At 33.9% G+C, this 57,671-nt stretch carries 48 protein-coding genes and 1 pseudogene (2 of these 49 cut by a window edge); 22 read left to right on the top strand and 27 right to left on the bottom strand.

Annotated features, from left to right (window positions below; genetic code table 11):
* The 4 genes and pseudogenes from IEV63_RS06815 to IEV63_RS06830 form a co-directional block, all read right to left on the bottom strand.
* Positions 1-1,230: the 5' portion of an alkaline phosphatase gene (locus IEV63_RS06815; RefSeq protein WP_188406047.1), read on the bottom strand. The gene continues 189 nt to the left of window position 1, outside the view; the window shows 1,230 of its 1,419 coding nt (coding positions 1-1,230); it begins with the start codon at positions 1,228-1,230; the stop codon falls past the left edge of the window.
* 224 nt (positions 1,231-1,454) lie between these two features.
* The gene (locus tag IEV63_RS06820; protein WP_188406048.1) at positions 1,455-2,165 is read right to left on the bottom strand and encodes a phenylalanine-4-hydroxylase; all 711 of its coding nucleotides are present in this window, start codon (positions 2,163-2,165) and stop codon (positions 1,455-1,457) included.
* A gap of 488 nt (positions 2,166-2,653) precedes the next feature.
* Positions 2,654-3,172: pseudogene (locus tag IEV63_RS06825) on the bottom strand (fasciclin domain-containing protein).
* 159 nt (positions 3,173-3,331) lie between these two features.
* A complete protein-coding gene (locus IEV63_RS06830; protein WP_188406050.1) occupies positions 3,332-4,870 on the bottom strand; it encodes a lytic transglycosylase domain-containing protein in 1,539 nt (512 codons plus the stop codon).
* 168 nt (positions 4,871-5,038) lie between these two features.
* Here IEV63_RS06830 and IEV63_RS06835 point away from each other — a divergent pair, with 168 nt between their 5' ends.
* Both IEV63_RS06835 and IEV63_RS06840 read left to right on the top strand, forming a co-directional pair.
* On the top strand, positions 5,039-6,076 hold the full coding sequence (locus tag IEV63_RS06835; RefSeq protein ID WP_188406051.1) for a ferredoxin--NADP reductase: 1,038 nt from the start codon (positions 5,039-5,041) through the stop codon (positions 6,074-6,076).
* Between the two features lie 25 nt (positions 6,077-6,101).
* On the top strand, positions 6,102-6,728 hold the full coding sequence (locus IEV63_RS06840) for a class I SAM-dependent methyltransferase (protein WP_188406052.1): 627 nt from the start codon (positions 6,102-6,104) through the stop codon (positions 6,726-6,728).
* 170 nt (positions 6,729-6,898) lie between these two features.
* Here the strand turns inward: IEV63_RS06840 and IEV63_RS06845 are convergent, their stop codons facing one another.
* The 5 genes from IEV63_RS06845 to IEV63_RS06865 all read right to left on the bottom strand — a co-directional run bounded on the left by IEV63_RS06845 (position 6,899) and on the right by IEV63_RS06865 (position 15,221).
* Positions 6,899-7,774, bottom strand: coding sequence for a cupin-like domain-containing protein (locus IEV63_RS06845; RefSeq protein WP_188406053.1), 876 nt, complete (start codon positions 7,772-7,774; stop codon positions 6,899-6,901).
* 112 nt (positions 7,775-7,886) lie between these two features.
* Positions 7,887-8,984 carry a biotin synthase BioB gene (bioB, locus tag IEV63_RS06850; protein ID WP_188406054.1) on the bottom strand — a complete coding sequence of 366 codons (1,098 nt, stop codon included), beginning with the start codon at positions 8,982-8,984 and terminating at the stop codon, positions 7,887-7,889.
* 80 nt (positions 8,985-9,064) lie between these two features.
* The gene (locus IEV63_RS06855) at positions 9,065-10,225 is read right to left on the bottom strand and encodes a beta-ketoacyl synthase N-terminal-like domain-containing protein (protein WP_188406055.1); all 1,161 of its coding nucleotides are present in this window, start codon (positions 10,223-10,225) and stop codon (positions 9,065-9,067) included.
* 796 nt (positions 10,226-11,021) lie between these two features.
* Positions 11,022-14,150: a UvrD-helicase domain-containing protein gene (locus tag IEV63_RS06860; protein ID WP_188406056.1), complete on the bottom strand. Its 3,129-nt coding sequence runs from the start codon at positions 14,148-14,150 to the stop codon at positions 11,022-11,024.
* Between the two features lie 18 nt (positions 14,151-14,168).
* Positions 14,169-15,221 carry a DUF8457 domain-containing protein gene (locus IEV63_RS06865; RefSeq protein WP_188406057.1) on the bottom strand — a complete coding sequence of 351 codons (1,053 nt, stop codon included), beginning with the start codon at positions 15,219-15,221 and terminating at the stop codon, positions 14,169-14,171.
* A gap of 99 nt (positions 15,222-15,320) precedes the next feature.
* Here IEV63_RS06865 and IEV63_RS06870 point away from each other — a divergent pair, with 99 nt between their 5' ends.
* Together IEV63_RS06870 and alr are read left to right on the top strand one after the other, a co-directional pair.
* Positions 15,321-15,965, top strand: coding sequence for a thymidine kinase (locus IEV63_RS06870; protein ID WP_188406058.1), 645 nt, complete (start codon positions 15,321-15,323; stop codon positions 15,963-15,965).
* Complete coding sequence (alr, locus tag IEV63_RS06875; protein WP_188406059.1) at positions 15,952-17,064, top strand: alanine racemase; 1,113 nt, start codon at positions 15,952-15,954, stop codon at positions 17,062-17,064. Before IEV63_RS06870 ends, alr begins: the two co-directional genes overlap by 14 nt.
* Before the next feature lie 110 nt (positions 17,065-17,174).
* Here the strand turns inward: alr and IEV63_RS06880 are convergent, their stop codons facing one another.
* The 9 genes from IEV63_RS06880 to trhO all read right to left on the bottom strand — a co-directional run bounded on the left by IEV63_RS06880 (position 17,175) and on the right by trhO (position 26,984).
* A complete protein-coding gene (locus tag IEV63_RS06880; protein ID WP_188406060.1) occupies positions 17,175-17,336 on the bottom strand; it encodes a type II toxin-antitoxin system antitoxin in 162 nt (53 codons plus the stop codon).
* A gap of 95 nt (positions 17,337-17,431) precedes the next feature.
* Complete coding sequence (locus tag IEV63_RS06885; RefSeq protein WP_188406061.1) at positions 17,432-17,590, bottom strand: DUF4177 domain-containing protein; 159 nt, start codon at positions 17,588-17,590, stop codon at positions 17,432-17,434.
* Between the two features lie 3 nt (positions 17,591-17,593).
* Positions 17,594-18,454 carry an SPFH domain-containing protein gene (locus IEV63_RS06890; RefSeq protein WP_188406062.1) on the bottom strand — a complete coding sequence of 287 codons (861 nt, stop codon included), beginning with the start codon at positions 18,452-18,454 and terminating at the stop codon, positions 17,594-17,596.
* Positions 18,455-18,695: 241 nt separating this feature from the next.
* Positions 18,696-20,291 (bottom strand): ATP-dependent DNA ligase, encoded by a 1,596-nt coding sequence (locus tag IEV63_RS06895; protein ID WP_188406063.1) that lies wholly within the window; start codon positions 20,289-20,291, stop codon positions 18,696-18,698.
* A gap of 306 nt (positions 20,292-20,597) precedes the next feature.
* Positions 20,598-21,587, bottom strand: a complete 990-nt coding sequence (locus tag IEV63_RS06900) for a ligase-associated DNA damage response exonuclease (RefSeq protein ID WP_188406064.1) — start codon at positions 21,585-21,587, stop codon at positions 20,598-20,600.
* 70 nt (positions 21,588-21,657) lie between these two features.
* The gene (locus IEV63_RS06905) at positions 21,658-23,970 is read right to left on the bottom strand and encodes a penicillin-binding protein 1A (protein WP_188406065.1); all 2,313 of its coding nucleotides are present in this window, start codon (positions 23,968-23,970) and stop codon (positions 21,658-21,660) included.
* On the bottom strand, positions 23,960-24,454 hold the full coding sequence (locus IEV63_RS06910; RefSeq protein ID WP_188406066.1) for a gliding motility lipoprotein GldH: 495 nt from the start codon (positions 24,452-24,454) through the stop codon (positions 23,960-23,962). The genes IEV63_RS06905 and IEV63_RS06910 overlap by 11 nt, the downstream gene beginning before the upstream one ends.
* On the bottom strand, positions 24,444-25,703 hold the full coding sequence (locus tag IEV63_RS06915) for a PSP1 domain-containing protein (RefSeq protein ID WP_188406067.1): 1,260 nt from the start codon (positions 25,701-25,703) through the stop codon (positions 24,444-24,446). The genes IEV63_RS06910 and IEV63_RS06915 overlap by 11 nt, the downstream gene beginning before the upstream one ends.
* 210 nt (positions 25,704-25,913) lie before the next feature.
* The gene (trhO, locus tag IEV63_RS06920) at positions 25,914-26,984 is read right to left on the bottom strand and encodes an oxygen-dependent tRNA uridine(34) hydroxylase TrhO (RefSeq protein WP_188406068.1); all 1,071 of its coding nucleotides are present in this window, start codon (positions 26,982-26,984) and stop codon (positions 25,914-25,916) included.
* A 455-nt stretch (positions 26,985-27,439) separates the two neighbouring features.
* Here trhO and recA point away from each other — a divergent pair, with 455 nt between their 5' ends.
* From recA to IEV63_RS06960, 8 genes are all read left to right on the top strand, one after another.
* A complete protein-coding gene (gene recA, locus IEV63_RS06925; RefSeq protein WP_188406069.1) occupies positions 27,440-28,459 on the top strand; it encodes a recombinase RecA in 1,020 nt (339 codons plus the stop codon).
* 94 nt (positions 28,460-28,553) lie between these two features.
* A complete protein-coding gene (locus IEV63_RS06930) occupies positions 28,554-29,096 on the top strand; it encodes an RNA polymerase sigma factor (protein WP_188406070.1) in 543 nt (180 codons plus the stop codon).
* Positions 29,097-30,455: a hypothetical protein gene (locus IEV63_RS06935; protein ID WP_188406071.1), complete on the top strand. Its 1,359-nt coding sequence runs from the start codon at positions 29,097-29,099 to the stop codon at positions 30,453-30,455.
* Positions 30,456-30,540: 85 nt separating this feature from the next.
* Positions 30,541-31,476, top strand: a complete 936-nt coding sequence (locus IEV63_RS06940; protein ID WP_188406072.1) for an HU domain-containing protein — start codon at positions 30,541-30,543, stop codon at positions 31,474-31,476.
* Between the two features lie 49 nt (positions 31,477-31,525).
* Complete coding sequence (locus IEV63_RS06945) at positions 31,526-32,035, top strand: acyl-CoA thioesterase (RefSeq protein ID WP_188406073.1); 510 nt, start codon at positions 31,526-31,528, stop codon at positions 32,033-32,035.
* A gap of 18 nt (positions 32,036-32,053) precedes the next feature.
* Positions 32,054-32,500 (top strand): hypothetical protein, encoded by a 447-nt coding sequence (locus tag IEV63_RS06950; protein WP_188406074.1) that lies wholly within the window; start codon positions 32,054-32,056, stop codon positions 32,498-32,500.
* A gap of 211 nt (positions 32,501-32,711) precedes the next feature.
* On the top strand, positions 32,712-33,272 hold the full coding sequence (locus tag IEV63_RS06955) for an NUMOD4 domain-containing protein (RefSeq protein WP_188406075.1): 561 nt from the start codon (positions 32,712-32,714) through the stop codon (positions 33,270-33,272).
* A 205-nt stretch (positions 33,273-33,477) separates the two neighbouring features.
* Positions 33,478-36,888: a DUF8818 domain-containing protein gene (locus tag IEV63_RS06960; protein ID WP_188406076.1), complete on the top strand. Its 3,411-nt coding sequence runs from the start codon at positions 33,478-33,480 to the stop codon at positions 36,886-36,888.
* Here IEV63_RS06960 and IEV63_RS06965 read toward each other — a convergent pair.
* Both IEV63_RS06965 and IEV63_RS06970 read right to left on the bottom strand, forming a co-directional pair.
* Positions 36,885-37,502 carry a hypothetical protein gene (locus IEV63_RS06965; protein WP_188406077.1) on the bottom strand — a complete coding sequence of 206 codons (618 nt, stop codon included), beginning with the start codon at positions 37,500-37,502 and terminating at the stop codon, positions 36,885-36,887. The genes IEV63_RS06960 and IEV63_RS06965 overlap by 4 nt on opposite strands.
* Positions 37,503-37,761: 259 nt before the next feature.
* A complete protein-coding gene (locus IEV63_RS06970) occupies positions 37,762-39,351 on the bottom strand; it encodes an NADP-dependent glyceraldehyde-3-phosphate dehydrogenase (protein ID WP_188406078.1) in 1,590 nt (529 codons plus the stop codon).
* 194 nt (positions 39,352-39,545) lie between these two features.
* Between IEV63_RS06970 and IEV63_RS06975 the strand changes: the two genes are divergently transcribed.
* Complete coding sequence (locus IEV63_RS06975) at positions 39,546-40,847, top strand: hydroxymethylglutaryl-CoA reductase, degradative (RefSeq protein ID WP_188406079.1); 1,302 nt, start codon at positions 39,546-39,548, stop codon at positions 40,845-40,847.
* 5 nt (positions 40,848-40,852) lie between these two features.
* Complete coding sequence (locus IEV63_RS06980; RefSeq protein WP_188406080.1) at positions 40,853-41,773, top strand: GYDIA family GHMP kinase; 921 nt, start codon at positions 40,853-40,855, stop codon at positions 41,771-41,773.
* A gap of 131 nt (positions 41,774-41,904) precedes the next feature.
* Here the strand turns inward: IEV63_RS06980 and IEV63_RS06985 are convergent, their stop codons facing one another.
* Genes IEV63_RS06985 through IEV63_RS07000 form a run of 4 tightly spaced genes read right to left on the bottom strand, consistent with a single transcriptional unit; the run spans position 41,905 to position 44,831 of the window.
* On the bottom strand, positions 41,905-43,425 hold the full coding sequence (locus IEV63_RS06985; protein ID WP_188406081.1) for a DUF4301 family protein: 1,521 nt from the start codon (positions 43,423-43,425) through the stop codon (positions 41,905-41,907).
* A 5-nt stretch (positions 43,426-43,430) separates the two neighbouring features.
* Entirely contained in the window at positions 43,431-43,994 is a 564-nt protein-coding gene (locus tag IEV63_RS06990) for an AAA family ATPase (RefSeq protein ID WP_188406082.1), read from the bottom strand.
* Positions 43,949-44,587, bottom strand: a complete 639-nt coding sequence (pnuC, locus tag IEV63_RS06995; protein ID WP_188406083.1) for a nicotinamide riboside transporter PnuC — start codon at positions 44,585-44,587, stop codon at positions 43,949-43,951. Before pnuC ends, IEV63_RS06990 begins: the two co-directional genes overlap by 46 nt.
* On the bottom strand, positions 44,571-44,831 hold the full coding sequence (locus tag IEV63_RS07000; protein WP_188406084.1) for a thiamine-binding protein: 261 nt from the start codon (positions 44,829-44,831) through the stop codon (positions 44,571-44,573). The genes pnuC and IEV63_RS07000 overlap by 17 nt, the downstream gene beginning before the upstream one ends.
* A gap of 445 nt (positions 44,832-45,276) precedes the next feature.
* On the opposite strand from IEV63_RS07000, the gene IEV63_RS07005 reads away from it, so the two are divergent.
* The 4 genes from IEV63_RS07005 (at position 45,277) to lepA (ending at position 50,654) form a co-directional block, all read left to right on the top strand.
* Entirely contained in the window at positions 45,277-45,843 is a 567-nt protein-coding gene (locus IEV63_RS07005) for an outer membrane beta-barrel protein (RefSeq protein ID WP_188406085.1), read from the top strand.
* Between the two features lie 7 nt (positions 45,844-45,850).
* Positions 45,851-47,425, top strand: a complete 1,575-nt coding sequence (locus IEV63_RS07010) for a hypothetical protein (protein WP_188406086.1) — start codon at positions 45,851-45,853, stop codon at positions 47,423-47,425.
* 420 nt (positions 47,426-47,845) lie between these two features.
* A complete protein-coding gene (locus IEV63_RS07015) occupies positions 47,846-48,481 on the top strand; it encodes a hypothetical protein (protein WP_188406087.1) in 636 nt (211 codons plus the stop codon).
* A gap of 376 nt (positions 48,482-48,857) precedes the next feature.
* On the top strand, positions 48,858-50,654 hold the full coding sequence (gene lepA, locus IEV63_RS07020; RefSeq protein ID WP_188406088.1) for a translation elongation factor 4: 1,797 nt from the start codon (positions 48,858-48,860) through the stop codon (positions 50,652-50,654).
* A 350-nt stretch (positions 50,655-51,004) separates the two neighbouring features.
* Here the strand turns inward: lepA and IEV63_RS07025 are convergent, their stop codons facing one another.
* From IEV63_RS07025 to IEV63_RS07035, 3 genes are all read right to left on the bottom strand, one after another.
* A complete protein-coding gene (locus tag IEV63_RS07025; RefSeq protein ID WP_188406089.1) occupies positions 51,005-51,262 on the bottom strand; it encodes a Txe/YoeB family addiction module toxin in 258 nt (85 codons plus the stop codon).
* Between the two features lie 29 nt (positions 51,263-51,291).
* Positions 51,292-51,546, bottom strand: a complete 255-nt coding sequence (locus IEV63_RS07030; RefSeq protein WP_188406090.1) for a type II toxin-antitoxin system Phd/YefM family antitoxin — start codon at positions 51,544-51,546, stop codon at positions 51,292-51,294.
* 309 nt (positions 51,547-51,855) lie between these two features.
* Positions 51,856-54,318 (bottom strand): hypothetical protein, encoded by a 2,463-nt coding sequence (locus IEV63_RS07035; RefSeq protein ID WP_188406091.1) that lies wholly within the window; start codon positions 54,316-54,318, stop codon positions 51,856-51,858.
* 268 nt (positions 54,319-54,586) lie between these two features.
* On the opposite strand from IEV63_RS07035, the gene IEV63_RS13095 reads away from it, so the two are divergent.
* From IEV63_RS13095 to IEV63_RS07055, 4 genes are all read left to right on the top strand, one after another.
* The gene (locus tag IEV63_RS13095; RefSeq protein ID WP_308419938.1) at positions 54,587-54,775 is read left to right on the top strand and encodes a type II toxin-antitoxin system RelE/ParE family toxin; all 189 of its coding nucleotides are present in this window, start codon (positions 54,587-54,589) and stop codon (positions 54,773-54,775) included.
* Positions 54,776-54,808: 33 nt separating this feature from the next.
* Complete coding sequence (locus IEV63_RS07045) at positions 54,809-55,099, top strand: helix-turn-helix domain-containing protein (RefSeq protein ID WP_188406092.1); 291 nt, start codon at positions 54,809-54,811, stop codon at positions 55,097-55,099.
* A 246-nt stretch (positions 55,100-55,345) separates the two neighbouring features.
* Entirely contained in the window at positions 55,346-55,762 is a 417-nt protein-coding gene (locus IEV63_RS07050) for an HYC_CC_PP family protein (RefSeq protein ID WP_188406093.1), read from the top strand.
* A gap of 84 nt (positions 55,763-55,846) precedes the next feature.
* Positions 55,847-57,671, top strand: the 5' end (the start) of a protein-coding gene (locus IEV63_RS07055; RefSeq protein WP_188406094.1) for an efflux RND transporter permease subunit. The gene runs 2,090 nt beyond the window's last position; only the first 1,825 of its 3,915 coding nucleotides appear in the window; it begins with the start codon at positions 55,847-55,849; the stop codon falls past the right edge of the window.

Raw genomic sequence — 57,671 nt, forward strand, 5'->3', positions numbered from 1 at the left:
AAAAGGTAGCTTTTTATAATTATAAAGTCCTTGCTCTGGCTTTTCTAAACCTTTGTAATAATCTAAAATAGACTGTGCTTGAGCTTTACTAATTCCGAAGTTATTGGCGTATTCAACTCGTTCACGAACTTGTTCTACCGTATCATTTTTTGTAATTTCTTGTAAAATCCAATCATTAGAATGTTTGAAGCTTTGCAAGCGGTCAAAATTTGTATTTACATCTTTTCCGTACATTATACCAGGGTTCGAGTTTCCATGGTCAGTAGTAATAATTACCAAAGTTTCTTCGTCTTTTTCGGCAAAATTTATAGCTACTTCAACCGCATCATCAAAAGCCATTTGGTCGTAAATTAAAGCACCAGCGTCGTTGGCATGCGCTGCCCAATCTACCTTTCCACCTTCAACTTGTAAAACAAAACCTTCTTCTGAAGACTTCATTACATCGATAGCTTTTTGGGTCATTTCTGCTAAAGTTGGGGTTTGTTTTTCAATAGCTTTATCATTATTTCGATCTAAGCTGTAAGCCAAACCACTTGAATCGAAAACACCTAAAAGCTTTGTATTAGCCGAATTAAGCATATCAATTCGGTTGTTTACTACGGTATAATTTTTATCGCTGAAAGCTTGGTATAAGTTCTTTCCATCTTTTCGAGAGCTCGTATCAAAATAATCTTGGCCACCGCCTAACATTACACTTAAACCTAAGTTGAGGTATTTTTCGGCTATGCCTTCTTGGTCGTTTCTACTTGTGCTATTTATACAAAATCCTGCTGGTGTAGCGTGTGTAATTGGAACAGTGGTAACAATTCCTGCTTTTTTCCCAGCCTGTAAAAATTTTTGCCAAATGGGTTTGTGCTCAACACCACCACGACCTACATTAATTCCACCATTGGGAATGCGATGACCACCACCCCAAGATGAAGCAGCAGCAGCAGAATCGGTAACCAAAGAACTTTCGGAAGCCATATCCATTAAAGCACGCTGTACTTTGTTATTTCTATACAAATCTAGCCAAACCGAAGCTTTTCCATACATGCGTTGTTTTAATGTATCAGCCATAGTTAGTGTTCCTTGGCTCATGCCATCGCTAACTAAAAAGATAATGTTTTTTGCTTTTTTATTGCTAGTTTGCTCAAGCCTAGTAATTTGCTCTGTTTGATTACACGCACCTAGCAAGCCAACTCCAGCAGTGGCAAGTGCACCATTTTTAAAAAACTTTCTTCGGTTCATTTTATATAGAAATTTATTCAAAATTAATGGAAAATGAATTCATCAAAGTTAAGTTAAGCTTATATATTCCTTATTTTTTTAGAAAATGATAGTTCATTCTGAATTTTAGCTTATTAAACTTTCAAATTTTAATTACCCAAAAAACACGCATATTTATCTTTTTTTATAACATCAATCAATTGCTCTACATGAGTTGAAACCCTAAACTACAACATCTTACCTTTTTAAACTTGCGTCTCTACTTTAGTTTGCATACAATTCAATAATTCATTAAAATTCGAAATCACAAAATAATCTTCTTGCATAATGTCGGTTCGAAATACTTTCTGAAAAACTTCAGCTTCATTAAAAACTAAAAAATTGGCCTTGCCCTCATCAATTTGGTTGGTTTCTCCATAAGAAGATAAAATTCCAGCACCGTAGGATTTAATTTTTCCTTTTTCTTGAATTACACCAAATTCTATAGTAAACCAATACAACCGCTGTAATTCTAAAAGTTTCTCTTTATCGTGAATATGAGCTAAACCTAACTTTCCAAATTTGTGAACAAAATTTGAAAAAACCGGTTGACTCAAAAGCGGGATATGTCCAAAAATATCATGAAACATATCGGGCTCTTCTAAATAATCTAAGCTGTTTTTATCGCGCAACCAAGTCGAAGAACAAAACTTTTTTTCGGCTAACAACCTAAAAAAATCTTCCACTTCAATCAATCCAGGAACGACTTCAATTTGCCAGCCAGTAGTATTTTCAAAAAAGGCATTCAATTTGTTGAAATCAGGAATTTCGTCTGCATTCAAAACCGGTTCCATTTCATTTAAAGCTTTTAAATATAAGCTTGAAGCTTTATTCGGAATGTTTTTTACTTGGCGCTCAAAGAGTGTTTTCCAAACCCATAAATCTTCTGTGGTGTAGTTGTTCATTTCTTGTTGCATAAGGCTTTAAAATAAAAAATCCCGACTCTAAGTAGAATCGGGATTAAGTTTATAATTTACATACAACTATTCCATTCTACTTATTTCGGCAGATTGATAATAGTAATATGTTTTGTTATTTTTTTTCATTTCGGTTCAAAAGTATATTTTATTTCAACTCACTAAAATAAATTGTTGAATTGATTTTAATTTTTAACAAATGTCGATGCTTAATTCGTGGCGCATGTTCTTCAAAAACCGACTAATTTTAGTTTTTGGAGTTTCACTTATAAGGGAGGGATATTTTTATTTTGTTTCAAGTTCGAGCGGAGTCGAGATGTGGATGGTTCTCGACTCCGCTCGATACTAAAACAAAAAAGACAATTGATTAAATAGCATCGGCGGTGCACTTCTACAAGAAATGGTTATCGAGAACTGCGTTTTTGTGTTCCGTATTTCTTGATAATGCTCCAAGGCTTGACTTACAAAGAATTAGCAACATATTTGCTTTACGGCAATAAAACTTTATCTATTACATGAATTACACCATTGCACTGATTTACATCTGCAATAGTCACAGTCGCTACATTACCCGCTGCATCTTTAATTTTTACGGCATTACCGTCTAACATCAAAGTTAAAGTTCCGCCTTGTACGGTTTTGATTTGAGCTTTTCCATTTCCTTTTTTTATAGCAGCTACAACATCTTTAGTTTTATAATCGCCAGCAATGATATGGTAAGTTAATACCACTTGAAGTTTAGCTTTGTTTTTTGGTTTTGGTAAACTTTCTAAAGTTCCTTTAGGTAAAGCATCAAAAGCTTTATTTATGGGTGCAAAAACAGTAAAAGGACCATCACTAGATAAAGTTTCAACTAAATCTGCCGCCTTTACCGCTGCAACTAAGGTAGTGTGATCTTTTGAGTTTACTGCGTTTTCAACAATTTTTTTAGTAGGATACATTTCAGCTACACCAATCATATTAGTTTGTCCAAAGCTTAGTTATGTTACCACTAAACTTAAAATCATTACAAAATTAAATCTTGCATTTTTCATAGTTATTATTTTTTATGTTCAATTTACTTACGTAAGATTTAAACAGGAGGTTCATAAATTTCAAATGAGCTCACTCTAAGTAAATAACATTAGATTTTACAGTTAAAAAAAGGATTTAATTTTAGCAAAAACCTAAATCTTCAACTCCATCCCAGGCTGTAAACGAATACTTTTGAGTTGATTTTTTTCTTTGATTTCCTTGATGCTTACTTCTGGAAATTTGCGAGCAATTTTCCACAAAGAATCGCCTTGTTGAACGATGTAGGTTTGAAAATTTTCATCTGCAGAAGTTTCTTTTTCAGCTGAAATATTTTTTTCTTCTTTGGAAGTATGTTGCGTTTCAGTTGAAGCTACAGCTGTTAAATTTTTAGGATGAATACGCAACCGCTGGCCAATACGCAACCGATCGGAACGCAAATTATTCCATCGCTTAATATTGCTTACCCGAACTCCGTATCGGTTGGCAATGCTTCCTAAAAAATCGCCTGACCGTACACGATACGTAATTTGGTCAGAAGTTTTTACATAAGCAGGAAGTTGTTTTTTTTCGGCAGATAGTTGAAATTCTTGATAGCCATAAATTTCATCTTCATTGCTTACAAAAACACCGGTTTCTAGTAAAGGCAAACGCAAATAGTAATTTCGTTCAGCATCATCGGGAACTATGCCCAATTTATAACTCGGATTTAAAAACTGAAGCCAAGTTTCGTCTATGTTTAAATATTGGGCTACTTTTTCTAATTCTAATAATCCTTTGGTTTGAATGGTATCTGTAGTGAAGTAACTTTCAGGTGGAATTGCTTTTGAAAACCCATGTGCTTCAGCATATTCAAACAAATACATTACAGCTTGAAATGAAGGAACATAACCCGCTGTTTCTCTTGGTAAATAGCGTCTTATTTCCCAATAATTCGTTTTTCCACCACTTCTTCTTATGGCCTTATTTACATTTCCTGGGCCGGAATTGTAAGCGGCTAAAGCCAAATCCCAATCGCCAAAAATACCATAGAGTTGCTTCAAATATTTCGCAGCAGCTTCAGTTGATTTTATAGGATCCATGCGTTCGTCGACATAACTGCTCACTTCTAAATCCATCATTCTGCCAGTAGGATACATAAACTGCCAAATACCGGTGGCACCAACTGGCGATTTCGCCTTAGGGTTTAAAGCCGATTCTACTACCGCTAAATATTTCATTTCAAGTGGAATGTTGTATCGATCAAAAACTTCTTCAAATAAAGGAAAGTAAAAATGACTTAGCTCAATTAAATCTTGTGTGGTTTTGGCATCTCTTCCTAAATAGAAACCAATTACACTTGCCAAACTTGATGTATATTCAATATCAAATGGAGTTCTTTTGTTTAATTCGTTTATTCTTTCTTTTAGGACTTGATCTTCAACTTCTAATAAAAAAGTATCTTGTATAGCTAACTTTCTTGCCTTTTCAACTTCATTAAAAAGTAAATTATTGTTTAGTTTATTTTTCCAAACCGAATCTAACACAATGCTTTTTCGATAATCTTGAAGCACCATTTTAAACTGATTCTCATAAATTTCATTATAAATAATATAATCGTCTACTCGGTTTGCTTTAGAAAGTTTAGTTTTATTTTGAGCTTGTAGAGCTGTTAAACTCAATAAAGTTATACAGCTTATAAAAAGAATACGCATGGGGAATTTTTGTCAATTTAAGTTTACAATAATATTACATTCAACTATAAATTCAATAGATTTAGTTTATTATTCACGTTTATAATCTGCACCTTAAATAAGCCCTATTTTTTTAATAAAAAGGAATGTAGACATCTAAAAGCTATTATTTTTGTAAAAAAATAGAAAATGAGCAAGTCGTATTCTTTAAAGATAAAAGATATAATAAGAGAAACTGAAAAAGCGGTGCAATTGGTTTTTGAAGTACCCCAAGCGCTTAAGGAAGAATTTAAGTTTAAATCGGGTCAATATGTAAATTTAGAAACGAAAATAAAAGGCGAAACCGTTAGAAGATCATACTCTATTTGTGCTTCACCTAATGAAGACTTAGCTGTAGCCATTAAAGAATTAGAAGGTGGAATCTTTTCTTCTTATGCCAATCAAGATTTAAAAGTTGGAGAACCAGTAGATGTTTTTTCTCCAGAAGGAAACTTTTTACTTGAAGCTTCAGAGAAAGAAACTACTTACATTGCTTTTGCAGCGGGTAGCGGAATTACACCGATTCTTTCTATGATTAAAACAATTCTTAAAGAAGGCAAACACAAATTTGTATTGGTATATGGAAATCGTTCTCCTAAAGAAACCATGTTTTTGGAAGAATTATTGAGTTTACAACAACAGCATCCTGAACGTTTTTTTGTGGAATATATATATAGCAGAAAACAAGCTGAAAATTACACATTTGGAAGAATAGAAAGGTCTACCATTAATTATGTATTAAAAAATAAATATGCGAATGTAACTTTTAAGCAATATTTGCTTTGTGGTCCTGAAGAAATGATTTACAACACCCAAGAAGTTTTACAAGAAAACGGAGTAGAAAAAGATGCCATTGCTTTTGAATTATTTCATTCAACCGAAGAAGGCGAAGATGTTGCTAAAGAAGGTTTTTCTGAAATTGAAGTTCGTGTAGACGATGAGACTTATACATTTAGTATGAATCAGCAAGATGTTATTTTAGATGCGGCATTACATGAAGACATCGACGCGCCCTACTCTTGCCAAGGTGGGATTTGTAGTAGTTGCGTAGCTAAAGTAGTAGAAGGCCAAGCTAAAATGCGAAAAAATCAAATTTTAACCGATGAAGAAGTTGAAGATGGGCTAATTTTAACTTGCCAAGCGCATCCAACTTCAGCCAAAATAATTATCGATTTTGATGATGTATAGCTAGATTTAATACTCAACAAAGCATATGAACACTACAGATAAGACAAAACATTGGAACCATATATACGAAACCAAAGAGTTGAAAGATGTGAGTTGGTACCAACTCAAACCAAATACTTCTTTAGCGTTTTTTGATGCTTTAAAACTTCCTAAAACAGCAAAAATTATCGATATTGGTGGTGGCGATAGTTTTTTGGTAGATTATTTACTTAAAGCTGGCTTTAAAAATATTAGTGTCTTAGATATTTCAGAAAAAGCAATCGAAAGGGCGAAGAAAAGACTTGGCGAACAATCTAAAATAGTAACTTGGATTGTAAGCGATGTTACTCAATTTACACCCGACGAAGAATACGATGTTTGGCATGACCGTGCTGCTTTTCACTTTCTTACCAACGATAAAGACATTTCGAATTATATAAAGGCTACAAAACAATCTGTTAAGTCTCAAGGCCATTTAATTATTGGTGTTTTTTCGGAAAAAGGACCCAAAAAGTGCAGTGGAATTGAAATCAAACAGTATTCTAAAGAAAGTTTATCTTCTGCATTTCAACATCATTTTGAAAAAATAGAATGCAAAAATCTAGACCACGAAACACCCTCAGGTTCACTTCAGAATTTCACTTTTTGTAAGTTCAAAAAAGTTGAAGCTTAAAAAGGTTTATTTATTCATACCACTTTCAAAGGCTCTCTGTGTTCTTAGCATCCCTTCCTTACGGCAAATAGATTAGAGGTAATACAAGCAACAGTTCAAATACTTTTAAAGGCTAAGATGTAATTGCATTCGATATTTTGAATATTGTTTAAACTACTAAGTTAAAAAATTTACTGCTTGTCTGCGTATCGGTTAGTCCGTTCCATGGCTAATTTTTCTTTGTACTTCATCCAAGCCTTACCACGAAGTTTACGCATTATGTTTTCTACATTTCGCATAACTGCTAAATTGTAAACTGCTTTTCCAATATTCATTGCGCTTCTAGGAATAGCGCGTAAACTCATAGAAAAGCCTGGTGTTAAATAATGCATGTGGTGCCAGTAACCTTCGGGCATGTATAAAGTATCGCCGTGATTCAGTTCGGTTACCATTCCTTGGGCATGTTGCAAAGCCGGAAAGCGTTCAAAATCGGGATTATCAAAATCAATATCGTTTAAGGTAACTAAGGAGTTCGGTACTTTATACAAGTATTTAGTTTCAGATGGAGGAAATAAAATACAGCGTTTTTTTCCTTCAAAATGCACATGTAAAATATTAGCAAAATCGATATCGTAATGCATAAATACTTTAGAATCTTTTGCGCCAAAGAACAAAAATGGTAAGTCTTTTAAAAACTTGATACCGAGTTTGGGCGCTTCAAAATGATTTTGTAATTCGGGTACTTCTTTAATTAAATTGAAAAGAAATATACGGTAAGAAGTTTTTTCAGACTTTAACAAATCAACATACTTGCTGAGTTTCATTTTAGCATGCGGTTCGTTGAATTTGTTTTTATGGCTAATGGGGCGATTGTCGTAAAGTGGAACTTCTATATTGCCTGCTATGTCCTTAAAATAATCGAATCTCCATAAATCGAAAGCTTCCCAATTGTTGGCTAAATTTTCAATAACCACAGGTTTTTGTGGCTTTACATATTGCTCTACAAAATCTTCACTAGTAATTGATTTTACGCGTGGTATTTCGGTTAGATTCAATGTTTTAGTCATTTGTTCAGGTTTAGTCATTCAAGTTGTACTTAAACAACTCTGCAAAAATACAAAAAGAAAATTTGATTTAACCTTAATGTGTTAAAAGCCAACTTTATATTTATAAAAGATTTTAAGCTTTTGTTTTTATGTTTTTGCCTTTTTCTTTGGCTTCTAAATTTCGCTCAATCGTATGTCCGGGCCTAGTCCATTTTGGTTTTTCGCCTAAAGCTTTGTATTTTGATTCCTTAGCATCGATCGATTCAGGTTGCGATTTTTTGGTAAAAGGTTTCATGGGTTCCAAGCCTAACAACTTAAACAATTCCATATCTTCATTTACATCAGGATTAGGAGTGGTTAAGAGTTTATCTCCTGCAAAAATAGAATTGGCTCCTGCAAAAAAGCACAAGGCTTGTCCTTCTTTACTCATATCGGTTCGACCAGCCGATAGCCGAACTTGGGTTTGTGGCATGACAATTCGTGTTGTGGCCACCATGCGTACCATTTCCCAAATAGATACGCGGTCTTGTTCTGCTAATGGAGTTCCTTCAACAGGAACCAAAGCATTAATGGGTACAGATTCAGGTTGTGGATTTAAACTGGACAATGCTACTAACATTCCAGCTCGGTCTTCTAGGTTTTCGCCCATGCCAATAATGCCACCACTACAAACCGTAACATTGGTTTTTCTTACATTATTTAAAGTTTCTAAACGGTCTTCATATCCACGCGTAGAAATAACTTCTTTATAGTATTCTTCAGACGAATCTAAATTATGATTGTAGGCGTATAAACCAGCTTCAGCTAAACGCTTAGCTTGATTTTCGGTAATCATTCCTAGTGTACAACAAACTTCCATATCTAGTTTGTTAATAGTGCGTACCATTTCTAGGACTTGTTCAAACTCTTCTCCATCTTTTACATTTCGCCAAGCTGCACCCATACAAACGCGAGAACTACCAGTAGATTTTGCGCGTAAAGCCTGAGCTTTCACTTGGCTTACACTCATTAAATCATTTCCATCTATATCGGTATGATAACGAGCTGCTTGAGGGCAATAACCACAATCTTCAGGACAACCACCTGTTTTAATAGACAGCAAAGTAGAAACTTGTACTTGATTTGGATTGTGTTCTTTTCTGTGAATACTTGCGGCTTCGTATAACAAATCCATTAAAGGCTTGTTGTAAATCGCTAAAATTTCTTCTTTAGTCCAGTCGTGTCTTTGCATGTAATTAAGTATTGAATAATTCAAAAGTAATAAAAGATGTAGTTTATTAAATTGAATTTGGAATTATTCTCTTGAAGAATTTATAATTTACTAATTATCAAGCTCACAGCATTTCCACCAAAACCGACTGCATTTACCATAATATAATCGAGATTTTTGGGTGTTTCTGCATTTTTATAAAATGGATTAGCAATGCACTCCTGTTGTTGAAGCATTAACAAAGCTAATTCTAAGCTCATGGCACCTGATGCCGCGTATGTGTGTCCGATTTTCCATTTATTTGTGGTTAAAAAGGGAATTTTTGCAAAGCTTTTTTCAATGGCTTTTAATTCTGCTAAATCTCCTTTAATAGAACCAGGAGCATGCATAATAATTGCATCAACTTGTTTTATATTGGCCTGTTGTAGAGCCATTTGCATAGAATCTTGAAAGCATTTTGCTTCACTAGTAATTGCAATGCTATGTTTAATTTGTTCGTTAGCAAAGCCTATACCTACAATTTTTGCTTTTGCGTGTTTTGGCTTTGTAGAGAGTGCAAAAAGGCTTGCCGCTTCACCTAAAACTAAAGTGTTTTTTGTTTTTTGAAACGATAAACTTTTGCAAGCTAAACTTTCGGTTTCTTGGCTGTATAGTTTTAAGGCTTTTAATTGAGCTAAAGTAAAACTAGTTAAGGGCGCTTCTGTACCGCCAACAATAAACTCTGAAGCCATGCCCGATTTTAGCCAAGCAATAGCGTTTAAAACTCCGTGTAAAGCCGTAGAGCAAGTTATGGAGTGCGAAATTACAACACCACTTGATCCTAAATCTTGTGCAACCCAAGACGAAAGATTTCCTAAGGTTGTTGATGGCGATGTGCGACTTGAAACCATCCCTGTTTTTATAAATTGACTGTGGTAATTTTCGAATAATTGTGTTGCTCCACGAGATGAACCTATGTTTACTCCAGCATTCGTAAATAAAAACGCATCATTATCTTGAAAACTAACAATTAATTTGCGGCTGGCTAGCAAGGCTAAAAGTACAGATTTGTCTAAATAAGAATAGGCTTTTTTTTCTTTTTGAAGCTTTTCAATTTCTTTTTCAGACTCTTTTAAAATAGGACAAACCCAATATTCTTTTTGCTTAAACTTCCTTTTTTCGAAAAAAGCATGCGAAGATTGGTAAGATTTCCAAACTTGTTCTGCCGTTGTACCTAAAGCAGAAATCGAAGTAAACCCATTGATATAGATTTCTTTTTTCAAAATTAATTTTTTAGCAAATATCGGTTACAAATAACAAAATCTCGCACTGAGGCGAGATTTTGTAGCATTGGTCTATGGATGAAGTCTCACAAAAAAATATTCCGGATGAATAGTGATTCTTAAAAATATTCTACAAAATTACAATGCTTAGTAGCCTAAAAACATACCCATCAATGGGTATATTTAGCCACAAGGTGTTAAAAGAAGAAATTTTTTCTATTTTAAATCCCAAATTAAATATTTCAATATTTTAAAAGCTTAAGCTAAACACTTCGATTCCTTTTTAAATGAAGCTAGTTTAACCCTACAAACATTAAAACTTAATACCAATTTAAACATGAAATATTTCTATATAGTACCGATTGTTATTTTAAATGACGCATAAATGCCCCTTTAAACATGCATCGGCATTGTACCCACACAAATAAGTTACGCCATTATACATTCAAATTAGTACAACTAATCATTTTTCCTTTTATTTCCTTGTACATAATTAGCGTAGCGCTGCTATGCAAATCATTCACAGCGTTATATAAGCAAAAAGCAATTTCGTTTTCTTAACGACATTTAAAATTTAAATTGGTATAATTTATTATTTATACTTAGTGACAGCTTAAATTAAAAGAACTGGTTTCAGTTTGAGCAAAGTAAAGTTTATGTAGTTATTGCTTTGCTTTTGAATATTTTATTTTGTTGTATTCAAGAAATTTTTGTTGCTTATTTCTTAATGCGATTTGTGCTGAGCTTGTCGAACAACAATGCTTATTTATGAGTAGTGTACCTCATTCATGCTACTTTACACTTCTACAACAAGCAATTCATCATTTAAATACACCAATAGTTTTTTAATAACTTGGTAGCCTAAGGCTTCTACAGCAGTAGTATAATCCTTTATTTGTTGTTGATGTTTTGTATTCGGGCTTCCTGTTTTGTAGTCGATAAGAACTGCTTTATTTGCTTTTAAGCAAAGCCGATCTGGTCTAAAAAGTTGTTTGTTATAGGCAATTTCTTGCTCGTTTAAAGCTTGCCAATCTTCACCAAAAAAAGCAGTTAATTTTGGATGTTCTGTAATTTGTTGCAAGCTTTTTTTATAAGCTATTGCTTGGTTTGACGCAATTAAGCCCGATAAAGTAGCCTGATCTATAGCTGTTTGTATATCGGTTTTTAAATTTATTTTCGCCATAAGTTCGTGTAAAATATTGCCACGCTCTATAGCTAGTTGTAGTTCATTATTCCATAAATATTCTGCATTGGTTAGCAAGCCCATGTTTAAGTTAGGCTGGTTAAATTGTAAACTCAAATTGTTTTTTACAGCATGAGTTTGTTTTGTAAATAAATAATTTTCACCAATTATATAATGCAATTGATTTTCTTTCCAAAGGCCTTGGTCCATTAAAAAATCATTGAATAATGCAGCAAATGAATTTTTTGTAAAGCTAATTCCACTTTTATTTTCTTTACAGTCCGTATAAATATACATTTCTTTTGCAGCCCTTGTTAAAGCTACATAAAGCAAATTAATACTGTTAAATATAGCTTTTTCTTTTAGCGTATTATAAATTTCGGCTTTCTCGTTATCTAAATCTTTGTAAATAGTCGATTTTCCGCTAGCCAAAACATAGGGCATTGATGCGTTTTGTGTTGGAATCCAGAATTTTTCTAAATCGGTGTAATCCAGTTGCTCGGTAGCAAATGGATATAATACAATAGGAAATTGCAATCCTTTACTTTTATGAATTGTCATGATTTGTACTGCATTTTCAACTTCGGGTGCACTAATGCTTTTTGTATTTTTAACCCGTTCCCAATAGGTTAAAAAAAGCTGAATATCGCCAGCCTGCTTGTTAGCAAATGCAAAAACTTCGTCTAAAAAAAACTGTATATAAGCATCGGCATTACTGGGAGTAATAAACGATTGTATAATATATTCTACAGCATCGTAAATAGGCAGCGCATTACAGCGCTCAGGAGAAAATGAATAGCCTAATTCTTCAATGCTTTCCCAAGTTTTTTTGTGTTGAAAAGCTTCAGCTAAAAAGATGTGTTTTTCTGTAGCATTAAACTTTTTTTCAGCTAATAAATAAGTGAATAAAGTATAAGCTTCTTCTTCGTTTTTTTCGTTTTCTAAACAATATAAAACCGATAAGATAAAACCTACTTCTTTGCTGTTGGCTATGAGCAAGGTTTCTGAAGAAATAATTGGAATTTGCTCATCGTTTAGCGCTTTAGCTATGGCAATTCCTTGTTCTTTTTTTCGGACCAAAACACAAAAATCTTTGTATTCTACATCTTCTGAAGCAATCCGGTTTTGAATGCTGCTCACAACTTTTTTTGGAAAAACTTCTAGAGCTTCTTCTTTGTTTTTTAAAATAGAGAAATCGATTTCTACTTTACCCGCTCGATGCTTTTTAGGCGATTCTTGACTTGCCTTAGCATATAATTCTTGTACCTCAGGCACTTGAACAGAAGTTGAAACAAATTGAAAAAGCGCATTATTAAAGCTTATAATTTCTTGTTCGCTTCGGTAATTAAAATCTAAATCTTTATTTTCATTTTTTATGGTAAATGGAGAATTGCCCTTGCTTAACTGCATAAATTGTTTGGCATCTCCACCACGCCAAGCATAAATAGATTGTTTGGCATCTCCTATTAAGCTTAAACTACCTGGGCCGAACTCTGGATGCTCTTTTACAAGCGCTTCTTCGACTAACGGAATTAAATTTTCCCATTGTAAAGTAGAGGTATCTTGAAATTCATCTATAAAATAATATTGAAAACGCTCCCCTAAACGTTCATAAATAAAAGGTGCGGGTTGTTCTTTTACCTGTTCGCTAATTTTTTTGTTAAAGTCGGAAATCAGTACTAAATTACGTTCAGATTTTATTTCACTTATCTCTTTCTGCACTACATTGAGTAAGGAAATTTGTGTAATGTAGCTTTTTATTTTCCCTGTATATTGTAACTCGTAAAACTGTTTTTTTGTTTTTTTGTAAAGCTTAACAATTTCTTCTTTAATAGCTTCAATACTTGTTTTTTGATCTTCAGCAGTAGTTTTGTTGTAGAAGTTTGTGGTTTCAATTTCAGCTTGCCATTTGGCTTTAAAGCTAAGTTTAGTGTAATCTTCAATAACTTTTTTAAAATAATTAGGAATGTACCTTCCTTTAAAACTACCTACTTCAATTTGATGTTGTCCAAGCAAACTAAAAAAATGCTTTCCTGTTTCAGAAAGTTGGTTTAAAAGCTGTTTTTCTTTCTTTTTTAGTTTTTCCTTGTATTTTGTAAACGCGTTTAACGGAAGCTTCTGTAAGGCATCAATTGGTTTGCTGTGTTGTTCTTTTAGCAGTAATTCGGATGCTTCAAAAACGTCTTTGGCAATGTTTCCGCTTTTATCATCTTCTGTTTTTTCGAGTGCAAAATCTACTAAAATTTGAGTTAGTTGCTTATCTTCTCCAACTTTATCAATAACACGATCTATAGCTTCTTCTAAAACAACACGGGTTTCGAGCTCAATTTCAAAATTATTACTCAATCCCAAATCTTTGGCAAAAGTGCGGATTATGCGCTGCGTAAAAGCATCGATGGTCGAAATTTCAAATCCTGCATAATTGGCAAGTAAATGCCTTAAAATTTGAATCGATTTTTCCGAAACGTCTTTATCGGTAAGTTGTGTTTTTGCTTTTACTTGTTCGTAAAGTGGCTTTTTGTCTTCACTAATATCGGTTTTAGTAAAGGCAATTAAATGTTCGAGTACACGCGATTTCATTTCGCCTACGGCCTTGTTAGTAAAAGTAATGGCAAGTATACGTTGAAAAGCAAACGGATCTTTAGCTAAAAGTAAAATAGACAAATAATCTACAGTAAGTGTAAAGGTTTTTCCTGAACCAGCAGACGCATTGTAAATTACAAAAGGAGATGATTTTTTCATGCCATGAAAATACAATACTTATGCCAATTTAGCTTCTAAAATCTCTAAAAAACGTTGTTCTATGGCTTCATGTTCATGCCAGTTGTAGCTTGGTTTCACTTGATTTTCTAAATAGACTTTCGCTTCTTGAATGTTCGAAAACTCATTTATTTTAGCCATAACACGATGATAAGCTTCTACGTTTCCTTCAAATAGTTTTTTAGTAAAGGCTAAACGATCGTTTAAACCAATTTTTAATTCTGTTTTAAGTTGATCGTTTAAAGATTTTTTTTCTTGCGAAAATAAATCCATTGTCCGTTGTGGCTTTGGCTTATCTTCTTCTATTGTAGAGTCTTCATCTACTTTATTTTCATTTTTAGAAGGTGTAGCTTGAGTTTCATTTAAGCTTTGTTCTTCTTTTTGTTCTGATGTAGTTTGCTCAATTTCAGTTTCTTCTTGGGTTGGTAATTGAGTAGAAGAGCTTGCAGACGCGGGCTCAAAATCGGGTAATTCATCGAAATGAACCCCAAAATCTTCTTCAGATAAATCATCTGCTGTGGATTGATGATTATCTTCTTTTTTAATTGAATTTGCTTCTTTAACTGCAGAATTTTCTTGGTTTATTGAAGTTTTTTTGTTCGCAATTAATGTTTCTTGCTCAACTTTTTCTGCTGAAGTTTCGCTTTTATTTGAAGAAGCTTCAGTTGGAGCAGAATTTTCATCATCTTCTTTAGAAGCTTCAACTGGTTTAGAATTTTCTGTCTTTTGAATTTCTTTTTCTATTTCAGGCTTTTCAGTTGCAGCATTTTCGTTTTCTACCGTATTTTCTAACCTAGTTGTTTCTTTTGCAGCTTCAGACGCTGTATCGGAAATTGAGCTAACTTCATCTAAATCCGTTTCAAAAGCACTCTTAAAAGCCATTTTACCTATATTAGGCTGTTTTCCAGCAAAATGTTTCTCGGCAAAGGCAAGCACGCAAAGTTTTTCATAAAGTAAGCCGGCTTTTTCTTTTAATTCGTGCACATTATCGTTTTTAGCTTTTAAAATGCTGTGGGCAAGGCTAGTTAATTCACCTTCTAATACTTTCTTCATAACTTTATGATTTAGTTTTTTCTACGCTTTTATTTTTTAGTAATTTTACATTTTACTACGCACAAATCTACAAATTATTATACCGTTTTAATATAGAAAATGTTTCTTGAAAATACAGTAAATCACGAAGAACAATTTGGTTGGATAGAAGTTATCTGCGGGAGCATGTTCTCAGGTAAAACAGAAGAATTGATACGGCGTTTAAAGCGCGCGCAATTTGCTAAACAACGCATTGAAATTTTTAAGCCCGAAATAGACCGTAGGTACGACGACCAAGATGTGGTTTCGCACGACGAAAACGCCATTCGGTCTACACCAGTACCTGCTGCTGCTAATATTCGTTTATTAGCCGATGGTTGTGATGTAGTAGGAATTGACGAAGCACAATTTTTCGACGACGAGATTGTTTCGGTTTGTAATGATTTGGCAAACCAAGGAATCCGTGTTATTGTTGCAGGCTTGGATATGGATTTTAAAGGAAATCCTTTTGGACCGATGCCAAACTTAATGGCTACGGCCGAATATGTTACTAAAGTGCATGCCGTTTGTACGCATACTGGAAATTTGGCACAGTATAGTTTCCGAAAGTCTACAAAAGATGATTTGGTATTACTAGGAGAGACCGACGAATACGAACCATTGAGTCGAGCTGCATTTTTTAGAGCTATGGGTGCACAAAAACAAACTGAGCAAACTAAAACCAAACCACAAGAACAGAAAAATAATTTTCATGCCAAAGGTTGAAGAAACACGTTTAGAAATTGACCTTAACGCCTTAGCACATAATTACCATGTGCTAAAATCAAATCTTCCTGCTAATACTCAGATTATGGGTGTGGTTAAGGCTTTTGCTTATGGTACAGACTCTATTGTTATGGGTAAAAAATTGGTAAGTTTAGGTGCCACCCATCTTGCCGTTGCTTATATTGAAGAAGGTATGCGGTTTCGTAGACGAGGACTCGATATACCTATCTTAATCTTTTATCCACAGCTTGAAGATTTACCTAAATTATTGGAATATAATTTAACCCCAAGTGTGTATAATTTTCATTTTTTAGAAAATTTAAACGCGGCTTTAATCGAACATAATGTTATTGATTTTCCCATCCATATAAAAATCAATACAGGAATGAATCGCTTAGGGTTTGATATGACCGATGTTAACCGATTAACCCAATTGCTTTCTGCAAACAAACACGTTAAAGTTGAAGGTGTTTTTTCGCATTTATCTGCAGCAGGAATGCCAGAAGAAAATGAGTTTACTCAGTTGCAAATCGATAATTTTAAAGTTGCTGTTGAAGCTTTTAAAAGAAATGTAAATACAAGTTTTATAGCTCATTTATGTAATTCTAGTGGAATTTTGAGCCACCCAGAAGCTGCTTTCGATATGGTGAGAGCTGGTATTGCTTTATATGGTTACGGCAATAATCCGGAAGAGCAAAAAAACTTACAAGTTGTGGCTAGTCTAAAAACACGAATAGCACAATTAAGGGTAATTCCGCCTGGTTCGAGCGTAGGCTACGATCGAAAATTTAAAGCAGAAAAAACATCGAAAATAGCAACTTTACCTTTGGGGTATGCAGACGGAATTTCACGAATTTACGGTAACCAAAAGGCAGAAGTCTTACTTCATGGTAAAAAAGCACCGATAATTGGTAATGTTTGCATGGACACTTTAATGGTAGATGTTAGTGAAATTGAGTGTAAAGAAGGCGATGAAGTTTTAATTTTTGGTAAACAACACACTGCTTTAGCATTTGATAAGGAAAAACAAAGTATTCCCTACGAATTAATTACCCGCATTTCTCAAAGAGTTACACGGGTAGTTATAAATAAGGAATAAATTTAATTTGTGAAAGTATTCTTGAATTGTTGCTTTTGATTAGTTAGATATAAATACAAATTGATAAAACTTAAGCTGATTATTAATGTATGAAGAAAATTGTATTGAAGCTATTTCTTTTTCTTTGGTTCTCTTTTGTGTTCTTTTAATTGTTGCATAAGCATCCATTCCAATTGACCATTGGTACTGCGGAATTCGTCTGCAGCCCATTTTTCAATTGCTTTCATCATGTCTTCATTAACGCGTAAGGCAAATGCTTTTTTCTTAGGCATAAAATGCTGTTTTTAATCTAATCAATAATTTTAATTACGAATATAAGGCTTGCTATCGAACTCTTCATTAATAGTAATTTAATGCTTAATCGGCATTACCTGTTTTTATCTCGCTCCAAAACAATACGCATGCTGTTTTCTGCAATATCTCTTACCACCCAACCTTCTCGGGCATATTGATTTAACGTATCTTCTAACTTTTGATTGTTGTTGGATAAGCCCATTTTCCAGTTCACTACTTTATATTCTTTCATGAATTAGTGGTTTAAAGTTCCTGCATTTACTACTGGCGAAGCTTCTTTATCTCCACATAATACCACCATTAAATTACTTACCATGGCTGCTTTGCGTTCTTCGTCTAAGTCTACAACTCCTTTTTTACTGAGTTGTTCTATAGCCATTTCTACCATACTTACGGCTCCTTCTACAATTTTATGTCTAGCAGCAACAATGGCTGTTGCTTGCTGTCTTTTTAGCATGGCGTTGGCGATTTCTTGTGCGTATGCTAAATAACCAATGCGTGCTTCTAAAACTTCAATTCCTGCAGTAGACAATCGTTCGTCTATCTCTTTTTCTAAAGCTTCACTTACTTCGTTAACGCTTGAACGAAGTGTAATATCTTCATCATGGCCTTCGTCTGCAAAATTATCATAGGGATACATACTGGCTAACTTTCTAACGGCAGCATCCGTTTGAACCCGTACAAAATTTTCGTAGTTATCTACATCAAAAGCAGCTTTGTATGTGTTTTTAACACGCCAAACCAAAATGGTACTAATCATAATTGGATTACCCAGTTTGTCGTTTACTTTTAATCGTTCGCTGTCAAAATTACTAGCCCTTAGCGAAATTTTCTTTTTGGTGTAAAATGGATTTACCCAGTAAAATCCGTTTTTTTTGACTGTTCCTACATATTCACCAAATAACAACAATACTCTCGAACCATTAGGCTGAACCATTATAAATCCAGGAGCAATTACTAAAGAAAGTACAATACTAAGGATTGGCCATGGAGTTTTAAATAGAAACATAAGTGCTATACTTCCTATAAATAAAAGTATAAATACAAACAACATTAGATAGCCATTGGCAGGTACAATTGTTTTTTCTTCTTTCATGATTTTAGATTTAAATTTAATATGATATTAAAATAATATCGTAAAGATAGTGTTCTTTTTGAATTAAAAAAAGAAAAAAAGATTTTTTGAAATGATTATTGTTAACTTCATTAAAAACCTTTCTTAATAGGTGCAACTTGTTTTTATTGGGTAAGATTCCGTATAAAGTTTCTTTTAGGAAGTTTTTACGTAATGACAAGAGGAAGGAATTTTTACGGAATGTTAGAGAAGTAGTCTATTTCTACTTTGGAATCATGGCTTTTAAATCTTCTAAGGTATTTGCATCTTTAATTTTTTTGTCGGTACGCCAGCGAGAAATTCTTGGAAAACGAGTGGCTACACCACTTTTATGGCGTTTGGATTCGGCTATGCCTTCAAAAGCAATTTCAAATACTTGAAAGGGTTCAACACTTCGAACAGGACCAAATCGTTCTAAGGTATTTTTTTTGATCCACGCATCCAATTCTTTAAATTCTTTATCAGTTAAACCGGAATAAGCTTTGGCAAAAGTGACTAATTCTTTGTGTTTATCATCCCACAATCCAAAGGTGTAATCGGTAAATAAATTGCTTCTTCTTCCGTGTCCGCGCATGGCATAAGTTAATACGGCATCGATGCTAAATGGGTCGGATTTCCATTTCCACCAATCGCCTTTTTTTCTTCCTACTCCGTAAGTGGAATCTTTACGTTTAATCATCAAACCTTCGGACTTGATTTCTCGAGCGTTTTCACGTTCTTTTGCCATTTTTTCCCAACTAGAAAACTTCATAATTTTTGAAAGATGAAAAACAGGGATTTCGTCTTTTAATTCAGAATGCAATTCATCTAATATTTCTCGTCTTTCTGAAAAAGTTTTCTTCCGAATATCTTTGCCATTAAATTCTAAGATATCGTAAGCTTTTAAAATAACTGGGGTTTTTTCTAATAGCTTTTTTGAAACTGTTTTCCTGCCAATTCGCGTTTGTAAATCTTTGAAACTGCCAATGTCGTTATTCGGAAAAGCTAAAATTTCGCCGTCTAAAACCGTTCCATTGGGAAGTTTTCCTACAAAAGCTTCAAACTCCGGATATTTGTCGGTCACCAATTCTTCACCACGACTCCACACAAACAATTGGCCTTTACGGATAATAATTTGACTGCGAATACCGTCCCATTTGTGTTCGGCAAGCCAATCTTTTGGATTTCCTAATGCATCAGGCGAATCTTCAATAGCGTACGCCAAATAAAACGGATAGGGTTTGGATAAGTAGTCGGCTTCGTTTTCTTCTAAAATAAGTTCTTGAAACGAAATTTTATTTGGATTCCAATTCCCCATCAATTTAAAAGCCAAAATATCTTCATCAATTCCAGTGGCTTTAGCCAATGCTCTCGTCATTAATTTTTGACTCACCCCAATTCTAAATCCACCGGTAATGAGTTTAGTAAATACAAAACGCTCGTAATAATTCAACTTTTTCCAATTGGAGACTAGATATTCCTTTTTTATTTCATCAGATTCTTTCTTTAAAGCCAGTATTTCTTGCAAACAGTGAGTTAAGCTTTTTTCGTTTTCAATTTCTGCATTAGGAATAACTAAAGCAATAGTCTCCGCTAAATCACCAACAATATGGTATGATTCTTCAAAAAGCCACAACGGAATATTGGCCAATTCTGATGCATATTCGCGAATTAACGTAGTATTTACCGGTCGTGGAGGTCGTCGGTGTGAAAGAATAGCAATGGTCCAAACTTTATCTTGATTTGAAGCTTGCATAAAATAATTAGCCAATGCTTCTACTTTCAAATTAGTTCGATTAGTAGAATCGATGGTTTTAATTAGTTGAGCAAAAGCCTTCATTTTAGCGTATTAAGTAGTTAGAATTAAGTAATGAGAAGTGATTAAATATTCTTGGTTTCTTCTATTGAACGATTTAATTACTAATCTTGTTTTTTATATTGACATTTTTAGATTAACAAGTTTTCCAAATTAAAAAATCCACCACAAAGACACGAAGACCAAAGAGAAAAACCAACTAAAAAAATCCTATTCTTATCTTTCATTTTTTTTCTATTTTTTCATCTCTTGATAAATCACATTTTCAAATTGATTCATTAATACGTTGATTCATCGCTACATTGTTACATTATTGAATTGATATTTTTATCAATCTTCATTTTCTTCGTATTGCGTTTTTTCTGTTCGAGCATCGTAACCTAATTCTCGTAAGTATTTAGCAAAAATATCGGTGTAGCCGTGGGTACAGATTACTTTTTCACATTCTGTGGCTTTGATGCTTTTTAACAAGCCATCCCAATCGCAGTGATCACTGAGCACAAAACCTTTATCGATAGCCCTTCTGCGTCTTGCACCACGGAAGGTCATCCAACCGCTGGCTGAGCCAGTAACATAAGGTGTCATTTTTTTAATCCAAGTGCCGCCGTGAGCGCTGGATGGAGCGATAACTAAGTTTCCGTTGAGTTCAGATTTCGTGGTTTCTCGGGTAATTAGATTTGTTTCAGGAAAATCGACTAAATTTCTTAAAACTTGTGTCATATTTTCGATAGCACCGTGGGTATAGATTTTTCCAATTTCTGCATCAACATGCTTCAAGAGTCGCTGTGCTTTTCCTAAGGAATAACCAAATAGAACGGAAGTTCTTCCATCTTCTTGATTTTGTTTCCACCATTGATTGATTTCAGTAAAAACTTCACTTTGTGGTTTCCATTTAAAAGCGGGTAAACCAAAAGTACATTCGGTAATAAATGAATGACATTTTACGGGTTCAAAAGGAATACAAACTCCATCGGCTTCATCTTTATAATCGCCTGTAAACACCCAAACTTCTCCTTTGTGTTCTACTCGAATTTGCGAACTACCAATAATGTGACCAGCAGGATGTAAACTAAATTTTACGTTGTTGATGGTAAAAGTTTCATTGTAATTTTTACCTTCGATGTTCACATCTCCTAAACGGTGTTTTACAATAGGTATATTGTCATGATGGGTAATATATTGTTTGTGTCCATAACGAGAATGGTCTGCGTGACCGTGGGAAATAATTACTTTATCGACAGGCTTCCATGCGTCGATATATACATCTGCAGCTTCGCAATAGATGCCTTTTGAATTGAAAGCCAGTAAAGGAGTTTTCATGAAACTAAAGTACTGAATGTAGTATAAAAATTCCTTTTAAAAAAGCTAAAAGTTTTTACGTAGGCTAAAGCTAAAAATCAGAATTGAAATCTTCCATAAAATCTTCTTCGTCTGTTGTTTCTACTTCATCACAATTAATTGGGATGGTTAAGTTTGCAGGTTTTTCGAATGCTTCCTTAGAAACTTCAATCTCTTCGTTAGCATATAAATCCTTCATGTACATTCCCCAAATAGGGAGAGCCATTGTTGCGCCTTGACCGTAAGTTATTCCTGGAAATCGTACCGATCGTTCTTCGCCACCTACCCAAACGCCTGTAACTAAATCGGGCACCATACCAATAAACCAACCATCACTTTGATTTTGGGTAGTTCCGGTTTTACCAGCAATATCATTCTTAAAATCGTAAGGATAACCCGTAACGGCTCGTTGGTAGTCAATTCTATTTTTAGCATATTCAGAATTGGTTTTTAGACGTACACCCGAACCAGATTTTGTAACCCCTTCTAATAAGTTTACCACCACATAAGCGGTTTCTTCGCTTAAAACGTCCTTGCTTACCGGTGAATGTTGATAAAGAATAGTTCCATTTCTATCTTCAATTCGCGTAATCACGAAGGGCTCAACATAAACACCTTTATTGGCGAATGTACTGTAAGCAGAAACCATTTCGTACACACTTAAATCTGGTGTTCCTAAAGCTATAGAAGGATAAGGCTTAATATTTGAAACATCTACGCCTAAATTTTTGGCCATATCAATTACTTTTTGTGGCCCTGTTTTATCGATTAATCGAGCTGTAATGGTATTTACTGATTCTGCTAAAGCTTTTTTTAGCGTTTTTACACCGCCATAGTCGTCTCCTGAGTTTGTAGGAGTCCAATCTTCAATTAAATCATGCTTTCCTTTAGGAATAGTATATAATGTATTAGGAAGTTCATAGCAAGGAGAATAATGCAATTGGTCTATGGCTGTTGCATACACAAATGGTTTAAAAGTTGAACCTACTTGTCTTCTAGCTTGTTTAACGTGTTCGTATTTAAAATATTTATAGTTTATACCACCAACCCAAGCTTTAACTTCGCCAGTTTGTGGGCGCATAGACATCATGCCGGTGTTTAAAAAGGATTTATAATATCGAATAGAATCTTTTGGAGACATAATGGTGTCGATTTCTTCCTCCCAGGCAAAAAGCTTCATCGGAACTTTTTCGTTAAAAATTTTGGTTATAGAATCTTCAGAAACACCTCTGCTTTTTAGGCGTTTATAACGGGTAGAGTTTTTTATTCCTCTTCTTAAGATGTTTTCGACATCAGTTTTACTTATACTTCTAAATGGAGCAGTAGAATTTTTTTTGTTCTGACGATTAAATTCTTTTTGAAGCTTTGTCATGTGTTTTTTAACCGATTCTTCTGCGGCAATTTGCATTCTATAATCTATAGTGGTATATACTTTTAAGCCATCGCTATAAATATTGTATTCACTCCCGTCGGGTTTTTTATTTTTTGATGTCCAATCTTTTAAAAAGTCTTTTAAAAATTCTCTAAAATAGGTTGCAGTACCATCGTCGTGCTGTTCTGGCGTGTAATTGATTGTTAAAGGTAATTTTTGAAGCGAATCTTTCTCTTTGGTAGACAAATATCCATTTTTCTCCATTTGTTTAAGTACTTGATTTCTTCGGCTTAACGAATTATCTTTAAAAATCTTTCGGTACGGATTGTACAAAACGGGATTTTTAAACATAGCTACTAAAGTTGCTGATTCTTCCACTTTTAAATCCATGGGTTCTTTACCAAAATAAACCCTTGCAGCCGATCTTATTCCGTGTGCGCCTCTTGTAAAATCAAAAATATTGAAATACATGGTTAAGATTTCTTCTTTGGTGTATTGTCTTTCTAACCGAATGGCAATTACCCATTCTTTTATTTTTTGTGTTAAGGCTTCAAATATATTTCTAGATCTAACACCTGTAAATAATTGTTTGGACAATTGTTGGGTTATGGTACTAGCTCCGCCTTTACTTCCAAGATAAACGGCTGCGCGTAAAGTACCTTTAGCATCTATACCTGCGTGTTCGTAAAAACGCTCATCTTCGGTAGCTACCAAGGCTTCTACTAAATGTGCAGGTAAATCGTCAAACTTTACAGGGGTTCTGTTTTCTAGGAAGTATTTGCCAAGTATTTTTCCATCAGACGAAATTAATTCGGTCGCTAGGTTGGTTTCTGGATTTTCTAATTCTTCAAAAGTTGGCATTTCGCCAAAAGCACCCCAGCCAGCGAGTAAAAATAAGAAGACAATCGATAAAATGCCAAGCACAAAAAGCGACCAAAAGTAAAGTAGATACTTTTTAAAGTTTTTGGTTTTTTCCTTTTTTTTATTCTTCATGGTTATTCTTTATTTCTTCTACTTGAATACCTACATCTAATATTCCATTTAGCTCTGTTAAAGCTTCAGTTTCTCCAGTTTTTCTTACTGATTGTTGGAGTTTAAAAATATATTCTCCTTCTTCATTAAAAGTTACATTTTCTTTAAGCCAAAGTTTGTTTTCAATTACATTTGCGCCTTTTCCCATAAACTCACCGTCGGGATAAGCCATAGGATATTCTAGTGTATCTACAACTACTTTTCCATTTGGAAATACAATGCTCGAAATTAGGTATATGTTTCTAAATTCGTAATCTAAGTTGTTTCGAAGTTGGATGTAAACATTAAAACTTTGGATTGTGTCTTTTGGTGCGAATTGAAACTCTAAGGTGTCATTTTTATGCCAACTTCCGTCTAGGTTTTTGTATTCTAAAAAAGCATAATCTTTGTTAGTACATGAAAAGAGAATAGTAAGTAGAAAAAAAAATACTAGGCTATTTCGCATTGTTGGTATTATTTTTTTGTGAATTACTACTTGGTTTCTTTTTAGAAGTTCTTTTGTTTGGCTTATTTGATTTCGTATTTGGTGATTTTGTAGGACCAGGCTTAGCTTTATGACTTTGATTTGAAGGCTTTTTCTTTTTTCGACGCTTGTTTTTAGGACGGTCAAAGCGAGTTAAACTATCTTGCCCAACCACATTTTCATAATTCGCTTCAATTTCTATTTCAGGTTCTTCAGCTTTAAAGTCTTCTAGGCTTTGTACGGGATTTTTTTGTTTGGCAGCTTCAACAATTTCGAGCACCTGCTCTAAGTCAATTTCAATCCAATTGCCATAGTCACCTTCGTAAGCATACCAAAACTTTTTATTAAATATATCTATTTTTTGGCAAACAGCTTTTCCTTTTTTGGTAATGAGCTTATCATCGTATTTAGGAAAATCTTTAATAGCATCTAAATAAGTATCTAACTCATAATTTAAGCAGCATTTTAATTTACCACATTGCCCTGCTAATTTAAGTGGGTTTAATGAAAGTTGTTGGTATCGTGCAGCAGATGTTTTTACTGTTCTAAAATCGGTTAACCAAGTGGAGCAACACAATTCTCTTCCGCAAGAGCCAATACCACCCAACCGAGCAGCTTCTTGCCTAAAACCGATTTGCTTCATTTCAATTCGGGTTTTAAACTCGTAGGCAAATTCTTTAATTAACTGTCTAAAATCTACGCGCGATTCTGCAGTGTAATAAAATATAGCTTTAGATGCATCGCCTTGAAATTCTACATCGCTAATTTTCATTTTTAACTTTAACCGAATGGCAATTTCTCGAGAACGCTTTTTTACAGCTTCTTCGCGGTCTTTTGCTTCTTGCCAAACGTCGATATCTTTTTGCGTAGCTTTTCGGTATATTTTAGGAAGATCGTCTGAGTACGGATCTTCGTTTTTCTTTTTCATTTGTACCTTTACTAGTTCGCCAGTTAAGGTAACAATGCCAATATCGTGACCTGGTGATGCTTCTGTAGCAACAACATCGCCCATTTGAAGCGTTAACGATTCGGTATTTCTAAAAAATTCTTTTCGGCTATTTTTAAAACGGATTTCAACCACATTAAATTGTTCTTCTCCATTGGGTAATTCCATATTAGAAAGCCAATCGAAAACACTTAATTTATTGCAACTATCGGTTCCACAGGTCCCGTTATTTTTACATCCTTTTGGTAATCCATCTTTTCCACTTGAGCAACTTGCACAACCCATACTTCATTATATATATTGAAACACTGACTTTTAGCCGTGTTGATTGTTAGTATTCTTTAATGTGTAAAGATACCAAAATATTGTGAGCGGCATTATATATTTTCATGTTATGAAAAAAGCTGAAAGATGTAGTCTTTTATTTTCGGAAAAACAAAAAGCCTTGTTGCAAGAGTACAAGGCTTGATAATAATAATTTAAAATTACATTAACTTAAACCGTTTCTTCTTCTATGCGAATAGATGAATCGAGCTTCTTTTTAAATTTCAAGTTTTCCGATCTTCCTTTTTTGAAAATATGATTGCTGTTTTGTTTACCAGCTCTTAATTTTTTTTGCTCTTCGTAAGGTAGTTTTATAATTTCTTTACAGTGATCTGAACAGCATTTGTCCATTTCTTTTGCACAATCTTCGCACTGGATAAACAATAAGTGGCAAGCATCGTTTACGCAATTTACATGCGTATCGCAGGCTTTGCCACATTGGTGACACTGTGCAATAACTTCGTCTGAAATTTTTTCGCTCATGCGATGGTCAAAGACAAAGTTTTTTCCTAAAAATTTGTTTTCTAGCTTTTTGGCTTCAACTTGTCTGGCATATTCTATAATACCACCTTCTAGCTGAAAAACTCTTTTAAAACCTTTGTGTTTATAATATGCACTGGCTTTTTCACAGCGAATGCCACCAGTACAATACATTACTAAATTTTTATCTTCTTTATGATCTTTTAGGTCGTTTTCAATAATATCTAAGGAATCTCTAAAGGTATCTACATCGGGTGTAACTGCATTTTGAAAATGACCTATTTCACTTTCGTAGTGGTTTCGCATATCTACCAAAACCGTATTAGGGTCGTCTATTAATTGATTAAAGGTTTCTGCATCTACATGAACCCCTTTATTGGTAACATCAAAAGTTTCGTCGTTTAAACCATCGGCTACAATCTTGTTTCTTAGCTTTACTTTGAGTTTTAAAAATGCCATATTATCTTGTTCGATGGCAATATTTAAACGAACTCCTTTTAAAAATTCAATTTGGTCTAAGAAAATTTTAAATTCATCAAATTTTTGAGCCGGAACCGAAAGTTGAGCATTAATTCCTTCTTTGGCAACATAAATACGGCCTAAAACATCTAGCTTATTCCAATGGATAAACAGATAATCTCTAAAAATTTGTGGGTTTTTAATGTGTGCGTATTGGTAAAAAGACAGCGTTAGGCGGTCTTCGCCTGCTTCTTGTATGAGCGCTGCTCTTTCCTTTGCACTTAATTTGTTGTACAGTTGCATGCTATACTAGTTTTTAAGTTAGGAAAATTTCGGCAAAAGTAAGCTTTTCTTACTAATCTTAAAAAGATGATTTTTATAGACTAGGATTTTAATAATCTAATTTGCATTATTTGTATTAAAGAAAAAAGCCCCATTTTATTGGAGCTTTTTTCTTTTAAATTTTTGATGTTTATAAAAAACAACAAGGGTGGCTAATTCGTTGTTATACATTTCAATTTAAATTTTTAATTTATAAACTTTAATGTAATAACGTCAGCCACCATCGATTTTACAACCGCTTAGACTTGTAAAAAAACAAGTTTTACCAAGCAAGTTTGTGAAAGATATTTTTATAGAAAACTTCATATTTCTATTTGTAAGATGATTTAATTTTAATTGGTTGCGTTTCTAATCTAAAATAAAATTTGTTGTATTTTTACGCTAAAAGAATACAATTTTACACAAAAAAAAATAAAATGAGCAAAGAGAATAGCGAGAAAGATGCAAAATTAAAAGCCTTAAAATTAACTTTAGATAAGTTAGATAAGACTTATGGTAAGGGTACAGTTATGAAAATGAGCGACCAAGCAGTGGTAGATGTAGATGCTATCTCGTCTGGATCTTTGGGTTTAGATATTGCTTTAGGCGTTGGTGGATACCCTCGTGGTAGAGTGGTTGAAATTTACGGACCAGAATCTTCTGGTAAAACCACACTTACTTTACACGCTATTGCAGAAGCACAAAAAGCAGGAGGAATTGCAGCTTTTATTGATGCAGAGCATGCATTCGATAGAACTTATGCAGAAGCTTTAGGCATCGATATAGACAACTTAATTATTTCGCAACCCGATCATGGAGAACAAGCCCTCGAAATTGCAGAAAATTTAATTCGCTCTGGTGCTATAGATATTGTTGTAATCGATTCGGTTGCTGCTTTAACACCTAAAAGTGAAATTGAAGGAGAAATGGGCGATTCTAAAATGGGACTGCATGCAAGATTAATGTCGCAAGCATTACGAAAAATGACTTCGACGATTAGTAAAACCAAATGTTCGGTAATTTTTATTAACCAATTGCGTGAAAAGATTGGTGTTATGTTTGGTAATCCTGAAACTACAACAGGAGGTAATGCCTTAAAGTTTTATGCATCTGTACGTTTAGATATTAGACGCTCTACCCAAATTAAAAATAGCAACAGCGATGTAATGGGGAATAAAACCCGTGTAAAAGTGGTAAAAAACAAAGTTGCGCCACCTTTTAAATTAGCAGAATTCGACATTATGTACGGAGAAGGTATTTCTAAAGTTGGAGAAATTATAGATGTTGGTGTAGAATATGATATTGTTAAAAAAGCTGGCTCGTGGTTTAGTTATGAAGACACTAAACTTGGACAAGGACGAGATGCGGTAAAAACACTGTTGTTAGAAAACCCAGATTTAATGGACGAGTTAGAAGAGAAAATTACACTTGCCATTAAAGAAAAAGCAAAAGCTTAATTTTTTTAAAAAAGCCATGCTTAGCATGGCTTTTTTAAATTTACACGCAACCTATTTTATATCATACATCTAATAACATAGTAAGTTTTAATTTTTGAGTTTAAAAAACCTAATAAAGAATTGTAAAAAAAGCGATCTCAATGCGCAGAAGACGCTCTATGAACTTTTTTCTCCTAAGCTTTTTGGTGTTTGCTTAAAATATTCTAGAAATAAAGCCGAAGCAGAAGACAATTTACAAGACGCTTTTATTTGTATTTTACAAAAGATAGGTCAGTTTAAAAATAAAGGTTCTTTTGAGGGTTGGATGAAACGCATTTGTATTAATACATGCCTTGCAAAATACCGAAAACAACAATTATTTACACTTGTAAATGAAGAAAATATCGAAGAGCCACGTATAGAAGAATATAATGAAAGTGTGCCTTTACAATTTCTTTTAACTTGTGTACAAGAGTTGCCAAATAGATATAGATTAGTGTTTAATTTATACGTTTTAGATGGTTATGCACATCAAGAAGTAGCGGATATGTTAGGTATAACGGAAGGAACTTCGAAATCGAACTTAGCTAGAGCTCGAGCCATTTTAAAAACAAAAGTAGAAGCTTATCAAAAAAAATTAAGAGATGTAGGTAATTAAATGAGTAGAGACCATAAACATATCGACCGTATTTTTCAAGAAAATTTCAAGCATTTTGAAGCACAGCCCAATGCAAAAATTTGGAATGAAATTGAAGCTAAAATTCATCCTAAAAAAAGACGTATTTTTCCTATTTGGTTGAAGTTTACTGGAGCTGCAGCTGCATTAATTTTGGCTTTTGGTTTAGGTTACTGGTCTAAATTAAGTACTCCTACACAAATTGAATCTTTTTCAAATTTAAGCACTTCGAATTTTGATTTTAAACTGAGTTTAGATAAATCAACCAGCTTAACTAAAGCAAACGATTTGCTTAACTCACTTATCGACAAGTCTCAAGATTTTAGTGCTAGCAATAATTTTATTCAAAATTCAATTGTTCAGAATACTAATACAACCCCTACAAATAATGATTTAGCTTCCGTTTATAAAACAGAAAATCCAGTAACAAAATTAGATAAGTTTAGTGCTATTGTAAATCGTTTATATGTGGAAACATCGCTTTTAAAAGCCTTTAATTTTTCTGAAAACATAAGCATTTTAAACACTAAGACCATTCAGAATAAAATTACCGAAACAGCAACTATTTCTGCAGACGAAACAGGAAAAACTCAATTTGATTCTTTATTTGAAGATGAATCTCTAGTTGTAGATAAGGAAACTTCAATCGCTAAAAAATGGTTTTTAAAACCTGTAATTTCGCCTATTTTTAATGCTGGACAAAATGCGTCTTCGGCCATAGGACAAGATTTAGCAAGTAATGAATCGACAGGAGATGTTAGTTTTTCTTATGGTATGCAAGTTGGTTTTAAGGTAAACAACAAATGGAGTATTCGAACAGGAGTTAATCAAGTAAACACATCTTACACTACGCAAAACGTAGTTTACGCGCCAAGTGCAAGTGCGTTTATTTCTTCTAATGTAGTTTCAACTTACGGCGTATATAACCAAAATTATTACGACAATAATATTGGAAATCAAGGCACCCGAATATTTTCTGAAAATGGTAATTTAACACAGCAACTAGGCTTTATTGAAGTTCCTTTAGAAATTGAATATACCATTTTAGATGGAAAATTTGGTGTTAATTTATCGGGTGGAGCAAGCACTTTTTTGCTAACTAATAACGGCTTGCTATTAGATACAGCAGATGGCATGATGAATATTGGTGAGTCGCAAAACATTAACCAAACTAGTTTTAGTACCAATATTGGTTTAGGCTTAAATTATGCAATTAGCCAAAAGCTTCAACTAAATGTAGAGCCTGCTTTTAAGTATCAACTCAATACTTTTCAAGGAAGCAATTTAAGCTTTAACCCTTACTTCTTCGGAGTTTATACAGGTTTACAATTTCAATTTTAAAAAAACAACAATAAAACTGCACAAACTTTTCGTAATTTAAGTTAATATTCATTAATTTGAGAAAGCAAAAAAAGGCAGCATAAAAATGAATATAAGTCTACATATCAAAGCTTTACTTTACCGACATGATTGCGTTGTTGTTCCTGGTTTTGGAGCTTTCTTAGCTCAGTATCATTCTGCTAAAGTCGATGCTGAAAATCATTTGTTTTTTCCACCGAGCAGAAAAATTACTTTTAATGCCCAATTAAAAAACAACGATGGCCTGTTAATTAAACACTTAGAACAAGAAGAAGCCTTAAATTATGCTGAAGCACAAAAAGCAATACATCAATATGTAGATGATATAAATTTGGCTTTAACCAATGAAAATAAGCTTCAATTTAAAGGAATAGGAACATTTATTTACCAAAACAACGAGCAACTCGTATTTCAACCAGAAGAAAATAATTTTTTATTGAGTTCTTTTGGGTTGACTAATTTTAAAAATGAAGCCCTTAGCCGAGATCTTCCAAAGCAGCAAAACGAAACTCAACCAACCAAACTCATTCCCTTTATAGAAAAAGAAAAATCTCCTCCAAATTATTTAAAGTATGCTGCTGTTGGACTAATATCTTTAGGTTTAGCCAGCGCATTTGGTTTAAATTGGTACACAACAAAAGTCGAGAAACACAACCTATACGTACAAAAACAAGCACAACAAGAAGTGCAAAATACAATAGAAAATGCTGTTTTTTCTATAACTGAACCCCTACCTACTTTACAAATTAAAAAAGCAGCTAAAATTATTGAGTCTGAAAAACACATGCATATAATTGCTGGTGCTTTTAGGGAAGAAGCCAATGCTTTAAAAAAGCTTGAACAACTACAGCAACAAGGTTTTGATGCACGATTGGTCGGAAAAAACAAATACGGACTACATCAGGTTGCCTTTTCAAGTTATGCTAATGTTGACGAAGCAAAGTTAGCTTTAAGAGAAATAAAAAATAATCAATTGCCCAGTGCTTGGTTATTGATAGATTAAAAGTGCTTCAAGTAAACGTTAAGGTTTATCTTTGCAATAAAAACTACGAATGGAATTAAAAACCCCAGAAGAATCTAAAACCACTTTAACCGACTTGGTACTCCCTAGCGAAACCAATCCTTTAAACAATCTTTTTGGTGGTGAACTTTTGGCCAGAATGGACCGAGCAGCGAGCATTGCAGCAAGAAGACATTCTAGAAGAATTGTAGTAACCGCATCGGTAAATCACGTTGCTTTTAATAAAGCAGTTCCTTTAGGAAGCGTGGTAACTGTAGAAGCTAAAGTATCTCGAAGTTTTAAAACATCCATGGAAATATTCTTAGATGTTTGGATTGAAGATCGCGAAAGTGGAAGAAGAACAAAAGCTAATGAAGCAATTTATACCTTTGTAGCGGTAGACGATATGGGAAATCCTGTGCCCGTTCCAGGTATCGACCCACAAACCAAATTAGAAAAAGACCGCTTCGAAGCCGCACTTAGGCGAAAGCAACTAAGCTTAGTTTTAGCTGGTAAGCTGAAACCAAAAGATGCAACTGAGTTAAAAGCCTTATTCGAATAAAATTAAAATATATAAATTATGTATGAATCAATTAAAATAGTCCACTCTTATTGGGCATACCTTGTGGTCCTAATTCTGCTTTTGGCTTCTATAAACGCAATAAGTAAATACGCTTCTAAAAAACCTTATGGAGCCAAAGATTTTAGAATTTCGTTATTTGCCTTAATTGTTAGTCACATTCAACTTCTTATAGGAATTATTTTGTACTTTATATCTCCATATTTTGAAGCTTTTTCGAGCGTAGGAATGGGCGATGTAATGAAAAATTCAACTTTACGTTTATACTTAATCGAGCATCCGTTTACCATGATTGTTAGTATTGTTCTAATAACGGTTGGTTATTCTAAACACAAAAAGAAATTGTCGTCTACACCAAAATTTAAGCTATTAGCCATATTTTATACTATTGCTTTATTGGTTTTGTTGAGTAGAGTACCATGGAGTGCTTGGCTAAATTTAAATTAAGCTTAAGCAAAAACTGTAAAATTTAAGCCAACTCGCTGTATTTAGGTGTGAGGTTTTTAAGCTTAATAAACAAGCCTGTTGTTACTTCATTAAACCTGAATTGAAATAAAATTGTATTTTTGTAAGTAATACAGCTTTTGGTAAACCTAGGCTGCTTACACTAGTTAATCGTCTATTTTGAAAAGCCATTCCCTAAATTCAAAAAAATAGTATGATTAATAGATACCCAGACGAAGAGTGGAAAAACATTCAGTTTGATGATAAAATTTCAGAAATAGAAAAGTATAAAGTTTCTAATTACGGGCGTATTATCAATTGTAAAGGAGAAAGTGAAGTGCTTGTAAAAGCTAGTTATATAAATGGTTATCAAAACTTAGCAGTTAGACTAAAAAAGACAGGTAAACCTACAAGTAGATACATTCACAAATTAGTTGCACAGCATTTTTTAGAACAAAAGGATGGCGTTTATGTAATTCATTTAAATTATAATAAAAAAGACAATCGTGTTAATAATTTAAAATGGGCAACCAAAAAAGAAAAAGAACAGCACCAATTTAGTAATCTTGAATTTAAGGAAAGAGCAAAACAAAAAACAGGTAGAGTTACCAATGCTAAATTAACAGAAACTCGGGTAAAACTTATTAAACGAAAATTAAACGACCCTAACCGAAGAACAAGATTAAAAATGATTGCTAAACAATTCGGCATTTCAGAAATGCAACTTCGGCGTATTAAAACTGGCGAAAACTGGGGCTATGTTAAAGAATATTAGGTTTAAAATTTATACCCGACTCGTGTTTCAAAAAAATCTAAAGTTCTTAAAAAGCCACTTAATTTTATGTTAGAAGCCTTGTGTTTAGGTTTTATCTTGGTGTAAACCTTAAGTTAATTTTCAATTTTTACAGAATAACTAAAGCTGAAACCTATTTCTTCACTTCATTTGTAAAATATAATGCGATTGCTTTAGTTTATGTTTTATGCGGCAGTGGGTGGTAATGCTTTTGTGTGGTTTGTGTACTTGGGGAATTTCAGCTCAAGAAAAAAACTATATAAGAAAAAAACTAGCCGTAAAAGACAGTATAGTATTAGATTCAGTAAGTATTAGCAGTTTAAACTTTAATGTACAAAAACTAAGTCTCGATACCGTTTCAGCTTCAGCATACCGAGCTAATTTTATGAAAGCTGCTTTAATACCTTCAAAACATTTACAACAAGAAACCGATTCTTTAATTGTAAGTTATACACGTTTCCCCAACTTTTTAACCAAGACCTATAAAAATTTAGATAACCACATTGTTTTGCCAGCAAATGCTTCCGAAGAAAATTTATACAGCTTGCAACAACGTAAATATAAAAGAGAGTTTGTTCCTTTCGATGGATTAAATACAAGCGGAAGTATTTCTAGAGGTGTGCGCGTTGGAAACAATCAAAATGCTGTGGTAAACTCAGAATTAGACTTGCAAATTTCAGGTAAATTGTCTGAAAATGTAAGCTTGCGTGCTTCTATTAAAGATGCAAATGTTCCTACTCAAGAAGGTGGATATTCCCAACGTTTAAATGAATTTGATCAAGTTTTTATTGAACTTCAAGCTAAAAATTGGGCAATTCGGGCTGGAGATATCGATTTAATAGAAAGCCAATCTTTTTTTGCTAGTTATACCAAAAAAGTACAAGGTTTATTAGTTTCTACTCAGTTTGGAAACGAAGATTACCAAGCCGAAGCTTACGCGTCTGGAGCTTTGGTACGTGGTGTTTTTACCCGTAGTGAAATTACCGGACAAGAAGGCAACCAAGGCCCATACAAATTACGCGGTCCCAATGGAGAGTTGTTTGTGTTGATTATTTCAGGAAGCGAAGCTGTTTTTGTAAACGGAAGAAAGTTAAAACGTGGCGAAGCTGAAGATTACATTATAGATTATAATGCTGGAGAAATTATTTTTAACTCAACTTTTCCTATTTCTTCTGAAATGCGGATTGTAGTTGAGTTTCAATATGCCGATCAAAATTTCTCGAGAGTTATAGCTACGGCAGGAGGAAATTTTACTAATGAAAAACTGAAGATCAATAGTTTTGTGTTTACCGAAAGCGATCTTAAAAACCAGCCTTTGCGCCAAAATCTAACTGATGAACAGGTTCAAGTATTACAAGATGCTGGAGACGACCAATCCCAAATGTTAGCCGAAAGTGCCGTGGAAAGTGAATTTTCTGAAAACCGAGTTTTATACCGAAAAGAAATGGTGAACGGAACTGAAGTTTTTGTGTTTTCGATCAATCCTGATGACGACCTATTTAGCGTTCGATTTACCAACGTAGGAGCTAACCAAGGAAATTATGTGGTTAGCAGTATAGATAATATTAGCCGTGTTTTTGAATATGTACCACCAGTAAACGGATTTCCACAAGGCGATTTTGAACCTGTTACGCAACTTTTTGCTCCAACTTTGTTGCAAATTGGAGTTGTGCAAGCCGCATATCAAAATGGAGAACACTCTACTATAAATGGAGAATTAGCGGTAAGTAATAACGACCTAAACACCTTTTCTAATTTAGATAATACCGATAATCGAGGGACTGCAGCAAAACTACAAACTCAACAACGTATTACTAAGAATAAAGCCAATTGGAATTTAGATTTTTTAGGAAACATAGATTATATAGAAAAAAATTACACGAGCATAGAACGTTTATATAATGTAGAGTTTCAAAGAGATTGGAATATCTTTGAAACCACAGGAAACCAACTGTATGTAGACACAGGCTTTAAACTAAATCAAAATGAAAATGCACAAATTCAATACCAATTTCAACATTTAGATTTTAGTGAAAGTTTTACAGGAAACAGACAAGTACTTTCATCTTCTGTTCAATTAGAAAAATTAAAATTAAATGCCAATGCAAGTTATTTAAAAAGCAAAGGCACTGTTTTAGATTCAGAATTTTCCCGATCGCATGTTTTTGGAGTCTTCGATCTTGGTAAATACTGGGCTGGAGCTAAATTTGCACACGAAGATAACCAAGAAAACCAAGTTGAAACAAACGAGTTTACCAGCAACACTCAGGCTTTTAAAAGTTACGAAGTATTTACAGGTGTTGGCGATAGTACAGCTGTTTTTGTAGAAGTTGGATACCGTTTTAGAGAAAACGATAGCTTGCGCAACAACCAATTACAGCGGGTAAATACATCTAATAATTACTACCTTAAATCTACTTTAGTGAACTCAGCTAGCAGTAAGCTCTCAGTTTTTGCTAGTTACCGAAATTTAAATAATTTAAACGAAAATATTGAAGACGAAAATACGCTAAACTCTCGTGTTGTCTACAATCAGTTTTTATTCGATCGTATACTAAATTTAAGTACTTCTTACGAAACCAACAGTGGTAGCATTGCCCAACAAGAATTTACTTACTTAGAAGTGAACCCAGGTGATGGACAATACGTTTGGATAGATTATAATGAAAATGGAGTGCAAGAATTAGATGAGTTTGAGATTGCACAGTTTCCAGGTGAAGCAGATTATGTTCGTATTTTACTTCCCAATCAGGTTTTTATTCGAACTAATCAAAATCGATTTAGCCAGCAAGTTACAGCCAACTTCCGTTCATGGACTGGAGAAGAGGGATTAAAAAAGTTAATTAGTAAATTATACAATCAAACTTCCTATTTAATCGACCGAAAAGTAGCACGAGATGGGAATTTACTTAACTTAAATCCTTTTAGTGCCAATGGAGCAGACGAACTCGGACTCAATATTAATTTTAGGAACACCCTTTTTTTTAACCGCGGAAAACAACGTTATACAACATCTTATACCTATATATCTTCGAAATCTCGTAATTTACTTTCCATTGGCTTACAAGACAACAATGCCGAAAGTCATCAGTTAAACTTCTTTCATAAAATAAAGGAAATGTGGTTGTTAACCTTGAAAAATGAAATGAATACTTCCGAAAGTTTTTCTGAAAATTTTGATAGTCGAAATTTTTTATTAGAAGGTTTCAGTGTACATCCTAAACTATCTTACTTATTAGGAGGAAACACTCGTTTTGATGCTTTTGCAGAATATACTATTCAAGAAAACCAATTGCAAGGACAAGAAAGTTTAAATCAGCGAGTACTGGGTACTTCATTTACCTTCAATAAGGGACAACAGTATAGTATTAACGGAGAGTTTAATTTTATACAAAACGATTTTGAAGGTAGTTCTATTTCGCCTGTGGCTTACCAAATGATGGAGGGTTTGCAACCCGATAACAACTTTACTTGGTCTTTATTTGTACAGAAAAAAATCACTAAATTTTTAGATTTAAACCTTTCGTATTTTGGTAGAAAAAGTGAAGGTACAAGAGCTATTCATACAGGAAATGTTCAACTAAGAGCTTATTTTTAAAAAGCGATAAGTTTTACACCTATATTAAACTGAAAATTCGAGTTTGCATCTGCACCACCAAAGCGAACATTCCCAAAAGCTTGATTTTTTAAAACCCTAGCAAAAATAGCAATGGCTGTAGTTTCGCGTTGTTTGATTACGTAATTTAGGGTAATTCCACCTTGTAACATTCTAAAGCTTTCCCGAGCAATAGTTGCAGGCTGAAAAATATCGAAAGCCGGGTTGTATTCAGCTAAGTCTTCGTCTTGTAAATTAATAAACAACCAACCAAAATTTGCATTGGCTTCTACACTAAATTTTCCTAAGCTATAAAGCTGTGCTGTATTATTGAAAGTTAAAGCTGTAGAAGTGTAATGAGGAGTAAAAACATCATAGCCAAACGAATTAGATTGCCTATTAAAAGCAGTTTGTAAGCCTACACCCATTTGGAAATACTCATGCCAGTTTTTGTTTACAACAAAGGATAAACCAATTGAAGTTCGGTTTACAAAATCGCTACCGAGCAAACTTGCTTCAAAAGAAGCTTTAGTATCTTTTTGTACAATATCTTCTTGAGCAAAATTAAATTGAATAACACCCAACAAAAAAAAGATTGAATATATATATATTTTCATGCTGAAAAATTTTACTAAACGTATAGTAATAATCATGCCAAAATAAAACCACAGAAAATTACTGTGGTTTAAGGGTTAATTATAAGTAGAGTAGCGGTTGCTATTATTTTTTTGTTATTATCAAGTTTAAAAAACACATTTATTATTACCTTCTAAGCTTTTCTAAATAAATTGCTAAACTTTATGTGAAGTAACCTTAACCTAAGGTCGAATTTATACTGTAAAATGCAAAGTAGATTTAAGACTAACAATGTGATTTTTACAATATATAATCCGTGCTTATAAAACTTGATTGTTTATGTTGAAGCAATTCTTCTAAAATTTTCACATTTTCAGGATTATCTTTCGATGCTACAAAAGTTCTGATTGAAAACGAGCGCAGGGCATCATGCACGCTTAAAGTAGATTTTGCCGAGTCTTTTCTTCCAGTAAATGGATACACATCAGGTCCACGTTGGCAAGAACTATTCAAATTAACTCGGCAAACCAAATTCACCAAAGTATCGATAAGTGGCGAAAGTACTTCTACATCTTTACCAAATAAACTCACTTGTTGGCCGTAATTCGAATCGGCCATATCATCTAGTGGCTCATTAATATCGGTGAAATAAACTACAGGAATAATCGGACCGAATTGTTCTTCTTCATACACACGCATATCTTTAGTTACGGGATACATTACTGCAGGCCAAATGTAATTGTCAAAATGCTGACCGCCTTTTTTATTCAAAATTTTAGCTCCTTTTGCTTCTGCGTCATCTATGAGTGCTTGAATGTATGCTGGCTTATCAGGTTCTGGAAGCGGTGTTAAAAACGCACCATCATCCCACGGATTTCCAAATTTTTGTGCATCAACAGCTGCGGTAAAGTTTTCTAAAAACTCTTCTTTAATGTCCTCGTGCACATAGATTATTTTAAGTGCAGTACAACGTTGACCATTAAACGATAAACTTCCAGAAATACATTCTTTCACAGCTAAATCTAAGTCGGCATGTGGCAATATAATGGCTGGATTTTTAGCTTCTAAACCTAAAATTAAGCGTAGTCGATTGCTTTTCGGATGCTGATTAATTAATGCATTTGCAGATTTGCTATTGCCAATTAAAGCCAACACATCTACGTGTCCAGTTTTCATAATTGGACTTGCTAAAACTCGACCTCGACCAAAAATAATGTTGACTACGCCTTTTGGAAAACTTTCCTGAAAAGCTTCTAATAAAGGCGTAATTAATAAAACCCCAAATTTTGCTGGCTTAAAAATAGCTGTGTTTCCCATTATTAAAGCAGGAATTAACAAAGCAAATGTTTCATTTAAAGGATAATTATAAGGCCCCAAACATAAAACCACACCCAAAGGCCCACGGCGAATGTGCGCATACACACCATCGTGTTTTTCAAATTTAGCAGCATTTCGATCCATTTGTTTGTAATCTTCAATGGTATCGTACACGTATTTTACGGTTCGGTCGAATTCTTTTTCTGCATCAGGAAGATTTTTTCCAATTTCCCACATAATGAGCTTTACCACAATATCTCGCTTGGTTTCCATGGCTTTTACAAACTTCTCCATACAGTGAATACGTTCTTCTACACGCATGGTTGGCCATTTGCCCTTTCCTTGGTCGTAGGCTTTTAAAGCAGCTTTTAGAGATTCCTGTGCTTGTTCTTCTTCTAGTTCTGGAACGCTGCCTAAGTAAGTAGGCTTATACTCTTTTGTCGAAGAAATACTCGAATTTACTTCTGCCATTTTGCCTTTCCATTCAATCAGCTTACCGTCGATTAAATATTGATTGGCTTGTATAGGCGAATCAAGTTCAAATTCTTTCGGAATCGGTATAAAATTACTCATATATTAAATTTTTTATAAATTAAGAAAAGTATATTGGTTTTAATTGATAAACACCTATTAATTTATCATTAATTTAAAAATTAATGAATTTTAAAGTAATATCCGTACACCTAAAAGTGAATTTACTCTGCTTTTTACTCTCAACTTATTCCTTTTAAAAAAAGTATCTTTGTTACCGATTATAATTTATACCAATGCAAGCCATTCAAGGATTTTCAAAACTTAGTAAACAGGAAAAAATAGCGTATTTACTTCAGCATTATTTAGCTAATTTTCCACAAGCAGAAACTATTTTAAAGCAATACATTAATCAAGATCAAAAGCTTCAAAAGTTACACGACGAATTTATTGAAAACACACTTACCAACTTTTATTTGCCCTTTGGCGTAGCACCCAATTTTTCGATTAATGGAAAAAACTACGTTATTCCCATGGCTATTGAAGAGAGTTCTGTTGTAGCGGCAGCCAGTAAAGCAGCCAAGTTTTGGGGAGAACGCGGTGGATTTAAAACCAAGGTAATTGGAACTGAAAAAATAGGTCAAGTACATTTTAATTTTTCAGGAAATTTTGAAGAATTAGCTACATTCTTTCAAAAAATAAAACCCAAGTTATTCGAATCAGTTCAGTCCATTACTAAAAATATGGAAAAGCGCGGTGGCGGAATTCGTACTTTAGAATTGGTCGATAAATCTGAAGATTTAACCAACTACTATCAGCTTCATGTTACATTCGAAACTAAAGATGCTATGGGAGCAAATTTTATTAATTCTTGTTTAGAAGAATTTGCAGCGGTTTTTAGAGATGAAGCACAATTGTATTTTCAAAATGAAGCTTCGCTCGAAATAGTTATGAGCATTTTATCGAATTATGTGCCGAATTGCACAGTAAGTGCCGAAGTAAGTTGTCCCGTTGAAGAATTAGGAAATACAAAAGAAGCAGGTCAAGCTTACGCTGAAAAATTTGTGCGTGCTATTAACATCGCTGAAGTAGAACCTTATCGCGCGGTTACCCACAACAAAGGCATTATGAATGGAATTGATGCTGTGGTTTTGGCAACAGGAAACGATTTTAGAGCCATTGAAGCTGGAGTGCACGCTTATGCTTCCAGAAGTGGAAAATACAGTAGTTTAACCCACGCCAAAATTGAAAATGGAATTTTCACCTATTGGATTGAAGTTCCTTTGGCTTTAGGTACGGTTGGCGGGCTAACCAGTTTGCATCCGTTGGTGAAACTAGCTTTAGCGCTATTACAACGTCCAAGTGCAGAAGAATTAATGCAAATTGTTGCGGTTGCTGGTTTAGCACAAAATTTTGGTGCAGTTAATTCTTTAGTGACTACAGGTATTCAAGAAGGTCACATGAAAATGCACTTAATGAATATACTTAATCAGTTTGAAGCCAATACAGACGAACGTAAAAAAGCAGTAGAATTTTTTAAGCATAATACTGTTTCGCATTCGGCTGTAGTTAATTTTTTAAATGAATTACGAAATTAATTGAGATGCCAACTGAAACTTTTTACAGTCATGGAAAATTATTATTAACTGCAGAATATGTAGTTTTAGATGACGCTGAAGCTTTAGGTTTGCCTACAAAATTTGGACAAAAATTAGAAGTTGAAACCTCAACAGAAGCAAAAACCATCAACTGGAAAAGCCTTTTGCACAACCAAGAAACCTGGTTAGATTTTCAATTCACTTGGAATGAAAATTATAAGTTTACTAGTAATTCTAGTTTGCCTGAAGCCAAGAGATTAGTAGAAATATTCAATTGGCTGGCTCAACAAAATCCATCTTTGTTTGCTGTAGATAAAGGATATACTATAATTTCAACCTTAGAATTTCCGAAAAATTGGGGTTTAGGCTCTTCTTCCACTTTAGTGAATAATCTGGCGCAATGGGCAAAAATAAATGCTTTTGCTTTACAAGATTATGCCTTCGGCGGAAGCGGTTACGACGTAGCTTGCGCACAAAATGGAACGCCAATTTTATTCAAAAAAAATCAGCTTCAGCCTAAAATTCAACCTGTACAATTTCAACCTGATTTTAAAGACGAATTGTTTTTTGTATACTTAAATCAAAAACAAAACAGCCGCGACGCCATTCAACATTACCGAATTCAGTCACCAGAAAATATTGAGTTAGCAATAAATCGTATCAATGCCATTACACATCAAATTCTAGAAGTTAAGCAAATAGAAGATTTTGAAGCTCTATTAAAATCTCATGAAAAAATCATCGCTACTTTATTAGGACAGTTTCCTATTCAAAAACAACTCTTTTCCGATTATCCAAGAACCATAAAAAGTTTAGGCGCTTGGGGTGGCGATTTTGTATTGGCAGTTGGTAATTTAGAAGATCAAAAATACTTTCATCAAAAAGGTTTTGAAACTATTTTGAGTTTTGACGAGATGATTTTGTAACTAAATTTAATATAGCCAATTTTCAATATTATTTATAAATCTTGTTAGGATTCACGAGCAAGATGCTCGAGCCAACGATTGCATTGTTATTCGTGCGTTCGTGGCGTATTCAAAAAATAGCTTTATTCAATTTATAACTGTTGTCCGCTAACATGCAGTGGCTTCAACAAATCGTTAACCGATTTTACGGGGCAAAATGTACTGGACGGAACTTCCACAAAAAGCGTATTCCAATATTCCATTGCGCCATTCCATAAGCCAGGAAGTTCTAGAGCTTTTAAAGTTTTTCCTTCTAGGGATTTTTCAGTTATAAAACCGCGGTTTGGATTTACGTAATTCAATAAATTAAACTTTTTACCTTGGTAATTGCGCACGCCACAAACCAAATCGACTGGATTAAAATGAGTAGCATCGGTAAGTATACTTGCTTGTTTAGAATTTTTTAAATCTATTTGCGATTTTTCTACAATTTGTAAAGAAGTATTTCCTTTTCCGTTAATCATCCAATACGGACCGCCGCCGGGTTCACCTTCATTTTTTACCATTCCGCAAACACGAATCGGTTTGTTGAGGTGTTGTATCATTTTTTCAGAATCATTCAAATCTTGGTCTACATTCAATGAATTTTTTAAAAATGTAGCTGCTTTTTCCAGTGTTTCTTGACTCGGATTGTCTTGCAAAGCTTCAATCAATCCAAAACTTTTTTGTTGAACTTTCAATAAATATCCTGCTAGAGCTTTCTTATAAAAAGCATTAACTTCAAGATTGTTTCGGTGCGAAATATTGTCAATGTTTTTTATAAAAATTAGGTCGGCATCTACATCGTTTAAGTTTTCGATTAATGCACCATGTCCACCTGGGCGAAATAATAATTTCCCATTTGTTAAGCGAAAAGGCTTGTTTTCTAAATCTACCGCTAAAGTATCGGTTGCTTTTTTTTGAAACGAGAATGAAACTTCAAAATCTATTTTGGTTTCTTTCGAAATACGATTTTTAATTTCATTAAACTCATTTTCAAATTTAGTTTGATGCTCTTCCGAAATGGTAAAATGCAAATAAGCTTTTCCTCCTTTTGAAGCATAGGCAGCTGCTTCATAAAAATGCTCTTCAAAAGCAGATGCTGTGGATGTGTTGTATTTATGAAACGGAATTGAGCCTTTGGGTAATTCATCTAAACCCAATCCATTTTCATTCAACATTAGTTGAAATGCTTGGTAAGCTTGCTCAGTTGGTTTTAAACCTTCAAGGTTTTCGATGGCATTGACAATAGCATCATAAAAAGGAAGCTGGTGCAAGTTATTTGCCATTTTCTGTAAACCAGCATATTTTTCTTTTTGTAGTAAGCTGTTAAATTCTTCAACAGAATTGGCTTGTTCCATTAATTGATGCATGGCTTTAAACATGCGTGTTGCTGCGCCACTGGCGGGTGTGAATTTTACTACTTTTAGTTGAGTAGCTTCTTGGTATGTTTGAGCAAAAGCCTTTAATTCTTCATCTGAAAAAGCTTCAATTCCTTCGTTAACATTGGCTGCTGAGCGTACTTCAGAAAAAGGAATTCCTTCGTTAAAAATTTCGAGATAACGATTTACTTTTTCTTTGCTTATACCTAGTTGTTGAAGTTGTTGCTGGTCTTTTTGGGTGAATTGAAACATAGTGTTTATTCATTTAATAGCTTCTGCAAAATAGGCTTACATTGCGCCAAACGTTGGTTAAGATTTCCGTTTACGCGTAAGTAAGGTAAATTGCGCTTAGTTAGTTCGTTAGCAAATATAACAAACATTTTTTCTCTTTCGTAAGGTTTATCGCGTAAGTCGTCTGGCTGCCAGGGTACATCGATATCGCATAAAATGTAGAGTTGATATTCATGTTTATTTACATATTTTTCGAACAAAGGATTGGTATAATTTTCGAAATATACATTGGCATACACCCAATTTTGAAGCAAATTGGTATCGCAAAACAAGATTTTGTTCGCTTTTTTAACGGCTTTGTTCTCTAATCTAATTTGTCCTTTGGCAATAGGCAACATGTCTGCTTCTGTACAGATTTCGTTATGCAGATCCCATTTTTCTTGCAAATACATCCGCATAAATTCAGGCACCGATTGCGTGTTGAATTCTTCAGCTAAAGCTTTAGCTAAAGTGCTTTTCCCCGTACTTTCGGGTCCAAATAAAACTACTTTAATAATTCCGTTTTGGGTTTGTTCAAGTTCTTTTTCCATGCGTAGTAAGCAAATATAGCAATTAAGCCGAAGATGAAATATTGAATGGCGGTAAGCAGTAAACCTTTGTATATATACATAGGAATAGAAACAAAATCGCCTACTATCCAGAAAATCCAATTTTCAATTTTCTTTTTGGCCATGAGCCACATGCCAACAAAAAAGATGCCTGTGGTCACTACATCGGCATACGAAACCCAATTTTCCCATTTGTTGAAAACTTGATAAACCAAAGCTACACCGATTAAAGTTGAAACAAACAACAACAAGCTTTTAACTTGCTCTTTTTTAGTCCAGGAAGTAATCGGTAAAAAAGCTTCGGCAGACACTTTACGCGTCCACATGTACCAACCGTACACACTCATGATGAAATAATAGGCATTAATTAGCATATCGCCCAACAACCCATACACCAGCAAAATATATACAAATATTAAAGTGCTGATAATGCCCGTTGGAAAAACCAAAATGTTATCCCGTTTAGAAAAGAGAACACTGAGCAGTCCGAAAAACACCCCAAGGATTTCTAATACTAGTAAATGCGTTTCTACACCTTGGTAAGGTTCGAGTAACTGATTAAAAATGGGGTTCATAGTCCGCTCGATTGGATTTTACAATTTTTACATACAACAAACCCCGCTCAATGGCTTCAAAAGCTACTTTCATTTCTTTGTTGAGCACTTGCATTACTTCATCGTATTCGCCAAAAACTTGTGTGCTTAGCGGATTTTCCTTCATGGCTAAACCCGAATCGCGCAAAGCTTGTATAAATTGAATAATAGCCGGCTCGTAATCGTCTTGGATGGGTGTTAGGGTTAATTCTACTGAAATTTGCATGTTTGTTTTTAGGGACAAATGTAAGGAAATAGAAATGTACTCATGTTGAAATGTGTTATTAAGCTATTAGCCAGTAGCTGTTAGCTATTGGCTATCCGCCAAATGTTAAAGTTTGGTTGAAAAGTGAATTTTAACAGAATTTCATTAAAAAGCTAAAGCACTAGTAATCAAAGCTCAAAAACAATTGCTTACAACAATTCATCGAAACAAAAAAGCAGAAAATCTGCAAAAATTTTATTTTTTAAAATGTAGTTTAGTGTTCTAATTAATAATTATGAGACTTTATCTATACATGCAGCCTTGCTGGATTTTTCTATTTTTATTTTGTAGAGGTTTTCCTTAAAGTGTTTCGATTTTCAAAAAATTCAACAAATTAAACTTAGCTTAAAACTTAGGAAAATTTAGAAACAATTTTAAACTAACATTTATTTTAAAAGAAAATTATATGAAAAAGATATATGCATTGCTCATATTAATTTCCATTACCGCTTCAACAAATGCGCAAATTACAGAAGGCAATTGGTTGGTAGGTGGTAATTTAAGTTTTATAAATTCAAACTCAAAAACTACTTTTAATAATCAGGTTCAAAAAACTGGAGGTAGTAAATTTGATATGCAAACTAATTTGGGTTATTTTCTTGTGGACAAATTTGTCCTTGGTCTTACACCAAGTTTTAATTATACTTTTTTTAAAAATGACCCCAATACATACTCTTTTTTGATAGGGCCTTTTGTTCGATATTACTTTTTAAAATCAGATAATCTTATCAATTTTTTTTCACACGTAGAATATCAATATGGTAATTATTACTCAGAAGGAAATAAGTTAGCATACAATTCAAATTTTAGTGTAAAGGCAGGGCCTTCTGTCTTTTTTAATAATAGTGTTGCAATTGAGTTCACTGTAGAGTATCAACAGCTTAATTTCAGAACTAAATCCAATCCCCAAACAACTATACAAGATTCAAATTTAATATTTAGTATAGGTTTTCAAATACATTTAATAAAATAAAGCAAACATGAAAAATCAGAATAAACTTTTAATGTTATTCCTAATATCTATAGTTAATAATATTTACAGTCAAGAACGATTTGATATTACAATAGAATATGTTCAAGTTAATGGACAAAATCAAGTTGAAAATTGTAACACTATTGACTTAGGCACAACTTCAACTAATAATTTAACATTTTACTTTGTGTTAAATGATAACACAAGTATACCTCCTGAAAACGGATTAGTAAATATAAAAGTGAAAAATAATTCAAATCAAATTGACGGTACTATAGTAGGTACGGCTAATATTTCTGAATTTATTTGGAATGGGAACCAAGCTATTTCAAGTGTAACTGGAACTGTTGGTGCCAGTCAAATTGAGACAGAAGGCAGTATAATTTATATAGAGTATGCAACCAGTTCTCTCCCATTTACAAAATATCAAAGTTGTAGTCATCCAATTATAAAAACACCTCCACCAAGTTTTACATTAGTACCATCAAGCTTGTCCCTGCCATGTGGTGATGTTACTCCAAGAACATTTGAAGTCGTTCCATCTAATATTCCAAGTGGAGCAAATGTGACCTATCAGTGGAGTAACATCGGATGGTCAACAATAAATACCAATTCAAATATAAGAACATTACAACCAAGTTCTCCAACTAGTTTACCTTCTTCAGTTATGGTGACTCCTTATATCGATGGTGTTTCACAAACAACAGAGACATGTATTGTTAGTCGATCTAACTTTACAACTACAGCTGGTATTAATGGCAATAACTACGTCTGTGGAAGCGAAGTATATATGGTAGATAATTTAAGTAATAATGTAACAATTCAATCCGTGAGTTCTTCAAATACCAATATTGCCACAGTGAGTTTAACAAGCAATAATGAAATTACAGTTACAAAAATTACAGATGGCATAGTCAATATTTCAGCTACTTTGCAAAACTTATGTTCTCAGGCTACAACCATTGTTAAAGAAAATATACAAATTGGGATACCTAATTTTGTAGAAGATGCATCAATAACAGGAAGTTCAGCTGTATGTCAAGGACAAACCTACACTTATGCTTTAAATGGTGCTAATCACCCCTGCGTAGGAGATGCTAATTGGAGTGTTTCTCCTAATTTAAATGTTTTAGCTCAAACAGGTACAACTATTACAGTGTCTAAAAATCCTTTTAGCGCAGACAATGCAGGTTTTATAACGGCTAATATTCCGGATAGTGATTATGAATTTTCAAAAGGTGTATGGGTTGGTCTTCCTAATAATCAAAGTCTATCAATCCAAAAAGTAGGTGTATATGATTTATATGTAGATCGTTGGACTTTATTAAAAGCTAATTTTACAGGTTTTCAATACGTAGTTAATGAGCCATTTAATCTAACCTATGATTGGAGCATACCGAATAGTATGGTAAGAAATTCATTTGATCCTTCATTAAAAAGCGTAAAACCATATAGTATTGGTCAACTTAATATTGGTGTTAGAGTTCTTTGTGATTGTGGTTATGGTGATTGGAAATATAGACCATTTACTGTTGATGGTGAAGGAGGTGATCCTATAGAATTAACTCCCATTGACGACTAAATTGCATATTAACCTTAGTTTAAAACTTAGGAAAATTTAGAAACAATTTTAAACTAATGTTTATTTTAAAAGAAAATTATATGAAAAAGATAATACTTCACCCATAGATTTTGATTTTAGTGGAGTAGAATGGGAAGGTGAAACTTATGGTGCAGTTAGTTTGGAAGCTGAAGTAAGAACTAAAAATGAAATCATTAGAGCTTGGAAACGTGATGCAGCTGAGTTTTTTGTAACCAATATGCTGAATGATTATGGTTGTAGTTGTAGGGATGGAGGAAATAGTTTTTCCGATCAATGTTGGTCGAGATATGATTGTGGGGCTAATGTTAGGTATACCATGCCACACAGATGGATTCCTTCAAACTAAAAAAAATAAAACCAGCTCGAACAAAAGAGCTGGTTTATATAAAACTTATACTTATGAAAAGTAAACTAATTATAATAAGCTTATTGTTTTCTATACTAACTTTTGCACAAGAAGACAAAAGCTTTATCTCCAAATTTGAAATTGCTGCTAATTATGGACCTGCAGGAAACTTTTTTGTAGATTATGGTAGAGATATGAATACAAATAATGATTTAATAGAACCTATATACAGTGAAGTTTTTGATGAATTTCAACTCTACCAAAAAAACTTTATTGGGACTTCTGGAGGGATAAACATTACCTATAATTTTAATAACAAAAACGCAATAGCTTTTAGTTTTGATCGAACTTTAAACTATGGAAAATATAATGGTGTTCCCGTATTAAATAATGGTACACCAGTAATTATAAACGATATTAAATTAAGGCATTTAAACCACTTTTATAGTTTAACCTACAGACGCAGTCTCGATAAAAAAAATACATTTTACGCAAGTTTAGGAATCATGTATATACGAATGAACCAAGCTGAAATTCAAGTTGGCTTATCTGATAATCTTGTAATTATAGAAGAACGCAATTACGATAATTCTTTACTGGAAGAAGGGGGGGTTGTTTTTGGTTTAGAAAAATATTTCTACAAGAGCGGTAAATTTGATGTAGGCATACAAAGCAAAGTTTTTATATAAACTACATCAGGTTTAGAAACCATCACCTTTACTCCCGTGCTTCGTTTTAATTTTTAATGAATTCATGTACCAATGTGTAAATGTACCAGTGTGGAAGTGTGCTAATTGCGAATTCCAAGAGTTAGGTTCAACATTTTAAGTTAACTCTGCGTACTTTACGCCACTGTGGTGAATTGGATTAGCGTGGTAATATGTTAGTGTGAAAATATACCAATGTAGGAATGTGCTATTTTATGAATATGGTTTTTGAATTTTCTATGTTTCAACAAAATCTAAATTCTCAGTAGAAATTTTCCTTTTGTATGCTGAGCCTTCCAAATAGTTTATATTTGCACAAAATTAAACGGCGGAAGCAGTTGAAGCATGAATTTTGTGTATGAAGAACATTAGAAACTTTTGTATTATTGCCCATATTGACCACGGAAAAAGCACCTTGGCAGACCGATTGCTAGATTCTACGCACTCGGTTACTTCGCGTGAAAAGCAAGAACAATTGCTGGATAGCATGGATTTGGAGCGTGAACGAGGAATTACCATTAAGAGTCACGCCATCCAAATGGCCTATACTTACGAAGGTCAAGAATACATTTTAAATTTAATCGATACGCCTGGTCACGTTGATTTTTCCTACGAAGTTTCCCGTTCCATTGCTGCTTGCGAAGGCGCTTTGCTCATAGTTGATGCTGCACAAAGCATTCAAGCACAAACCATTTCCAATTTATACTTGGCTTTAGAAAACGATTTGGAAATTATTCCCGTGCTGAACAAAGTAGATTTGCCTAGTGCCAACCCCGAAGAAGTAACCGACGATATTGTCGATTTATTAGGTTGCGACGCTTCAGATGTAATTCCGGCCAGTGCTAAAACCGGCTTGGGAATCGACGAAATTCTAAAAGCCATTATCGAACGTGTTCCTGCTCCCAAAGGAAATCCTGATGCGCCTTTGCGTGCTTTGGTATTCGATTCGGTGTACAATCCGTTTCGTGGGGTAGAAACTTATTTCCGTGTGTTCGATGGAAGCATTAAAAAGAACCAACAAATTAAATTTGTGGCTACTGGAAAAAACTATGGCGCTGACGAAATCGGCACACTTAAGTTGAAACAGTTTCCTAGAAACGAAATAAAAGCAGGCGATGTAGGCTACTTAATTACAGGAATTAAAGATGCCCGCGAAGTAAAAGTAGGCGATACCATTACCGATGCCGAAAAACCGACTACCGCAGTGATTTCAGGTTTTGAAGATGTAAAACCCATGGTTTTTGCAGGAATTTATCCAGTAGATACCGAAGAATATGAAGATTTACGTGCATCCATGGAAAAGTTGCAACTAAATGATGCTTCCTTGGTTTTTCAACCAGAAAGTTCAGCTGCCTTAGGATTCGGATTCCGTTGTGGATTTTTAGGCATGTTGCATTTAGAAATTATTCAAGAACGCTTGGAACGTGAATTTGATATGACGGTAATTACTACCGTTCCCAATGTTTCGTATCATGCTTACACTACCAAAAATAGAGAAGAAGCGATTATTGTAAGCAACCCGAGTGATTTGCCCGAACCTTCTACGTTGGATCGTGTGGAAGAACCGTATATAAAAGCAAGTATTATTACCAAAGCCGATTTTGTTGGACCTGTAATGGGTTTATGTATCGAAAAACGGGGTGAAATTACCAACCAAACTTACTTAACCACCGAACGAGTTGAATTGAGTTTTGATATGCCACTGGCAGAAATTGTATTCGATTTTTACGATCGTTTAAAAACTGTTTCCAAAGGTTATGCTTCATTTGATTATTCGCCTATTGGTATGCGTAAATCGAAATTGGTAAAAGTAGATGTGTTGTTAAACGCGAATACCGTTGATGCACTTTCGGCTTTAATTCACCAAGACAATGCTTACCATATTGGCAAAAAAATGTGTGAGAAGTTAAAAGAACTGATTCCAAGACAACAATTCGATATTCCAATTCAAGCAGCAATTGGCGCTAAAATCATCGCTCGTGAAACGGTAAAAGCACTTCGAAAAGATGTTACTGCCAAGTGTTATGGTGGTGATATTTCGCGTAAACGAAAATTGTTAGAAAAGCAGAAAAAAGGTAAAAAACGCATGCGCCAAGTCGGTAATGTTGAAATTCCACAAGAAGCTTTTATGGCCGTGTTGAAGCTGAATGATTAATAAAATACTAGACCGCTTACTTCGATTTAACTCAGCACAAGTCGATGTTAGATAGTAGATTACGCTAGATTTGTCAATTAACATGCTAATTTAAGAATTGAGACTTGAACTCAATAACAATTTTTCTCTGTGTTCTTTGCGACTTTGCGGTGAAATAGTTAATGTGGAAATGTGGTAATGTGTTTAATGTATGTATTTTCTAATTCGAATACTTAGAGTTCAACTCAAAATTTCAATTTAACTCTGCGCACTCTGCGCCACTGCGGTGAAATAGATTAATAAGAAAATATGCTAATTAGAAAATATGCTAATTTGTAATGTGCTAGGTTATAAATACTTTAGTTTTCTACTTAATCGTAATGAAAACGGCACTTTGCGATTAAAATTTCTCCATCTTTGTATTGATAAATCAGCCGGTGTTCATGATCAATTCTTCTAGACCAAAATCCAGCATATTTATATTTTAAGGGTTCAGGTTTTCCAATTCCACTAAATGGATTTCTAGCAATATCTTTTAGGAGGTTATTTATTTTTTTCAACTTTTTTTTGTCTGTTTTTTGCCAATACAAATAATCTTCCCAAGATTCATCAACAAACACATATTTCATCTTATATTTATTGGTGTCTTAAACCAGTATTAGTCTTTGATTAAATTTTTTTCAAAAGTCTTTTCTGTTTTTAGTTTGCTGATGGCAGCATCTAATCTTCGTTCATTTTTTTGAGATGACAATTCGTGATTCGTAGCCATTAATGAATTGTACTCTTGCAACGACATTACTACAATTCCGGTATCTTTTCCACGGTTTATAAGCAAGGTTTCAAAGTTTTTTACTACTTCATCCAAATAAGTTTTAATGTTTTTTCTGAAGTTAGAAACTGTTGTAATTTGCATAATTCTGTATTTTTAATAGTACAAATATATGTACAAAATATAAAACAAACAATTCCCTGCTGCTAACACCAATTGAACCTTATTCTCTGCGCACTCTGCGCCCCTGCGGTGAAATAGTTAATGTGGAAATGTGGTAATGTGGTAATGTGTTTAATGTATGTATTTTCTAATTCGAATACTTAGAGTTCAACTCAACATTTCAACTTAACTCTGCGACCCAGCTTGCCGGCTGGCAGGTTTGCGTCACTGCGGTGAAATAGATTGGTGTGAAAATTTCAAAATTAATATTCAAACCCATTTCTAAAAAAATCAATTAATTTCATAAAGCAAAATGGCATTCTCTTCACCTTCAACCATTAATTTTACTTTATTAGTTTCAAGGCTATAATAGGAAGCTTTAGAATTGGCATACACAGGAAAACCGTTTAATAAATTTCCAAATTCATCAAAAACATAGAGTTTTTTAGCTTGCGTATCGGTTAAAGTCACCCAAGTTTTGTCTTGATTTTGAATAAGCTGCGGACTTGTATATAAACCATAATCCAATTCTATTTCAACATCGTTAATTTGCAGGATATTTTCTGAAAGCGTAACCAATAAGCGTCCACTTGCGTTGATAAAATGATTGGATAATAAATCTTTTTCGGTAATTTGTACATCACCAGCTTCTGTAATTTGTACTACATTTCCATCTTTTGTGGTAGAAGTAAATTGGCCATCGTATAAAAACCAAGGATTTCCAGAAAACTCAGCATCGGTTTCATAAGAAACACGCTCTTTACCTGTGCGATCTAAAACATGTAGTTTGCCTGAAGATTCCTGTACCAATACATAATCTTTTTTGCCAATTCTAATATGTTTTGGTGGTCGACTAATATCAGAATTATCGGTTTTAAAATCGAAACCTTTTACCAGTTTGCCTTCTTTGTTGTAGGCTTTTAGTCTATTTCCTTGGCAAATCATAAATCGGTGTTTGCCATTGTTGTCATAATCGAATATTTGTAAGGGCTGCGTAATTTTTTCTTTCAATTGAATTGGAAAAGGCGAAACATCCTTTCCATTTTTATCAATTACATGTATTTTATGTTCAGTTGCGAAAGCCAATTGAAGTCGTGTGTTTTGGAAAATATCAAATTCAGTTGCCGGGCTTAAAACCACTTCGCTTAGGCTTTTATTCCAAATTAATTTTCCTTCGGCATCTAGCAATTGCAATTGTAGTTGTTCATCTTGTAAAAAAACATCGCGTTGTTGTGTTCGCCAATTGGTGAAAAATTCTGGATGTATTAAGCTGTTTTCAATGAGTTTGAAACGATTTGCCTGTTTTACTAAACTTGAATTTTTGTTTTGTGGTGTAGATAGCATAACAGCGTTTACATAGGTAAATTTTTCATCTACATTTATTTGCAAACCAACCCCATGATAATTTTTTAAATCTAGATTAGAGACCTTATCTTTAAAGCTAGCATGACTTTTAGTTTGCATATGAGCTAGCCAATTTTCTGAAAGCGCAAACATGAGTACATTACTGCTATTGCTTAGCTTATTTTCGAGTTTTTTGTAATTAACCTGAAGCGCTAAATTAGCTTGATTTAAATAATTAATAATGCAGTTTTCAAGTGCTTCAACATGTTTTGCAAAAACAAAAAAATCGCCAATTTGCGTAACAAAATTAGCTTGTTTCAGTACAATTAAGGGTGCGTAAATTTGAAGCATTTCAGCATTTAAAACAGTATAAATTTCAAAATCTCTAAAGTTTTTTTGCGATTGTATAATTGGTTGTAAACTTGCAAAAGCTTCAGCAGCATTACTGCTTTTTAAAACCACCAAATCTTCTTGTGTATAATGTATTTTTCCAACTTCATTAATGGCTTCAAAAAAATTAGCATTGGTGTTATTGTATGAATAACCTAGTTTTTTTCGTTGTTCTAAATACATTTCAAAATCAGGTATCGCATAACTTTCAAAACCAATTGCATTTAAAGAAACCACTGTAGCAATTTGATGCTTTAAGCGTTCTTGGTTTTTTAATAAATCTAGTTTTTTATCCGCATTTTCTTGACTAACACCAACCCCACTCAGTTTAATTTCGTCAGTGTCGAGTTTTAAATCGAAGCCAACCCAATCGGTAATATTGCTGAAAAGCAAATAGGTATGTTCGGCAAAAGCTTTGTTGTACAAGTTTTTAAAATCTTCGGTTTGTATATATATACTTGGTGTTGAAGAATCGGTTGTTTTTAATGCACTTTTAAAAGCTTCGTCTGCTGGGATAGCATTGGCAATATCGCGAATTTTATTTTCGATGATTAATTTGGAATTGCTCACCATAATGTTTTGGTCAAACCAAACGGCATATAAACTTTTTTCCTTCCATTTGAATTCGTTTACTTCTTTGCCTTCGTAGGTGAAGGATTTTCGGTTAGAAACTGTACTGCTTAATTCATTAAAATCTACATCTTCAGATGAAGCTATAAAACTAGTAGCAATGTTTTTTTTACCGATGGCAGAAAAACAAATAACCCCACTTGAAGCGGTTTTAAAGCCCTTAAAAAATTCAATTTCTTCTTCAATTTCTTTAAAAAAAGCTAAATCTGAATTTGCCTTAAAAAATGAATTTTCAGTAAAAAAATCAGCTGCGTTTGCTAAATTTTCACTCTGAAAAACCATTACCGAAGAGGAAGGCACTAAATCGATAGCTTTAGCACTCGATTGTTGTGTAGAAGTAGAGCATGAACAAAGAAAAAGTGTGATAAGGAGACTGACAACTAACTTCATAGAACAAATATATTACTTTGCAAAACAACAGAATTTTTTCAACATAACAGAATTTTAGTTTTAGCATATACTGAACAAAATCCATTTTAAAAATTAAATTTAGAAATATTTTGAAAATAGTAACTTAAAAGTTACATCCGTGGAGTGGAAAAAGTCAGGCAAGTAATACAGTATAAAGATTATTTCGAGAAGTCCTTACTTGCTCAACCGAAAAAAGTACAAGATTAAGATATTTAAGGTTATAGAAATAATCGAAACTTATCAACATGTGCCGAAAACTTATTTGGCACCGATAAAAACTCATAAGGGATTATTTGAAGCGCGAATAAAATTAGGATCTAACATTTGCCGAGTTTTTTGCTTTTTTGACAAAGGAAAGCTTGTCATTCTCTTAAACGGATTTATAAAAAACCCCAGAAGACACCGAAAAAAGAAATCGACAAAGCAGTACGGTTAATGAAAGAATATTATGAACAAAAAAACAAAGAAAATGGAAACTAAAAGTTGGAAAGATATAAAATACAGTGTTTACGGAAAGAAGGGAACCGAACGTAGAGATGAATTGGATAGAGATTTTGAATCATTTAAAATAGGTTTGCTTTTAAGAAATGCACGAGAACAAAAAAAACTCACTCAAGAACAACTAGGTGTTATGATTGATAAAAAAAGGACTTACATATCAAGAGTTGAAAATAATGGTAGTAATCTGACTTTAAAAACTCTATATAATATCGTTGAAAAAGGACTTGGCGGAAAAGTAAATATTTCAATCGAACTGTAGAAATTACCTGCTACAACAGCGTATAACAAAAACCTGCCTTTGCCGGTCAGGTAGGTGGCGAGATTTGTGCTGAAACGAGAGTTTTGTGTATTTTTATCAACGTAAAACTTGCGCCTTTTAGGTCGCCACTTATGTTATGCGCAAACCGTTAAGACAACAAAAAACTAAAGCTCATGAAGTTATTGATAAAGTTTTTAAAAAACACAAAATTAGTTGATAAATAGAATTTTATTACATTTGCCATTCATGAAAACGCATTTTCAACATATTGCGAGCCTGCTTTTAGCTGTACTTGTTTTGGTTTCTACCCAAAGCTACAGCATTAATACGCATTATTGCGGAAACATTTTGGTAGACAAAGCCATTATAAAGCCTGCAAAAAAATGTGCTATGCACGATGCAAATTCAAGTCTTCATCATGAACATGATGATAAAAAAGACGACTGCTGCGATGATGAAGTAGAACTAATTGAAGGTCAAGACCAGCTCAAAGTTCAGTCTTTAGATTTTGAATTACCCAATCCCGTTTTTTTTCAAGCTTTTGTTTACACATTTATCTTTAATACATCTTTTGAAGCTTTAGAAAAAGTAGATTATTCTGAAAATCCTCCACCTTTACTTCTGCGAGATTTTCAAGCCCATTACCAAGTTTTCCTTATTTGATTTTAAAATTATCCAGTTTTTTCTTCTGAAATCATTTCAGAAAAGAAATCAATTCCTGTGTATATATTTTAATTTCAAATTTGTATGTTAAATAAAATTATTCATTTTTTTCTAAGCCAACGTTTGGTGTCGTTTATATTGTTAGCGGCAATCCTGATGGGTGGATTAATGGTTTCGCCCTTTCAATGGGCAGACTCGTTCTTACCCAATAATCCTATTCCTGTAGATGCCATTCCCAACACTGGTGCTAACCAGCAAATCGTTTTTACCGAGTGGCCTGGCCGTTCCCCGCAAGATATCGACGACCAAATTACGTATCCGTTAACCACGTATTTATTGGGTTTATCAGGTGTAGAGTCGGTAAGGAGTAACTCCATGTTTGGCTTTTCCAGTATCTACATTATTTTTGATGATGATGTCGAGTTTTACTGGTCAAGGTCGCGTATTCTCGAAAAACTGAGTTCCATTCCTCAAGGACTCTTACCCGTCGAAGCAAAACCAACTTTAGGGCCAGATGCTACCGCTTTAGGACAAGTGTTTTGGTACACGCTGGAACCTAGAGATCAAAACAATGAGCCGACTGGCGGCTGGAATTTGGACGAAATCCGAAGCGTTCAGGATTTCTATGTGAAATACGGATTAAGCAGTGCTAAAGGCATTTCTGAAGTAGCTTCTATCGGTGGATTTGTAAAAGAATACCAAATTAATGTCAATCCCGATGCCTTAAAATCCTACGGCATTTCTTTAATGCAAGTCGCCAAGGCAGTAAAAGAAAGCAATCGAGATGTGGGAGCCAAAACCCTAGAGATTAATCAGGTAGAATATATTGTTCGTGGACTCGGTTATTTAGAAAGTTTAGAAGATTTTGAAAGCATTGTTGTGGATGAAAACAACAATGTGCCGATTTATTTGAAAGATGTAGCTCATATTAAAACGGGTCCAGCGCAGCGACGTGGTATTTTGGATAAAGCTGGTGCCGATGTGGTTGGTGGTGTGGTGGTAGCTCGCGATGGCTTTAATCCCATGGAAGCAATTACCAATATAAAAGCTAAAATTGAAGAAATTTCTCCAGGTTTACCCAGCAAAACTTTAGCAGATGGCACTGAAAGTCAGCTTAAAATTGTCCCGTTCTACGACCGTTCTGAATTGATTAATGAAACCATTGGCACACTCGAAGATGCTATAAGTTTACAATTGATAATCGCTCTCTTGGTAGTCATCATCATTGTGTTCAATTTACGCGCGTCGTTAGTTATTTCTGCGGTTTTACCCATTTCGGTCTTATTGGTCTTTATTGCCATGAAGTTTTTTGGTATTCAAGCCAATATTGTGGCCTTGTCAGGAATTGCCATTGCTATTGGAACAATGGTTGATTTGGCGATTATTCTTTCTGAAAATGTGTTGAAAAAGCTCGAAGATTCACCACAATTTTCTTTGTTCAAGAATATTTACGAAGGCTCGGCCGAAGTAAGCTCAGCCATATTAACTGCGGTTTTAACAACAGTAATTAGTTTTGTGCCCGTTTTTGCATTAGAAGCAGCAGAAGGTAAATTGTTTATTCCGCTGGCGTACACCAAAACTTTTGCACTTATTGCAGCTTTCCTGGTCACGGTTTTTATTTTGCCAACACTAATGTACGCAGTGTTTAAGATTAAAATCAACAAACAAAAAACTGCTTATTACCTTAATTTGCTTCTTCTATTCATCGGACTTTGGACGATTTTTAATGCGTTTTGGTTGGGCTTTTTTATCTTGGTATACACCATTAGTTACTTCCTGTCTTATCAAACTTACATCACGAAATTTCAATACAAAAACCTTCATTTTTATGTGTTGATTGTTGGGGTTTTAGTGCTGCTTTCCAATTTTTGGTTGCCACTTGGACCACAACAATCCATGTTATCAAACA

The sequence above is a fragment of the Psychroflexus salis genome, from assembly GCF_014640175.1.
In the GTDB taxonomy this organism is placed as follows: Bacteria; Bacteroidota; Bacteroidia; order Flavobacteriales; family Flavobacteriaceae; genus Psychroflexus; species Psychroflexus salis.

Excerpts from the sequence above, each read along its gene's own strand:
- IEV63_RS06820 (WP_188406048.1), bottom strand. The coding sequence starts at position 2,165 with ATGCAACAAGAAATGAACAACTACACCACAGAAGATTTATGGGTTTGG.
- IEV63_RS06830 (WP_188406050.1), bottom strand. The coding sequence starts at position 4,870 with ATGCGTATTCTTTTTATAAGCTGTATAACTTTATTGAGTTTAACAGCT.
- IEV63_RS06835 (WP_188406051.1), top strand. The coding sequence starts at position 5,039 with ATGAGCAAGTCGTATTCTTTAAAGATAAAAGATATAATAAGAGAAACT.
- IEV63_RS06840 (WP_188406052.1), top strand. The coding sequence starts at position 6,102 with ATGAACACTACAGATAAGACAAAACATTGGAACCATATATACGAAACC.
- IEV63_RS06845 (WP_188406053.1), bottom strand. The coding sequence starts at position 7,774 with ATGACTAAAACATTGAATCTAACCGAAATACCACGCGTAAAATCAATT.
- bioB (WP_188406054.1), bottom strand. The coding sequence starts at position 8,984 with ATGCAAAGACACGACTGGACTAAAGAAGAAATTTTAGCGATTTACAAC.
- IEV63_RS06860 (WP_188406056.1), bottom strand. The coding sequence starts at position 14,150 with ATGAAAAAATCATCTCCTTTTGTAATTTACAATGCGTCTGCTGGTTCA.
- IEV63_RS06865 (WP_188406057.1), bottom strand. The coding sequence starts at position 15,221 with ATGAAGAAAGTATTAGAAGGTGAATTAACTAGCCTTGCCCACAGCATT.
- IEV63_RS06870 (WP_188406058.1), top strand. The coding sequence starts at position 15,321 with ATGTTTCTTGAAAATACAGTAAATCACGAAGAACAATTTGGTTGGATA.
- alr (WP_188406059.1), top strand. The coding sequence starts at position 15,952 with ATGCCAAAGGTTGAAGAAACACGTTTAGAAATTGACCTTAACGCCTTA.
- IEV63_RS06880 (WP_188406060.1), bottom strand. The coding sequence starts at position 17,336 with ATGCCTAAGAAAAAAGCATTTGCCTTACGCGTTAATGAAGACATGATG.
- IEV63_RS06885 (WP_188406061.1), bottom strand. The coding sequence starts at position 17,590 with ATGAAAGAATATAAAGTAGTGAACTGGAAAATGGGCTTATCCAACAAC.
- IEV63_RS06890 (WP_188406062.1), bottom strand. The coding sequence starts at position 18,454 with ATGAAAGAAGAAAAAACAATTGTACCTGCCAATGGCTATCTAATGTTG.
- IEV63_RS06895 (WP_188406063.1), bottom strand. The coding sequence starts at position 20,291 with ATGAAGGCTTTTGCTCAACTAATTAAAACCATCGATTCTACTAATCGA.
- IEV63_RS06900 (WP_188406064.1), bottom strand. The coding sequence starts at position 21,587 with ATGAAAACTCCTTTACTGGCTTTCAATTCAAAAGGCATCTATTGCGAA.
- IEV63_RS06905 (WP_188406065.1), bottom strand. The coding sequence starts at position 23,970 with ATGAAGAATAAAAAAAAGGAAAAAACCAAAAACTTTAAAAAGTATCTA.
- IEV63_RS06910 (WP_188406066.1), bottom strand. The coding sequence starts at position 24,454 with ATGCGAAATAGCCTAGTATTTTTTTTTCTACTTACTATTCTCTTTTCA.
- IEV63_RS06915 (WP_188406067.1), bottom strand. The coding sequence starts at position 25,703 with ATGGGTTGTGCAAGTTGCTCAAGTGGAAAAGATGGATTACCAAAAGGA.
- trhO (WP_188406068.1), bottom strand. The coding sequence starts at position 26,984 with ATGCAACTGTACAACAAATTAAGTGCAAAGGAAAGAGCAGCGCTCATA.
- recA (WP_188406069.1), top strand. The coding sequence starts at position 27,440 with ATGAGCAAAGAGAATAGCGAGAAAGATGCAAAATTAAAAGCCTTAAAA.
- IEV63_RS06935 (WP_188406071.1), top strand. The coding sequence starts at position 29,097 with ATGAGTAGAGACCATAAACATATCGACCGTATTTTTCAAGAAAATTTC.
- IEV63_RS06940 (WP_188406072.1), top strand. The coding sequence starts at position 30,541 with ATGAATATAAGTCTACATATCAAAGCTTTACTTTACCGACATGATTGC.
- IEV63_RS06945 (WP_188406073.1), top strand. The coding sequence starts at position 31,526 with ATGGAATTAAAAACCCCAGAAGAATCTAAAACCACTTTAACCGACTTG.
- IEV63_RS06950 (WP_188406074.1), top strand. The coding sequence starts at position 32,054 with ATGTATGAATCAATTAAAATAGTCCACTCTTATTGGGCATACCTTGTG.
- IEV63_RS06955 (WP_188406075.1), top strand. The coding sequence starts at position 32,712 with ATGATTAATAGATACCCAGACGAAGAGTGGAAAAACATTCAGTTTGAT.
- IEV63_RS06960 (WP_188406076.1), top strand. The coding sequence starts at position 33,478 with ATGCGGCAGTGGGTGGTAATGCTTTTGTGTGGTTTGTGTACTTGGGGA.
- IEV63_RS06965 (WP_188406077.1), bottom strand. The coding sequence starts at position 37,502 with ATGAAAATATATATATATTCAATCTTTTTTTTGTTGGGTGTTATTCAA.
- IEV63_RS06970 (WP_188406078.1), bottom strand. The coding sequence starts at position 39,351 with ATGAGTAATTTTATACCGATTCCGAAAGAATTTGAACTTGATTCGCCT.
- IEV63_RS06975 (WP_188406079.1), top strand. The coding sequence starts at position 39,546 with ATGCAAGCCATTCAAGGATTTTCAAAACTTAGTAAACAGGAAAAAATA.
- IEV63_RS06980 (WP_188406080.1), top strand. The coding sequence starts at position 40,853 with ATGCCAACTGAAACTTTTTACAGTCATGGAAAATTATTATTAACTGCA.
- IEV63_RS06985 (WP_188406081.1), bottom strand. The coding sequence starts at position 43,425 with ATGTTTCAATTCACCCAAAAAGACCAGCAACAACTTCAACAACTAGGT.
- IEV63_RS06990 (WP_188406082.1), bottom strand. The coding sequence starts at position 43,994 with ATGGAAAAAGAACTTGAACAAACCCAAAACGGAATTATTAAAGTAGTT.
- pnuC (WP_188406083.1), bottom strand. The coding sequence starts at position 44,587 with ATGAACCCCATTTTTAATCAGTTACTCGAACCTTACCAAGGTGTAGAA.
- IEV63_RS07000 (WP_188406084.1), bottom strand. The coding sequence starts at position 44,831 with ATGCAAATTTCAGTAGAATTAACCCTAACACCCATCCAAGACGATTAC.
- IEV63_RS07005 (WP_188406085.1), top strand. The coding sequence starts at position 45,277 with ATGAAAAAGATATATGCATTGCTCATATTAATTTCCATTACCGCTTCA.
- IEV63_RS07010 (WP_188406086.1), top strand. The coding sequence starts at position 45,851 with ATGAAAAATCAGAATAAACTTTTAATGTTATTCCTAATATCTATAGTT.
- IEV63_RS07015 (WP_188406087.1), top strand. The coding sequence starts at position 47,846 with ATGAAAAGTAAACTAATTATAATAAGCTTATTGTTTTCTATACTAACT.
- lepA (WP_188406088.1), top strand. The coding sequence starts at position 48,858 with ATGAAGAACATTAGAAACTTTTGTATTATTGCCCATATTGACCACGGA.
- IEV63_RS07025 (WP_188406089.1), bottom strand. The coding sequence starts at position 51,262 with ATGAAATATGTGTTTGTTGATGAATCTTGGGAAGATTATTTGTATTGG.
- IEV63_RS07030 (WP_188406090.1), bottom strand. The coding sequence starts at position 51,546 with ATGCAAATTACAACAGTTTCTAACTTCAGAAAAAACATTAAAACTTAT.
- IEV63_RS07035 (WP_188406091.1), bottom strand. The coding sequence starts at position 54,318 with ATGAAGTTAGTTGTCAGTCTCCTTATCACACTTTTTCTTTGTTCATGC.
- IEV63_RS07045 (WP_188406092.1), top strand. The coding sequence starts at position 54,809 with ATGGAAACTAAAAGTTGGAAAGATATAAAATACAGTGTTTACGGAAAG.
- IEV63_RS07050 (WP_188406093.1), top strand. The coding sequence starts at position 55,346 with ATGAAAACGCATTTTCAACATATTGCGAGCCTGCTTTTAGCTGTACTT.